The organism is Sphingobacterium sp. BS-2 (genome assembly GCF_046161205.1).
GTDB lineage: Bacteria > Bacteroidota > Bacteroidia > Sphingobacteriales > Sphingobacteriaceae > Sphingobacterium > Sphingobacterium mizutaii.
This window is the reverse complement of the sequence record NZ_JBIXGO010000021.1, coordinates 403,700-461,370: the sequence shown is the minus strand read 5'-3', so window position 1 is coordinate 461,370 and position 57,671 is coordinate 403,700. Positions and strand designations below refer to the sequence as shown.

Below are 57,671 nucleotides of genomic sequence, written 5' to 3'. Positions count from 1 at the left end.
ATTCATAATGTTTGCGGATAAAGCCTGCAGGGCCACATAGATAGTAGTTGGCTCCATTCAGCAATACCTTATCCTGAATTTCTTCGAGATTGACAACGCCAGATGTTGCATGAGCGCTTTCTTTTTCCAATTGTTCATAGAATAGATGATTCTGCAATGATGGATTGATGGCGGAAAGTTCCTGTAATCTATCTTTGAAAGCATGGACCTGTTCATTTCTACATCCATGGACCCAAACGATCGGTTGGGTACTGTTTTTATTGAGAATCAATTCCTCAAGCATGGCCAATAGAGGAGTCTGTCCGATTCCACCACTGATAAAGACTTGTGGGTTGTTGTTTTCCTTTTGGTTCAAGACAAAGTTACCTGATGGTGAACTAAGTTCGATCTTATCACCTACTTGGATATGGTCGTGCAATCTATTGCTGATCATGCCGTCTGGGTGTTTACTGCCTTTTTCTTTTTTAACAGAAATACGGTAAAACTTGCCGTTTGGTGAGCTTGAGATACTGTATTGGCGAGGTTGGATCAGGTTTAATTCTGGTAAGAACAGCCTAACACTGATATATTGACCAGGTAAGTGGGCAGCGATATCTCCCTGATCGGTTGGATACAGGTAAAATGAGGTAATCTCTTGGGATTCCATTACTTTATCTCTGACCTCAAATGGCCTCCAACCGGTCCAGCCTCCTGGTCTATTTACTTTTGCTCTGTAAAGAGCGTTTTCATGACCGCTCATGATATCTGCCAATTGGCTGTAAGCAAGGGTCCATGCTTCTAACAGTTCGTCCGTAGCTGCATCGCCAAGAACTTCTTTAATGGAAGAGATCAGATGGTTTCCGACGATCTGATAATGTTCAGGGCGGATGTCTAAACTGGTATGTTTATGGCCAATATGGTCAACCACGCCTAAAAGAACCGACGGATTTTCAATATTTTCGGCATAAGCCAGGACTGCCATAGCCAAGGCCGTTTGTTGTTTCCCTGATTGTTGGTTTCCCATGTTGAAGACATGTTTAAGTTCAGGGTTGTGCTGAAACATGCGGTTGTAGAAATAGCTTGTTAATAATACTCCGTTTTCTCTCAAGACTGGTACTGTCGCTTTAATTAATGCTATTTGATTCTCTGTCATTACGTTGATAGTTTTCTAGTTTCTTATTTAAATTGAATTAAATTAAAACAAAGATAAAAATAATAAAAGAGTTTTTTGTCCTTTATTAAGTTTCTGACAAAAGAATGTTGTAGACGAGGGCGGGTAAGGAATAGGGCTGATTCTCAATTTTTATCCCTAATTTTGGAGAATGGGTATGTTTTCAAAGTCAGCGGAGTATGCCATTCGAGCCGTCTTTTATATCGCTAAGTCAACACAACTTGGCAGAAAAGTGGGTATAAAAGAGATTGCCAGCAATATCCAATCACCTGAGCCCTTTTTGGGGAAGATCCTTCAAGAGCTGAGCAAGGGTGGTATTGTGAAATCTGTAAAAGGTCCGAACGGCGGATTTTACCTGACTGAAGTAGAGATGAATAAGAAGCTATCGGAGGTGGTGAAAGCAATCGATGGGGATGATATTTTTATCGGTTGTGGCATGGGCTTACCGCAATGTTCCGAGGAACATCCATGTCCTTTGCATAATGAGTTTAAGGCCATCCGTTCGGAATTGGAAAGGATGCTTAAAAGCATTACCCTAGGCCAGTTCAATGAGGAGCTTATTCTGGGCAGCTTAAAACTGAACCGTGTTGATAAGAATCAATAATAAATCCTTCGGTCCACAACATATTTTGCCCCCTTTTTTCGTTTAATAATTTGAACTTTCACAACAAATTGTATCTTTATAAAGTTCAGGTTTTATTATGAGAAGTGCCCCTTTCTTCTATTTTTTGTGCGCATTTGTATCGGTCCATTGCTTCACGGTTAACCTTTCGTTGGCCCAAACTGTCATTTCCGGCAAAGTATTGGATAAGGACAGCAAGCAGGCAGTTGCAGGGGCGACCATTCTGGATTTAGATACCAAAAGGGCAACTTCTGCAGATAATAAGGGCTTCTTCAGTTTGAGTTTGGATTCTCGGTCCAAACAGATTGAAGTCCGTGCTCTAGGCTTCAGGACCCTGATCGCCAATATCCCTGATTCACTTACCAATCTCGTCTTTGAATTGACCCATGATTCCAATAAGATCGAAGCAGTCTCCATTAGCCATACATCTAAATATCGTAACAGGAACAACAAAGCGGTCGAGTTGATCGATTTGGTGATAAGACATAAACATCAAAACAGGTTGTCTGGAAAGGACAGTCTGGAGTTTGATCAATATGATAAGCTTAAATTCGGTTTTATTGACCCTAAGGTTTCCAATAAACAGGGAATGTTGGGACTGGGCTTTCTGTTCGGGAACATCGATAGTACCAGTTATGAAGGGAAAAAGCTGCTATCCCTGTATTTGGAGGAGAGCAATGCAAAGGTCTATGGAAAGAAGGATCCCCCGAAATTTAAAAAGATAATAACCTCCCACAAAAAGACCGAGTTTGATAGGCGATATGTCAACAACCCCAACATCCAGGAATTCCTGAACTACATGTTTCAGCAGGTAGATGTTTATGATGAGAGTATCTATATGCTGAACAAGCAGTTCTTGAGTCCAATCGCAGATAACGGTAAACTGTTCTATAAGTATTATATCACGGATACTATCTTCAATGAAGAAGGATATTTTATCCAATTGAAGTTCGAACCAAGGAATAAAACGGATCTATTGTTCAATGGTATTCTTCAGGTAAGTATGGATGGCACCTATGCTGTTAAGAAAGCTAACCTCAAGATCAATGAGGAAACCAACCTTAACTGGGTAAAGGAAGGGGAGATAGTTTTTCATTATGAGAAAGACAAAACAGGGGTCATGTTAATGGACAGCACCCGGACTTTTCTGACTTTCGGAATTCGAAAGGGGGAGACGGTTTTTGCTGATCGCATAAGTATTAACGACAATTATCGCTTAGGAACCAAGTTCCCGAATAATGTTTTTTCAGGTCCACCGACTGAGATACTTCCCCAAGCAGACATAACCATCCCGAATCGACCAATTGCGTTGAACAACGCGGAACAGAATACGTACAGGAACATTGAAACCCTAAACCAGAAAAAGAGTTTTAAGACCTTTTTGGCTGTAGGCTACCTGTTGTCCCAAGGTTTCTATAACCTTGGGATGTTTGAGATTGGTCCGCTGGAATATCTGTACAGCCAAAATAATATTGAGGGGAACCGTTTCAGGATAGGGGGCAGGAGTACGCAAGCATTGACGGACAAAGCGTATTTTGAAGGTTATGTCGCATATGGATTGGATGATGCCCGATTGAAGTACTTTCTGAGATCTGCCGTTTCCCTGAACGGTAATTCGGTGGTGACTTTCCCAGCCCATTATATTGAAGGATCTGTTCAGAACGATATAATGGAGCCAGGTCAACAGATAGGTTTCTTAAAAGGGGATAGTTTCTTCAGGTCCATTCGAAGGAATAGACCTACGAAATGGTTTGATACCCGTGCTTATCAATTGCAACATGTTGTAGAATTTGGAAACCACTTCAGTGTAACGACTGGATTAACGCATAGAAACCAGAGTACGGTTGGTGATTTGCGATTGATCAACTCAGGAAACCCAGAGGCGTTGCTGACCCATATCCAGAGCAATGAGGCACATGTGGACTTGCGATGGGCACCTTTTGAGAAATTCTATTATCGCAACTTAAATAGGAAGACCATCATTGAAAAACATCCGGTTTTCAACCTGACCTATACCCATAGTCTGGATGGTTTCTGGAATACGACCTATGCCTATGACAAGCTGACTGCTGCAGCTTCCAAGCGCTTCTTTTTAAATCAACTTGGTTTTGCAGACCTCAGGGCAGTTGGGGGTAGAATATGGGGAACCCTACCATACACAATGTTGGAGTTACCGAACGTAAAACAGCGTGAAGACCGACATGAAATCGATTTCGACATGATGAACCCCATGGAATTTGTTGCCGATAGTTATTTAAAGGTTGGGGTATACCATCAAATGCAGGGATTCTTATTCAATAAGATTCCATTGATCAAGAAATTGAATTTACGAGAGGTATGGGGTGCTCAGATGTTCTATGGTAAATTAAGTGACCAAAATAACCCGTATATTAGTAATGATGTGGTTGAATTCGACCGCAATAAGGAAGGAGAGATCTTGACAAATGTTCCTAATGGACAGCCTTATTGGGAAGGTACCGTGGGAATTGACAATATCCTAAATGTTCTGAAGGTTGAATATGTGAGGAGATTGAATTACAATGGACTTCCCAATGTCAGGAGTGAACGAGTAAGGTTTTCAATCAATATTAATTTTTAGTATGAGCTATCAAAACATTACGCTAGAGATCAAGAATAAAACAGCCCAAATTACCATTAATCGCGAAGGCAAATTAAATGCCTTGAATCGCGATACCATTGCGGAACTGAAGGATGCAGTAAGCCGGGCTGAAGCTGATGGGTCCGTCAGGGGGCTGATATTGACCGGTGCAGGGGAAAAGGCCTTTGTTGCCGGTGCGGATATTAAGGAGTTCCTTGGCAAGAGCAAAGAGGAGGCAGAGGCGATGTCGAGGTCCGGGCATGAACTGATGAATAAAATTGCCGACCTTTCCAAGCCTGTGGTTGCTGCAATCAACGGTTTTGCGCTAGGGGGAGGGCTGGAACTCGCTTTGGCCTGCCATTTCAGGGTAGCGTCCTCTACCGCCAAAATGGGGCTCCCTGAAGTTTCCCTAGGTCTGATCCCTGGATATGGAGGGACCCAGAGGCTACCCGAGCTTATCGGCAAGGGGAGGGCCCTGGAACTGATCCTGACAGGCGAGATGGTCGACGCCAAAGCGGCGTACAGATGGGGCCTTGTAAGCTCGATCGTTGATCCTGATCTTCTTATTGACCAGTCCCAAAAACTCCTTGAAAGAATCTATTCCCGATCTGCTTCTGCAGTATCTGCGGCCATCGTAGCGGTAAACGGCAGCTCCCAGGGAAAGGTGGAAGGATACGGGCTAGAGATCCGGACCTTTGCCGAATGTTTTGTATCGGAGGATTTCTCTGAAGGACTGAGTGCATTCACTGAAAAGAGGAAGCCAAGGTTCTGAACAGTCCTTGCTGAGAAATCCATTTGTTTGCCTGATCCTTCGAAAAAAGCACCGTAAATATGTAGGTGGGGCAATTGGGGTTCGCAGTTGCCCAAAGTGAAATAACCTTGAGGTCCACATGCTTTTTGAGGAACCGCCTTATAGAATGATTTTGACATCGATAACCTTAATAATATTGCAATGGCAGGTACTATAAACCCTCTTCTGGCGTTTTCGGAAAATGTATATCTGATGATTTTTTCGTTCGATCCCTCCAAATGGGAGATAAGGTACATGAACCATTCATTCAGATTTTTTATGGGATTTGAAAAGGTTGCCGAGAACCTAAGGGAGATCCTTGACCATGTACACCCAGAAGATAGGGAATCTCTCCTAAGGGAAATCAAGGACATCAGGGTGAAGCCCATTGAAAAGAGAGCAGTCAGGTTTTCTGTAGCTGGAAATTTAAGGCACCTGAGACTTACCATGTACCAGGTCGATACTTCAGGTAGGCCAGAGTGCGTAGGGTTCGCCGAAGACTTTACCGGAGAGGTCGAGTTCCAGAAGAACATACTCAGCCACAATGCAAAGAAAAATGCCATTCTCAATATATTGAGCCATGATATAGCAGGGTCCTTCGCCACCCTAAGGAACCTTACTGATTTAGCCATGGGGAACATGAACAACGGGGACCCCGGCAGCCTGGAGAACGCATTGTCTGCAATAAGAGACATCTGTATGAGCAACATGTCGCTAATCAAGAGTTTCCTAAAGAAGGAATTTATCACCTCCTTGTCGGTTCCCCTTAATATGGAAAGGGTGGACCTGGTGCCGATGGTACGTGATTTCATGGACCAATGTGCCAGAATGGAGAGCCATCTAGGGGTATCATTTGTGTTCAGTTCAGATTTTCCCACTATCACCATGGACATGGATGAGGATAAACTGATCCAGGTATTGAACAACCTTATTTCCAATTCTCTCAAGTTTACCCACACTGGCGGAACGATAACGGTATCGCTCATTGATATTGGAGATAAAGTCCGCCTATCCGTCAGGGATACGGGGATAGGTATACCCGAGGACATGAAATCTCAGGTATTCAACAAGTTCAATGACCAGAGCAGGACCGGTCTTAATGGCGAAAAAGCGAATGGAATCGGCTTATGGGTAGTTAAGACCGTTGTAGAGTGGATGGGGGGCAGCGTTGATTTTGAAAGCCGCGTGAATGAAGGGACAGAATTTTTCCTAGAGTTCCCCAAAACGTTTTCACATGGGTAGAATGCCAGCGGTATTATTCCGATCCCGAGCGGAAATGGACAGGATGAGGCCCTGTGAAATCCGGGGAGGGATCAGTGGGTAGGAGTCCTTCGCTCGGTGAAAATGATCAAGCAACTCTTTTCCAGCCCAGTGAAAAATGGCGCAGATTTTCTTTTACAGAACGGTTGCCCTGAAATAGTGAATTAAACAAAAAACCAAGCAATGCTCAAAACAAGACACCGTTACCAGCGGCATATGCTGAACCAGTTATTTAATCTTTTCTGGACGCTTGTATGCTTTACGCCCATATTTTGGTTCTGGTACCTGTTAGGTGCAAAGGGATCCTGGCTGTATATTGCAATTGGCTTAGCTATGCTTTTTGCCCTTGTGCCGGCATGGGTCCTAGAAAGGACCGTCTTGAGCGAGGATCCAGGATTTTATGAAAGGTACGGTGTAAGGTTCATGAGGAAATTTGTCCAGGACGGGGATATCGTGAATTCCATGACGAAAGAAAATCGACCTGCCCAAGGTAGGGGAAAGGCCCATGCGAAAAGATACCTTTCTACGATCGCGATGTATGAGCGTTACCATTGGACATGTATGGTGTTCTTCCTGCTTTCCACTGTCATTGCCTTTCTCCATGGATTTTGTATCGCAGGGACCTCAATTTTAGCTGCCAATTTCACATATAATGCAATCCCGATCTTTCTACAACAGTACAATAAGGTCCGGATAAAGAAAATTACAGATCTTCAGGATACTTAGTTGAGGATGCTCTTATCTTTTCGTCCTTTATCCTGATGTGGATGGCTGATTCCATCTTATAGCTAGAATGGCAGGGGTTTCCGGCATTATGTAGCATGGTGCCGAACATTTTATTACTCCCCAGGGCATTATTTCCGAATTTGCTGGTCGGCGCAAGCCCCTTTTTTCCCATTGCCCTCCAAGCATCCAAGCGGCCTCAATGCAGAGGTCCGGAATTTCCCCCACACCCTGGCTTTACGATCCTATTGGGAATGGGATTGTTGGGGCTAAGGTTCCGGAGGGCCTGGTCTTGGAGCCCTTTTTGGGTCTCTTGGAAACTCTCCTGGAATAACCTCGGGGTTTCCGTATGGTCTCTACGGGTAATAAGGAAAATCGGTCGCTTTGCTTTCAGAAGTTTCCCCACCAACTTTTAATTTATATGTTATGGCATTAATTACAGCAATTGAATGCAAGGTCAGCAGGGAAATTGAAATTCAATCTCCAAAGATTCCTTCCATGGTCTTTTAGGGGCTGTCCTTATTTCTAGGGGATATCGGACGCACAAAAATGCGTTCGGTTGAGACAGGACAGAAGACAAAGGTCCTCTCGCCATCGGTCAATGGGCAGCACCATCCTAACGTTTAGGGATCCATAATAAAGCGGTGAAACCAATGGGGCATGATTGATTGACCATTGCCTGGCGCATAAAAATGGATTCCATTCCGAAGGCTTTCAGTGCGTTAGGTAGATTATGTAATATCTTTGGTACGCAATTAAACCTTCTGTTTTTGAGATTGTCGTTTATTTTATGAAAAGAGCACCATTGATATTTCGGAAAAAAAAATTGGATATAGAGGATTTTGTTTTCACTCATGCATTTTGGATGCTTCGCAACCATTCTAGGGACAAAGCGGTTTGTTTTGTTGATTCCCTATTGAAAAAGTACCCCAAGGCAAAAAAATCTGTTTTGCTGCGGTTGTCCCAGATAGAGTGAGAAATGTCTTACCTGGTATATAGGCACATTGCCTTTGATTCTCGGATTATTCGTCCATGCCCAGTTGGAGCAAGGACATGGTTATATTCGATCCCTAGATTGCTCGTATCGTTTTGCATATCAGGGCAAATCGGAAGCCCTAGCCTTCATTGTAGCGCTAAATAAGATTCAAACAGAAGATCTGGTCAAAATAGACATGCCCATAAATGCCGTTGTAACACAAAGCAACCAATAACTGAGACCTCCTAACCGCTATCAACTGGTCCAGAAATTCAAGTGAATTGGCCTTACCTGTACGCATATCCTTTCTCGACATCCCGGAACGCGTATTTGATGGTATAATGTCCCTAGATTACCTCCCGACTGAATAATCAGTCGATTGTCTGTCAGAAATGATAGGTTTTCCCTGGATTGAAAAAGAATTTCAGGTCAAGGATTTACTTGCCTTCAAGAATTCATTCAATACCAGGTCCATCAAAGGAAAAGGTTTCTCCTGAAACTAACTTGTTTAAAATGGATTATAAGAGTTTCGATTTAAATTAATGTACAGTGCGGATCTTCAAATATCTCATGCAACCATTCACCCAAAATGTTGTTTATAAGCTCGAATTTGGATTACTTTCCGAAGTAAATAAGCTGTATTCCCGCCTTTGAGACCTATCCGCTGGAATTTTGACCATCCGGTTGAATAAAAGTTAGCCCGTCCAAACCAGACGGGCTAAAGCTTCTTTTAATATCCTGGATTTTGTGTCAGGTTCGGTTCTACCTTGAGTGAGCTCTCATGGAAAGGCCACAAGTACTGATTGTCTGTAAACCTCCGGTCTTCGATCTTCAATGACTGAAGGGTGTTATTGATCTTCCTTGTATGGCCCATTGCAGGTTGGTTCAATACTTTGTCCGCGATCTTCCAGCGTATAATATCATCATACCGTATACCTTCTCCTGCAAATTCAATCCTTCTTTCATTGCGGATTAGGTCAATCCACTGTTGCTGGGTTTTGCCCGTGAGTTTTACATCCGCGATCGTCATGTCCAATCCTGCTCTTTTGCGGATTTTATTGATGTTATCCTTCGCTAGTTCATCAGGTCCTCCGGACATAATCTTCGCTTCAGCATAGGTCAACAGCACTTCTGCATACCTTATCAGCGGGAAGGTCATGTTCCCACCGGACCTGAAGGCATCAGCTTCGTCCACGAACTTCCTGAACCAATAGCCAGATTTACTGCCCCTAAGTTGCTGATAGTACATTGGGCTGTTCACATTATAGATGTCGATCACCTCCCCCGAAAACTTATCACCGTGCCCAAAAATACTTTGTCCATATCGAGGATCCCTGTTCAATTTTGGGTCAAGCTCATATTCTTCTCTGGTATGAAGCGGACATTGGTCAATTGGACGCCCTTGCAAGGTCCAATAGCTATCAACCAAAGATTTGGTTGGGACCATATAGGATTGGCCTTTTCCGGTCCTGTAATGAGGGCCTAGATGTTCAAAGGATGCAGTTGCAGAGTTGTCGTGGCTCTCCATGTCAAATTTGATGATGAATTCCTTGTTTGTTTTGTCAGCCTTGTAACTAAACATGTCCCCATAGTTGCCATGCAGGTCGTATCTGCCCGAGTCCATGATTTCTTTCGCAATTTTAGCCGCCAGGTCATATCGCTCAAAATAGAGCGCATACCTCATGATGATTGCCTTGAATGAGTATTTGTTGAACATGTAGGCATTGGTGGTTCCCTCTGACTCCGGTAACCTGGAGGCAATTTCCTCTGCCATAGGGAACAGTTTATCCAAGATCTCTTTTTTAGGAGTAGATGGCTGTTTGGCTGTTTCAAGGTTTGCCGGTTCAAGGACAAACGGAACATCTCCCCAATGGGACACGATTCTAAAGTAATGCCATACGCGTAGTCCCTCAAGGACGCCTTTGTACTTTTGTCTTACGTTTTCATCTTCAACATAAGGGATATCCACGTTCGCGATAAAGGTATTTAGGCGTCCAACGTGTTTATTGAACAGGGTCCAATAGTACTCTGCAGCCCTTGAGTTGCTGTTGTAATTCCCATTTGCCATAATGCCGTGGTGGTCAGTTTCGATGCGGGCATAGCCGTTGTCCGATCTTCCGTCCAGCATATAGAAGACAAGCCTTCTGTCTGTCGGATGAGTGAAAACATCTCTATAAGAGCTATAGACCACTCTTCTCAAATCTTCTTCAGTATTGAAAAACTCTTGGAAATTAGTCGCTGTAGGATCTCTTTTATCTAGGAATTTCTCACAGCTCGTTGTTCCCAAGGAGCTGATCAGTGCTAATGCAAATATTGTCTTTTTCATTTCAGTAAAGTCATTCGTTAAAAAATGGTTGCTCTAACTCCAAAGCTGTATGTTGCCATTCTTGGGTACACACCATTACCTTGGTTTTCAGTCTTCGATTTGTCCAAACCTCTTTCAGGTTCCAGGCCTTCCCATTTGGTAAAGGTGAAAGCGTCCTGGGCATTAACATACAATCTGATGTTCTTGATGCTCTTTCCTATTCCTGGGAAAGTATATCCCAACTGTATCATCTTGATCCTGAAATAAGAAGCATTCCCAAGCCAGACATCACTTAAATAAGCATTTGAACTATTTCCGCTCCATATCCTTGGGAAACGGGCATTTGGATTGGATTCAGTCCAGCGATTATCTGCATATTCCTTACGGGGCGTCCCCAAGGAATTGCTGTCCCCATCCACATAGACAGGATATCCTTCCATACCTACTAATCTTCCATTTCTTTTACCGACTCCTTGTCCCATTACCGAGAAGTCCCAGTTTTTATAGTTCAGGCCAAGGTTTATGGAGTAATTCATGTGAGGGAAAGGATCTCCTAAATAAATACGGTCCTGGTCATTGATGATACCATCTCCGTTTTGGTCCTTGTACCTGATGTCACCGGGCAAGGTGTTTGGTAATTTAGCTTCTGTATTTTCCACCTCAGTTGCATTCTGGAAGTAACCATTGCTCTCAAAACCATAATAGTTGTCGATAGCAGCACCATTGTACCAGATTTTATCACTATCGCCCTTGAAGATTAACGTATCTCCCTTATTGTAACCCGCTTTCAACACTTTATTGATATTGTCGAACAACATTGCGCCGACATTATACTTTACATTTCCAATCTTGTCAGACCATTTTGCGGATAGTTCCCAACCCTTGTTCTGGACCTCGCCGATATTGACTGCAGATTCCAAGGTGTTCGATCCAGTAAGGGGAGGGACAGGGAAGTTGTTGTAAATTAAGTCGTAAGAGAATTTATCATAAACCTCAGCGGTCAACGACAATCTATTGTTCAAGGCAGTCAAGTCCATACCGATGTTCCATTGTTTTTGTTTCTCCCATGAGAAATCAGGATTGGGAACGCGGATGGTCCATCCCCAGTTATTTACGATCTCTTGCCATAGGTATGGAGCAACGTTCTCATTACCGATCAATCCATAAGATGCACGGATTTTCAGATTGTTGATGGCGCCACTTTCGCGCAAGGAGCTAAAAAAAGACTCGTTGTGCATATTCCAGGCAATCGCCGCCGAAGGGAAGAAGCCCCATTTGTTGCCCGGGGCAAACTTGCTGCTCCCATCAGAACGGCCTGTCAATTCGATCAGATAGCGGTTATCGAAAGAGTAGTTCAGTTTTCCGAAGAATGAAGCTTTGTTCTCTTCTCTATAGTCGGTGTAAGTATAGCTCATCATTTCCGTTCCCAAGGTCAAATAGAGCTTATCTTTATTATCGCGTAGGTCTTTGGTGTAGTTCGCTAAAGCTCTCGCGGTCAATTGGCTCGAGCTCACCCCTTGTTCCGCAGTAACCGAATTGTTCCATATCGTAACTGGTGCGCCGTCCCCATCGTAGAACTTAAAGGTCCTGCGTTCTGCCTTATTTGCTGATTTATTGATCATGTAGGAAACATTACCTTCAATGTTCAGGTTTTTATTGATGTTATATCGTGGCCTCAGGTTGATTGTACTTCTGTCGTGCAGGTAGTTTTTGATTCCGCCTTTTGCAATGGAAGCCAAAGGGTTCATGTTGTTATGAAGGATGTAATGCTCTGGGATGTCGGTGTCCCCATAAAAGATCTGCTGTGTAGGGTTCATTCTCCAGGCTATCTGGTAAAGGCCGTGGCCGTTGTCATTTGCCATCAGGCGATCGACCTGTAATCGATGGGCATAGAAATCCGCCAACAGGACGAATTTGTCCGCTATGTTGATGTTTGTGTTGAAACGCGCTGAGAACTTTTCGGTCCCTTCGATGTCGTTCAATCCTTTTTCCCCGATATGGCCTAGCATCAGGTTGAATGTTCCAACACCACCACCGCCAGAGATGTTCGCTGTGGTGTTGTTTGCAAAAGGTTTCCTCGTCATGATCTCATCGAGCCAGTTCACACTTCTTGTTTCTCCTGATTCCGCCTTGCGTATGTCCTCATCGGTAAAGAGCAAGGTTTGGTTTTGGTGTGCGCGGGTCTCATTGTTCAACTTCATGTACTCCGCGGCATTTACCCAGTTCGGTAGATCGATAGGGTTGCTGAATGCACCCCAAGCGTTTAGGTCAACCTTGAATTTGCCGGTATAGCCGCGTTCCGTTTCAACTATGATCACCCCATTTGCACCTCTGGATCCGTACATGGAGGTTGAAGCGGCATCCTTTAGGACAGTGATGCTCTTGATTTGGTTAGGATCAAGGTCAGTGATAGACTGTTCCATTCCGTCCACAATGACCAATGCATCTGCATTCTGCAGGGTGCTGATACCTCGAATGGAAATAGTTCCTGGAACAGCCCCTGGGATATTGGACCCCTGGAGCATCGTTACCCCCGGTACGGTTCCGGAGAATGCTTCTTCCATTTTGAAAATGGGCCTGGTTTTGGTCGACTCCATATCCAGACTTGCCACCGAAGACGCAACGTGCTGTTTTTCCACTTGGGAATAACCCATTACCACCACCTCATCGATGGCTTTGTTGTCCGGTTCAAGTATGACGTTGAGATAATCTTTTCCTTTTATGTCGGTCTCCTGGGTCGTGTAACCGATAATGGAGAAAATCAAGATACCATCATTTGGAACACTTATTTGGAACTGGCCGTCGTCATTGGTCTGTGAACCAATGTTGGTCCCTTTCAGGAGGACAGATACATTTGATAATGGAACGTTGTCGGCTGTTCTGACCTTTCCGTTGATCGTTCGTTGCTGACTGAATGCTCGCGTTGTGCAAACTAAACATAGGAGCAATAAAAAAGCGGACCTCGCTATGGTTTTCGAAGTAAATTTCATGAGTAATAATGGTATTTATTGATTGTTAGATTCTAGCAGATTGTATCGTTCTTTGAGATTTTTTCATAAACAAGAAATAGGTTTTGGTACAAAGGTTCTTTTTTTAAATTAAAAAATGGTTAACAAATGATTACTAAGGTATTAAATTATATTAAAAAGCCTTTCTTTAAGTTTGCGTTTCTGATGTAATAATTTTGTTATCTTACTTTTTGTTAACTAATTGGTGATGCTTGAAATTCCTCTTACTGAATCAATTGGGTTAGCATAGGCGAATGTCCGTTGACAAGACCAGCCGCTATCTGAGACCGGAGCATGGTAGGTTTTCAGTGAATTTAAACATGGTTCAGAACCAAATCAATAGTTCGTTGTTTTATTATTCTAAAATCAGTTATGAGCAACAACGATGTTTTTTCACAGAAGGAACGTAATGTAATCATCCTAATCATAGTCATTGTATTGGGAGGGATCATCCTTTATGCCACCTCGGGGATATTCGGTGCCTTTTTGGGGACCATGGTCATGTATACCCTATTTCGGAACCTAAATATCTTCTTGATCGAGAAATGGCATTGGCCCAAGCCTGTATCTTCCATTTTTATCATCATCCTTTCCATCTTTATCATCGTCCTTCCCTTCTTGGGGATAGGGAAGATGCTTTTTGATAAAGCTATCGAGCTCCAACAGGATCCGCAATGGGTCAAGAAGATCATGGATGCCATCAATCATTTTGTGGGTGATAAATTAGGGCAACCTGATCTCATCGAGAAGCAACTTGAGGCCAGTTCTACCTATTTAGGGGGGCTTTTGACCACAGCGCTTACCGGAGCTGCAAATGTGTTTCTGGAAATCGCGGTGATGTATTTCCTGTTATATTTCTTGTTTGTGAATTATAAAGGATTCGAAGGCGGGATAGTTCATTACCTCCCTTTTGATGATGAGAATGCAGTTACTTTTGGGGAGGAGCTAAAAAACATCACCTATTCAAATATTATTGGACAAACGATCATTGCCATTATCCAGGGAGCATGTTTGGCGATCGGTTTTTGGATTTTCGGTGCCAAGGACCCGCTGTTTTGGGGAGTGATCTGTGCTATCCTTTCCTTTATTCCATTACTGGGACCACCGTTGATTTTTGTTCCTGCTGCGGTCATATTGTTGGCCGACGGACATAACTGGCAGGGGATTGGGCTGCTTGCCTGGGGATTTGGTTTAGTGATCAATATCGATAATGTCCTGCGCCTGGTCATCGCCAAGAAACTGGGGGACATACACCCCATCATCACCGTTGTGGGGGTAATCATCGGTCTGCCTTTGTTTGGATTGATCGGGCTGGTCTATGGCCCACTGCTATTGGCCTATTTCTTAATTGCGGTCAGGATCTACAAATCCAATAAAAGGCTCTCCTTGAAACAGGACATGCTGCAGGATGGACAGTGATCTGTGGAATGAAATGGTGAGCATTGAGGGATCAGGTCGGGGCCCATCAATAGTGAGAGCTGTCCAATTTCCTATTATCCAACGACATAACCTAACATATATTCATTGAACCTTTCATAGAACACCTCAAAGCTCCGGACTGAATCATCCTTGGTGAGTATGACTTTCATGACGCCTTGCTGGGTGTAGCGGAAAGGCTCAATCGTCATGTTATGATAGAAGGAAACCCCCCTATTGCCCTGGAGTTTGTAGAGGGCTTCCTTGGCACACCAACAGGCATATAATTGGTCTACCATTTGGTCTCCTTCAATAAACGTTAGTTCTTCCGGTTTTAGGAACTTGTTTTTTATCCTGACCACCTTTTCTTTTACAATTTCAAGGTCTATTCCACAGACGCCAGCAGAGCTCAGCATCACGCCGGCATAATCATAGGAGTGGGTCAATGAAATTTCATATGGGAAGTCCGGCAAATAGGGTTTCCCATTTGAATCAGATGGGCAGCTGATATAATCCGGAGTTTGCAGCAAATAGCGCAAAAGTGCTCTTGTTGCCAACCAATGTAAGGTCCTTTTCCCTTTTGCTAGGCTCCTGAGCTTTGTCAGTTCAGATTCGTCCAGTTGCAACATGGAAACCAATTCCTCTTCCGTTTCTTCAATTTTCCACAGGGCTATGCGGCTGTGCGCATCCAATTCTTTTAGATATGCTAGAGACATAATCAAATTTAGTGTTTACCAACTAGTATTTAGCTTTAGATATGTATTTTATTTATTTTTAATGTATTTTTGAATCCTGCTAATCAGCAGTAGTTTAGCTTCAGAATATGATATTATCAGATAAGAGAATTTTAGAAGAAATCGATAAGGGAATGATCGTGATTGAACCTTTCGACAGGAAATGTTTGGGGACAAATTCATACGATGTCCATTTAGGCAAATATTTAGCAAGGTACAGGGATGATGTCCTGGATGCGAAGAAACATAATGAAATCGAACACTTTGAGATTCCAGCTGAAGGTTATGTTCTTCAACCAGGTACACTGTACTTGGGAGTAACCTTAGAGTATACAGAAAGCCACGGGCATGTTCCATTCTTGGAAGGAAAATCTAGTACTGGCCGTTTAGGGATTGATATCCATGCAACTGCTGGTAAAGGGGATGTTGGTTTTTGCAATACATGGACCCTGGAGATTTCCGTTGCACAGCCAGTTCGCGTATATGCAGGAATGCCAATCGGGCAATTGATCTACTTTGTGGTGGAAGGTGATATCGAAACGATGTACAACAGTAAGGGAAATGCGAAATACAACAACAAAACCATTCGCCCTGTGGAAAGCATGATGTGGAAAAATGCTTTCTAAGGATCGATTGATAAGTATTTCCTAAAAAATATAAATTAAAAAGGGTTGGAATGCATATTCCAACCCTTTTTATAAGTCTTGTTCCAAGGCTTCTTTAACCTCCGAATTCCATCAGGTACGATTTCAGGAATTCGTCCAGATCCCCGTCCAGTACAGCCTGTGTATTCGAGGTTTCGGTATTTGTCCTTAAATCCTTGATCAATTTATAGGGATGGAGGACATAGTTGCGGATCTGTGAACCCCATTCAATTTTTTTCTTCGAACCTTCGATAGCAGCGGTTGCTTCTTGGCGCTTTCTCATTTCGATTTCATACAATTGGGACTTTAATAAGCGCATAGCATTTTCCTTGTTCTGCAATTGCGATCTTGACTCCTGGTTCTTGATAATGATCCCGGTAGGTTTATGGTGCAACCTCACGGCAGTTTCTACCTTATTTACGTTCTGGCCTCCTGCTCCTCCCGAACGGAAGGTGTCCCAATCGATTTCTGAGTCCTTTACTTCGATCTCTATATTGTCATCCACCAACGGATAGACATATACCGATGCAAACGAAGTATGTCTCTTGGCATTGGAGTCGAAAGGAGAGATCCTAACCAAGCGATGTACGCCATTTTCACCTTTCAGATAGCCATAAGAAAAATTACCAGAAAACTGTAAGGTCACTGTCTTTATCCCGGCTACATCACCTTCTTGATAATCCTGCTCCGTTACCTTACAGCCATGTTTCTCGCCCCACATGATATACATCCGCATCAGCATCGCTGCCCAATCGCATGATTCGGTACCACCGGCACCAGCCGTTATTTGCAGAATCGCATCCAACTGATCCTCTTCGGCACTGAGCATGTTCTTGAATTCCAGCTCTTCGATTTCTGTCAGTGCAATCTGGTATTGGTCTTCCAATTCCTTTTCGCTAGCATCACCGCTTTGAAAGAATTCATACAGAACACCTGTATCTTCCACTGCAGCATTGACATGATCAAACTGATCGGTCCAGATTTTATGGTTTTTAATGGAATGCAGGACCTTTTCTGCGGCTTTTGGGTCATCCCAAAAGTCGGATTGCATCGTGATTTGGGTTTCACGCTCTATCTCTTCCTTTTTGGCATCAATGTCAAAGATGCCTCCTCAGGGAAGTGATTCTGTCCCTCAAGTCTTGAATTTGTTCTTTGGTCATAAGAACAAAGATAAAATAAAATTGAGGATAGAATAGGCTGTATTCCTTATATTTGAACAAAAGTAAAGATATATGTTACCAAAAATTGATTTTACAACGACCCAAGCCTTCAAATATTTAGCCGATCATTTCATAACCATAAACGAATCCAGCATTAAGGATCTTTTTGCTAAAGATCCTGAACGTTTCGATAAGTTTTCCATCTATTTGGGCGACATCCTGTTGGATTATTCTAAAAACCGCATAAATGAGGAAACCATGGCATTGTTGATCCAATTGGCGCGCGAGTGCAAATTGAAAGATGCAATCGAAGCCATGTTCAACGGTGAGAAGATCAATGAAACAGAAAAACGTGCGGTATTGCATACGGCATTGAGAAATAGATCCGGCAAGCCTGTCCTTACCGACGGAAAGGATGTGATGCCAGAGATCCAAGGAGTCCTGGAAAGGATGAAAGACTTCTCCGGACGTGTTATTTCTGGAGAGTGGAAAGGCTTTACCGGAAAAGAGATCACGGATGTTGTGAATATCGGCATCGGTGGTTCTGATCTAGGGCCAGTAATGGTCACAGAGGGACTTAAAGCATATAAGACAAGGTTGAACATGCATTTTGTATCCAATGTAGATGCAACCCAGATTGCGGAAACCCTGAAAGGTCTAGATCCTGAAACTACATTGTTCCTGATTGCCTCGAAAACATTTACAACCCAAGAGACCATGGCAAATGCTAATTCTGCCAAAGAATGGTTCTTGAAATCAGGCGCTCAGGTAGCCGATGTTGCTAAGCATTTTGCCGCTTTGAGTACCAATGGATCCGGAGTGTCGGCATTTGGTATTGATACCAAGAACATGTTCGAATTCTGGGATTGGGTAGGCGGTAGATATTCCTTATGGTCTGCTATTGGCTTGTCCATCTGTTTAGCGATAGGTTTTGATAAGTTCGAAGAACTATTGACAGGAGCTCACGAAGCAGATGAACATTTCAGAAATGCAGAATTTGAAGAGAATATCCCGGTTATCATGGCCTTATTAGGAATATGGTATAATAATTTCTTCGAAGCAGAAAGCAGTGCCATCCTTCCATACGATCAATACTTGCATCGTTTTGCAGCTTATTTCCAACAGGGAGATATGGAAAGTAATGGTAAGTATATTGATAGAAATGGAAAGAGAGTTGATTATGAAACTGGACCTATTATCTGGGGAGAGCCAGGAACGAACGGTCAGCATGCTTTTTATCAATTGATCCATCAAGGAACCAAATTGATTCCATGTGATTTCATTGCACCGGCTATTTCCCATAATCCATTGGCTAAGCATCACCAAATGTTGCTTTCCAACTTTTTTGCACAGACTGAAGCCTTGATGAATGGGAAATCAGAGGAGGAGGTAGTCGCTGAACTGGAAAAAGCAGGTAAGTCCGAAGCTGAAATCAAAGAATTGACACCTTTCAAAGTCTTTGAAGGAAATCGTCCCACCAATTCATTCTTGATCAAAGAGATCACGCCTAAGACCTTAGGAGCCTTGATCGCACTTTATGAACATAAGATCTTTGTTCAAGGGATCATCTGGAATATCTTTAGTTTTGATCAATGGGGTGTTGAACTTGGAAAGCAATTGGCAAACCAGATCCTTCCTGAGTTAGAAGGAAATGGTGCCGTTGAATCGCATGACTCTTCGACAAATGGACTGATCAATCAATACAAGAACTGGAGATCATAATCTAAGGGGGGAAATCCTTAGAACTTCCATTAGATTTTTGAAATTAAAACATAAAATTTCGATAGCCTGGTTAACCCTCAGGCTATTTTTTTGTGCTCTTCAGCTTTTGAAAATCCTGATAAAATGGAAAAATCTACATAACCCCGGGATAAGCAAAGAAAAACTCCCTTAACCAGAGTTATTGGGCTTATCTTTTTTGCTTTTGATAAATTTTGCCGACCTTAGGGTTTACCTAATTAATAACTAAACATTTACTATGAAATTCAAACAACAAACCATTTGTCGTTTCAGGAAATTAGCCTTTTTATTACTTTCAACAGGGATTGCATATACTCCAACGCAAGCACAGCGCATGGGACCCAATACCCCAAAACCCGTTGATCCAATTGTTGAAAAGATTGTAAAAGAGGCAACAAATAATTCAGAATTAGAAACATTAGCTTTTGAATTGCTTGATGTCGTAGGACCAAGATTAGTTGGTACTCCTCAAATGACCAATGCCAATGAATGGGCATTGAAAACCTTTCAACGCTGGGGGATCTCAGCAAAAAACCAGCAATTTGGTGAATGGCATGGATGGGAGCGCGGAATCTCGCATATCGATATGACTTCCCCTAGGCAGAAAACATTAGCAGGAACCCAATTAGCATGGAGCCCGACGACCAATGGTAAAGCCATTGAAGCGGAGGTCATTGCCTTTCCAGATATCAAAGATTCGCTGGCCTTTAGAGCTTGGTTGCCTAAGGTAAAGGGGAAATACGTAATGGTTTCTATGCCACAACCGACAGGAAGGCCGGATGCCAACTGGAAAGAATACGCAACGCCTGAATCTTATGCAAAAATGAAAAGGCAAAGAGATTCTATCGGTGCCGTTTGGAATGAACGCATCAAGGCAACAGGATTAGCTCCGAACTCGATCCCTTCAGTTCTCGAGGATGCAGGAGCAGTAGGTGTATTGAGCAGCTATTGGTCGGCAGAATTTGGTGCAAACAAGATTTTCGGTGCTAGAACCCATAAAGCGCCTTCTTTGGATATCTCCTTGGAAGACTACGGTATGTTATACCGTCTGGCTGAAAAAGGCTATGCTCCAAAGATTAAAGTAGAGACTTCATCTAAACATTTAGGAAATGTTCCATCTTTCAATACCATCGCAGAGATCAAGGGGTCTCAGTTCCCTGATGAATATGTTATTCTATCTGCCCACTTAGACTCGTGGGAGGGTGGCTCTGGCGCAACAGATAACGGTACCGGAACAATTGCGATGATGGAAGTCGCTCGTGTTTTGAAAAAAGTCCTTCCGAACCCTAAACGTACGATCTTGGTAGGATTATGGGGAAGTGAGGAGCAAGGGTTAAATGGATCTCGTTCATTTGTCCTGGACAACCCTGAGGTAATCGAGAAAACTCAGGCAGTTTTCAACCTAGATAACGGTACAGGCCGTGTTGCCAATATCAATGGTTCAGGCTTTGTACATGCCTATGACTTTATGGGACGCTGGTTAGATGCAGTTCCCAGTCATATTACAAAAGATATCAATACACAATTTCCAGGATCCCCTGGTGGCGGTGGTTCAGACCATGCTTCATTCGTAGCTGCGGGTGTACCAGGCTTTATGCTTAGCTCTCTGTCATGGGGGTATTTCAGCAACACCTGGCATACCAACCTAGATACATACGATAAGATCGTCTTTGACGACCTGATTTCCAATGTGATCCTAACAGCCGTATTGACCTATAAAGCTTCTGAAGAACCTGCTCTGGTGAACAGGGAAAAAAGGGTTTTGCCAGCGGACGCAAGTGGAAAACCTGGAACTTGGCCAGCTATTCGCCAACCAAGGAGAACAGGGGTGGGGTATTAGGAGATAGACATGAGGCATGAGAACCGTTTGGCGTTAATTCACCTTTTTTGGGACAGGACTGGAGGGTAGAGCAAGATTATTATTATTCAGTTAGAAGGGAATACAATAATGGAAGGGGCGAATCGCATTCTCCCGCCGCACTCAAGTATATATGTCCTAATGGATTAGGTTACTGAAAAATAGGTTTAGCGCAGGCTATCCCGTTTTTCAGTAACCTTTTTTATTGAATTGCTCGAGTCCCCATTAACAGGGTTTCACATTTGTGTCCTTCCAATTCTGAACGGACAGTGAAGAATCAGTACGGTTCTCCATCCCCCCAAAAAAAAACGCCGTCATCCATAATCTTCAGTTATGGAACCTTACGCCAATAAATGATTTTGAATTTTGAAGGTTTTTAATGCCGAGGTTTACTCCTTAAATCATTTCATTTTTCTATATGGAGGTCAGCGTTTTCCAGTGGCATCACCTAATAATTTCTGCCCTTGATATAAAAAGGAGCAGGCGGGACATTGAATGTCCCGCCTGCTCCTTTTCTTATTCCTAGACGATAGTCTTATGTCTCTTGTCTATCTATTTCTTAAGCCTAATATAATCAGTCAGCACATTTGCACTTTCATCAAGCACAAAGTCGTAATCCAATTTTGGCTGCGGTTGACCTTCTTTCCAAAGAGGTTCACCTAAGAAAGATAGCTGTTTGTTTATACGCTCGCGTTGTTTCAATCTGCTTTTTTCGCGCTCACCCTTAAGTTTTTCCTCATTTAAGGAAATTGCAGGCATGGTTTCATTTTTGCTGAATTCTGCAATGTCCTCCAATAAGAATGAATAAGCAGGTGATTTTTGCATCCGTTCCTTATGGATGTCTTCCAATTGCTTACTTATATCAGTCAGAGAACCGATTTTCGAGAATTTGGTTGGTTTGATCTGGTCCCATGGCAATGCAGAAGGCTCCGAACTTTCCCCGAATTTCTCTGCTGAATATTGCGTAGGGAATGCCACGTCTGGTTCCACACCTTTATGTTGGGTACTGCTACCTGTAACGCGGTAGAATTTACCCATGGTAATGTTGATCTGCCCAAATTCCGGAGCACCGTTCGGGGTATCCGGATCAGCTTCGCCCGATGCTTTGATTAAGAGCTTGTTGGTCGCGCTGATGAAACGGGACATATCCACTGCATTTTGGACTGTACCTTTTCCGTAGCTTGTAGATCCCAGGATAATCCCCCTTTCGTAGTCTTGGATCGCTCCAGCGAAAATTTCAGAAGCAGATGCAGAGAACCTGTTGATGATCACACCAAATGGACCGTCCCATGCTAATCCTGTTTCTTGGTCACTATCTACTTGGACACGGTTTCTTGTATCTCTCACCTGAACGACTGGACCTTGGTCGATAAATAATCCGGTCAATTCGATAGCCTCTTGCAATGACCCACCACCATTATTTCTTAAATCCATTAATACGGCATCCACACCGTCCTTTTTCAAGCTGTCCAATAACAACCTAACATCTCTGGTGGTACTCTTATAGTCTTTATCTCCACGGCGAACCGCTTCAAAGTCGATATAGAATTTAGGAAGGTTGATCACTCCGATTCTGTAGTTTTTACCGTCCTCCCCTTTAATGGTTCTTATTTCACGTTTTGCGGACTCCTCGGCAAGGATGATTTTCTCACGGGTAAGCTTTACGATTTTCGGTGCAGCGGATAATTCAGCTCCAGCAGGAAGGATTTTCAAGCGAACCACAGTTCCTTTCTTACCCTTGATCTTTGCTACAGCAGCATCTAGCCTCCAACCGATGATATCTTCAAAATCACCGTCGTTCCCTTGCGCAACCGCTACGATGCGGTCATTGATATGCAGCGATTTATCTTTGAAAGCGGGACCACCGGCAATGATCTGCTTGATGGTTACCATTTCATTCTCCATTTGCAGTTGTGCCCCAATGCCTTCTAACGTATTCGACATGCTCTCATTGAATGCTTGTGCGAATGAAGGATTGTAATACGTGGTATGGGGGTCGACCGCGTCTGTCAATGACGTCATGATCATCTGGAAAGCATCGTTCGCATTGGTCTTCTTAGCTTGAGAGATCAAGTTATTGTACCTGTTGCGAAGAGTTTCCTTGTTCTTTTCTTCGTCTACCTTTGCGGAGTCACCAGCGGTCAGTCTCAGGTTCAGGAGGTCATATTTAACACGCTTTCTCCATTGGTCCTTCAGTTCAGCCTCCGAGGTAAACCAATCTTGTTTCTCGCGGAAGCCGGTATAAGCCTCATCTTTAGTGAAATCATGTTTCGCTTCGATTTGCTCCAAGGCAAAGTTCATGCACTGCAGATATCTGTTGGTGTATTTATTGAAGATATAGAATGCACTGGAAAGGTCGCCCTCCCTGAAGTCTTGACTGAGGGTGTTCTTGAATTGTTGAAATTCGTCAATATCAGATTTCAACATGTAATTCTTCCCTTGATCGATTCCTTCTAATAGGTTGTTGAAGACAATATTCGAAAGGGAATCGCCCATAGGGACTTTTTTATAGCTGAAATTCTCCAATAAATTGGCTACTTCTTTTGCAATGATCTCATGCTGCGTAGAAGGCTTTAGTTCTAGGCCATCTTGATCCAGGTTGACCCTTGGTTTTGCCCCACAGGCTACAACCGATATTAAGGCAAGACAGAAAAGGAGATGTTTAAACATATATGTATAGTTCTTGAATTTGTTCATTAATTGTTCTTTCAGGAAATAGCACTTTTCAAAATAGTAAGCGGGTATTTTTATTAGCGCTAAATTTAGTTAAAAATTAACTCAATGCTAGGATGACAACGTAAAATATTCATTTCAATTGTTCTTGCCGGGCACTTTTAAGGGTTATTAACTACTTTCCGGACAACCTCTTGACAACTGCGAATTAAAATAATTCGTTTCTTAACCTCCAGTAACTTGAAAGTTCCTGTTCGGCATCCTCAAAGTTGCCCATCATCAGGTAGATATCCCCAAGTTTGTCTGCAATTGCCAACTGTAGGACCTTGTTGTTTTCTACGTCTGCCAATGATTTCGCCTTTTCAAATTCCAATTGAGCAACTTTATAATTCTGCTGTATGTATTTGGAAAAAGCCAACATATATTCGATCTCTGGCAATTCATTGTCGATTTTTCTTAATGTCGCTAGATCTTTTGCTTGGATCAAAAACCACTGCGCTTCAGTGTGTTTGTTTTGCAACTGGTAGATCTTTGCCAGATTAATCAAAGCATATACTTTGCCAAACTGGTTCTTGCTCTTATTGTACAATGGAAATGCGCGACGGATAATGGTGTTTTCGGCCGCAAAATATCTCTTTTCATATGCTTGCACCAAGGCAATGCGCACCAAGGTATTTGCCTGATCTACCATTTCCTTTTTCTGAACTGCAGATTGCAAGAATGTTTCCTGCATAGAAGCAGCGTCTGATAAGTTGCCATTGAAAAGGTATGCGTTTGCAAGATTGTGTTCCAGGACGAATTTTTCGCCGGATCCTGATGTTCTAGCAGCATTCAGCCCTCTGATCAATAGAGCTATTGCCTTATTGATGTCACCTTGTTTCAGTAAGTCAAAAGCATATTCATTGGCCATTCCTGCTGCCAGAGGTAAATTCCTGTTATTTTCAAGTTTCGTGATCAGGCTATTCCATTCTTGTTCAGTTGAAGGGTAGGGCTTGATGCTTTGTTTTAAATAGGCCGCATTTGAAGTTGGCCTATAATCTTCAATAATGGATTGGTATTCCAATTGACGGGCAATGGAGTCAAAAAAGCCTTTTTTCTCTTTATAGGAGTCCACCAATTCCTCTTCTTTTGTCCGAGGAGCAGGAAGGACATATACTTTCGGGCCAATTCCCGCAAATGTACTGTCATATTTTGTAACAAAACCCGAAGGGTCCAATGGTTTATTATTGGTCTGGGCTTTTAAGCTTACTGCTACTAGAATTAAGCCAAAAGCTAAGGTAACACGCACTTTATCAATCATTCGCAAATTCATTTTCATCAAAAGTATTAAATAATTTGAAATATAAGATAAATGCAGCGGTTGAGAAAGGTAGAATGATTATTAAATAATGTTAAAATTTTTCGTTTAGCTGGAATGACCGGAGTTTAGCGGGTAAAAGATAGACGGAATGCCACATTCGTATTACCAATGCACATTTACATTGGCTTTGCTATGAAAAATCAATAGCTTTGTGGATTATGGCTACCAGAGTACCATTGGCTGAACGGATGCGTCCCAGAAACCTTGCTGAATATGTCGGTCAAAAACATATTATAGGCGAGGGGGCCGTGCTATGGAACGCCATAGAGCAAAAGTCCATTCCTTCCATGATCTTCTGGGGACCTCCGGGGGTCGGTAAAACAACATTGGCATTATTGGTCGCTAAATCCTTGGATAGGCCCTTCTATAGCCTCAGTGCTATCCAGTCCGGAGTAAAGGATGTGCGCGAAGTGATTGACAAAGCCGAACAGATGCGCCAGTTCAACCAGGAACAGCCCATCCTTTTCATCGATGAGATCCACCGATTTTCCAAGTCACAGCAAGACTCGCTGCTTGGGGCAGTGGAAAGGGGAACGGTAACCTTGATCGGCGCTACCACTGAAAACCCGTCATTTGAGGTTATATCCGCTCTTTTATCGCGGTGCCAGGTGTATGTATTACAGGAGTTGACCAAGGAAGACCTGGTCCAGATCGTTGATTTGGCCCTGAACCAAGATGAATTCTTAAAGGAAGAGAATATTTCCATCAAGGAATATGATGCCTTGCTGCAACTGTCAGGTGGGGATGCTAGAAAACTATTGAACATCTTGGAATTGGTTTCCCAAGCGGCAGCCCATGGTAAACAGGAAATAACAAATGAATTTGTTGCAAAACATGTTCAACAGAATAGGGTGCGATATGATAAGTCGGGAGAGCAGCATTACGATATCATTTCGGCATTCATAAAGTCGATCCGTGGGAGTGACCCAAATGCTGCGGTCTATTGGCTGGCCAGAATGATTGAAGGCGGGGAAGACCCTAAGTTTATTGCTAGGAGGCTTTTGATCTTGGCGTCGGAAGACGTGGGGAATGCGAACCCGAATGCCCTGCTGCTTGCAAATAACTGTTTCCAGGCCGTAAACGTTATCGGATGGCCGGAATCTAGGATAATTTTATCGCAAACAGTTATCTATTTGGCCTGTTCTGCAAAAAGCAATGCTTCCTACGAAGCCATCAATAAAGCTCAGGCTATCGTGCGCAAATCTGGGGACCTGTCGGTTCCACTTCACTTGAGGAATGCACCCACCAAATTGATGAAAGAGCTGAATTACGGAACTGAGTACATGTATGCCCATGCCTATAGCGGAAATTTTGTTGATCAGGAATATATGCCGGAGGGCCTGCATGATCAGAAAATGTACGAACCGGGGAAAAATCCCGCTGAAGAGAAACTCAGGATTGCCCTTCGCGATAAATGGAAAGGTAAATATGGTTATTGAGTTTATTTTTTTTTACTTTTATATAAATGTCTAAAACATTTACAACTATAGACTTTGAGCTCGCAACGGCAAAATACAATAGTGTTTGTGCAGTTGGAATAGTGGACGTTGTTGACGGCAAGATCGTAAATGAATTTTACAGTTTGGTCCAGCCTCCACAGAACAGGTATATGTGGCAAACGTCCAGGGTTCACGGTATCAAACCAAAGCATACAGCTCAGGCTCCGACCTTTATTGACCTATTTCCAAGCATTAAAGATTTGTTGGTTTCCAAACATATGGTAGCACATGATGAATTATTAGATCGTTCAGTGCTGAAGGAGACCATGAACTTTTATAACCTTCCATTCGAAGAACTTGGTCTGGAACCTGTTTGGGAGTGTACAAGCAAGATCTATCGATCATTGGGTTTTGAACGGACCAAGTTGAGTATATGTTGTGAATTGATGGGCGTGGAACTTAAGCACCATGATGCACTGTCCGATGCTAGGGCCACTGCCGAATTGTACCTAAAAGTAGATGATGCAATTGAAATGAAAAAATTAGGATAACAATGGGTAAAATAATCAACGTAATATTATCTGGTGGTGTAGGCTCAAGGTTATGGCCTTTGTCCAGAAAGTCGAAGCCAAAGCAATACCTGCCGATTTTTGAAGGTAAAACCTTGTTTGAATTGACCATCGCCCGAAATCAAGAGATAGCTTCCAAGGTGATCCTGGTGGGTTCAGCATCCAACAAAACAATCGCCGAACCCTATTTGAAAGGGCATAACCATGATATCATTGCAGAGGCGGTCCCCAGGAATACGGCTGCCGCTATTGCATTTGCTGCCTTCCACGCGGATCAGGACGATATATTGATCGTTTCGCCTTCGGATCATCTGATCGAGGGATTGAAGAACTACCGAGAGGCCATCAACCAGGGCATCATGTATGCCCAAGAAGGATTTATCGCAACATTTGGAATAGTCCCAACTAGACCCGAAACCGGCTATGGATATATTGAGCACGAAGGTAATACCGTGCTCTCTTTCCGCGAGAAACCAAATGAGGAAACCGCAAAGGATTTTCTAAAGAATGGCAGCTTCTTGTGGAATTCGGGGATCTTCTGTTTCAAGGCTGGGGTATATTTAGAAGAATTGATGCGTTTTGAGCCCAAGCTGTACAATGCTGCCGAGGTGGCATTTGAATATGCCCAGGACCTGGCCCTTGATGTGGCGCATTCCAAACTGATCCCTTCCAAGAGTATCGACTATGCGGTAATGGAGCGGAGTGACCTGATCAAGGTCGTTCCAGCAAGATTTGAATGGTCCGATATGGGGGCGTTCGACTCTTTATATGAGTATTTTAGGAGCAAAGGCCACCCTGTTGACGAGAATGGCAATATTGTTGTAGGTACTAATAAGCATACCGTTTTTGTAGGCTTAAGTAACTGTATGCTAGTGAATACGGAAGATGCAGTTTTGGTGCTGGACAGGAGTCGAGCGCAGGATGTTAAACAGGTTTATGAACAGTTGGAAAAGGACAATCCTGCTTTAATTTAAGCAGTTTTGTAGCAAATGGGTTATATTGAACGTTTTCGTTAAACCTTATTGATAAACAGGATGTCTAATATATAATTAGGGACCTATTACCAAACAACTAATATTTTTAGAAACTATGGGATTTTGGAGTAATTTATTTGGGGGCAAGAAAAATGACGAAAAGGCTTACGCTAATAGATTGGCATGGGTAGGCTGGGACATACACAACCATATCCTGCCAGGGATAGATGATGGTAGTCCCAGCGTCGAGGAATCATTGATACTTGTCAAAGGACTGAAGGAGTTGGGTATCCATAACAGCGTTTCGACACCGCATGTTATGGCCGGGGTGCACAACAACACACCGCAGACCATCAAATCCGCACATGCAGAGTTAAACGACCACTTAAAGGCAAATTCGCTGGATTTTAAACTTAACTTCAGCGCGGAGTACATGATCGATGACCAGATTCAGGAATGGATCCAAGCAGATAACCTGTGTCTGATCGCTGATAAGTACATGCTGATAGAAATGTCCTATCTCTCAGAGTCCAAGGCCCTGTTCAGCGTTATCAAGGACATCCAGGATCGGGGTTACCAGCCCATCCTCGCACATCCTGAGCGCTACAATTATTTCCACAATAATTTCAAGATATTCGAAGAGATCAAACAATCGGGTTGCCACCTGCAGTTGAACCTCCTTTCCATAAGCAAGTATTACGGAGAGAACGTGAAGACCTGTGCTCTGACGCTGATCCGTGCAGGGATGTATGATTTTGTCGGTACAGATATGCACCATACACGGCACTTGGAGGCTCTCAAGGGAGTCGTTACGAAATATGATATCCAGGAATTATTGAGGGGGAATCCGATCAAAAATTCAAAACTTTTCGAATCCAAAAGCGAAAAGAAAACAGCCTGACTGATCATCCGGGGATATCACAGGCAAGAAGACGAATCACCTTGCCAAATCTAACCCCTGATCCTGAGATATGATCCTCTGAAACTTTGGGTGGTCATTATCTCAATTTGGACATTTTGAATATAAGTTAAGGCATTCAGGGATCAGTCTATGATTTCCTTAGAGGTCGATCCTCCCTTTCGCCGAGACTCCATTATAGAATCCAACTGACAGTTTAAGTTTCTATGGCTCCTACCTGCCCTCTTCTTGTTCATGGACAAAGTTGGGGTTTTTAACTATTTGTTCTTTACCCTAGCCAAATTCCATAGATTGAGCTCATATGGCAATCCCAATATCATACCTTAGGAACTGTCGAATCTTTAAGTATCATTTAATAATTTCTGTTTTTTGAATTATAAAGCTCCCGATTTTTCGCAATTCTTTAAATTTCCCGGGAACTTGTGGATCTGGAGCCCTTTACCCGTTCAAATTTATATTTCTAGTAAATCTTAAGGAAATCAACCTCTTTGAATCGCATGAAGGTTTCCATTAAAGAAAGATATAGACTTTCCTTCGTGTAGATTAGCATTTTTTCACTCTTTTTTTGATAATTTAGTTCTATCACCTACCTTCGGCAATGGTCCCGGATTACGTGGGTACCACCGAAAAATAGATTAACAAATGATCCTAATAGTTGACGACAAACCTGAAAACATCTTTTCTTTAGAAAAGATTCTGAAATTTAAAGGCTTTCGGACCGATTCTGCCCTTTCTGGTGAAGAGGCGTTGAAAAAATGCCTCAAGAACGAATATGCACTTATCATCCTTGACGTCCAGATGCCGGAAATGGACGGATATGAAGTTGCAGAGTTCCTGTCATCGACAAAAAAGACCAAAGATATCCCGATAATCTTCCTGTCCGCTGTCAACAGGGAAAAGAAGTATATTGCCAAGGGCTACGAATCAGGAGGCATCGATTACATTACAAAACCGGTGGATCCCGAAATCCTTTTGTTAAAGGTGAATACCTTCTATCGACTATACGAACAGACGGCCGCCTTGCATAAAATGCAGGAAGAGCTGCAGAGAGAAATCGAATGGCGCAAATCAGCTCAAAATGAGCTGTCCTCAAAATTTGATGAACTGAACACGACCCTAGAATCATTGCCTCAGGTCGCTTTTACAACGGATTCCCAGGGGAATGTGGATTTCGTTAACGAACAGTGGTTCCGATATTCTCATGATAGGGGAACTTGGCCGGAGCTCCATGCCGAAGATGTACACATTTTAGAGAATTGGAAGCTCCAATTGGCAGACAAGCTCCCGTGGGAGGCGGAATTGAGGCTTAGGGAAAAACAATCTGATAATTACCGTTACCATCTCCTAAAGCTTGTGCCAGTTGCCCCGGGGACAGCTGGACACAGCTGGGTCGGTACCATGACCGATATAGATGAGCGTAAGCAACTAGAAAATAAAAAAGATGAATTCTTGAGCGTTGCGAGCCATGAGCTCAAGACCCCTTTGACCAGTATCAAGGCCTTTGCAGAAATATCGCTGCGCTCAATGAAGGACATGAAGGACCATCGTGCATACAGTTATCTCTCCAAGGTTAAGGAACAGGCTGAAAAGCTCCATAGATTGGTAGAGGACCTTCTGGATATATCCAGGTTGGAAAACGGCGGAATTAAAATCGCCCTTCAGGAAATAGATTTCGAAGACCTCATCCAACAGGCTGCTGATTCCACATTGGTAGAACACCATGGCACCGAAATCAGAATTGAAAGAACAGGCGTAAAGATCGATAGACCGATTTTAGCTGATCCCTTGAGGTTGGAACAGGTCCTGACCAATTATCTCAGCAATGCCATAAAGTACGCTCCAGGTACACAAGTTGTCCGCATTAACACATTTGTTAAGGACAACATCCTGACCTTAGAGGTCAGCGATGACGGCATAGGGATCCCAGAACAGAAAATTCCTTTCGTCTTTGATAAGTTCTACAGGGTGCAGGAAGCCTCAGCAAAATTCCAGGGCCTGGGCCTCGGTCTGCACATATGCAAAGAGATCATTTCCCTTCACGGTGGAACCTGCGGTGCCAGGAGCAAGCTTGGAGAAGGGTCGACATTTTATTTTACTCTCCCAATCAATAAATAATGGCACAGAACGTATTAAGGAACCTTCAGATCGGTTTCGGTTTTTCCATGGCCATCCTTCTGGCCTCCTCCGCGGTCATGTTCCTCTCGTTCCGCAAACAGCGGGAGAACAAAGCCCTTATGGATCAGTCCCAACGGACCATACTCAATTCTCAGTTGGTCCTGATCGACCTGCAGAATGCTGAAACCGGACAGAGGGGCTATCTGCTGACAGGCCAGGAAGAGTTCCTGGCGCCGTACCGGGACAGCCGTAGGGATCTGCCGCAGCACCTGGGCAACCTTGTCAATGGAGATCTGAGCCCAATCCAAGTGATCAGGGCCCAACAACTCGGACGCTTGGCCAGGGAAAGGATTGAAGTGCTGGAGGGACTCATGGCACAGCGTTTAAGTTCCGGCAACCTATCTCCCGATCACCTAGACAGGGGGAAATCGATCATGGATTCATGTAGGGTCCTTATCGGCGAAATCCAACATGAGGAAGAAGCCAGGGTAGGAAAGCGTTCCGAGGAACTTGATAACTCCACTTTGACGACTACCATCCTGTTTGCCTTTGCCTCCTTAATGTCCTTGGTCATCACTGCCATCCTGTTCTGGAAACTTCGAGGCGACTACAGAAGGCGGGCAGAACTACAGCAGGAACTGCTAGAGAAGGACAGTGACATGAAACATAGGTTGAACATTATCAGGGGGATCGCCCGACAGGTTACCAAGGGCAACTATTCTGTGATCATAGATGACACGAAAAAGGACGATCTTGGGAACATAGCTGAGAGCCTTCGCATAATGACCGAGTCCCTGAAGAAGAACTTTGATCAGCTCCAAAGGAACGAATGGCGGAAAAATGGACTGGCCCAGCTGAATTCAGGTCTGATGGGAAACCCCGGTCTTGAGGAAATTGCAAAGTTCAGCATGGAATTCATCACGGACTACATGGATTTGGAGAACGGAGCAGTTTTCATGGTCGAAAGGAGTACGTTCAAGGTCATGCATACCGTCGGGCTCCAAAGCCTGCCTTTCTCAGAGGTCCCACTAACTGGAGGTGTCTTGGGAGAGGTCTACAGGACCAAAAGGTATAGGGTCCTCAAGGACCTATATCCAGAAGAGTTCAAGCTTTCCTTTGCACAGGGTGAAATATTAGTCCGCCAGATTGCATTGGTGCCCATTGTATACCAACAGGAATGCATGGGCATCCTCGAAGTCGGTTCTCGAGGAGATATAAGCGAGGAGAAGCTCGGGGTAATTTCCGACTTCTGTGAAACCATCGGGATATCCATGGCCGCGGCACAGAGCCGGCGCAGGGTCCAACAGCTATTGGAAGAAACCCAGACCCAGACCGAAGAGCTACAGGTCCAGCACGCAGAACTGGAGACCCTCAACAGCGAGCTTGAAGCCCAGGCCGGTAGGTTGAGGATCTCAGAAGAGGAGCTAAGGTCCCAGCAGGATGAGCTGCTGATCTCAAACGAGGAGCTAGAGAAAAGATCGCATCTCTTGGAGGAAAGAAACCAGGTGATCGTCGCACGGAACAAGGAAATCCAGGAGAAAGCGGAAGCCCTTGCCCTGAGCACCAAATACAAATCGGAGTTCCTTGCCAATATGTCCCATGAATTGAGGACCCCCCTTAACTCCATTCTCTTGCTTTCCCGCGTGCTCACTGAGAACACTGATGGAAACCTTAACCAGGAACAGGTTGAATCAGCCCAGGTGATATGGTCATCAGGAACAGGGTTGCTTACCCTTATAGACGAAATATTGGACCTTTCCAAGATCGAGGCAGGGAAGATGGACATAGAGCTCGAGGAATTTAGGTTGGCAGACCTCATTTCGGAGCTCCAGCAGATGTTCAGTCCCCTCACCAAGGAAAAGAACCTGGAGCTCCGGATCGAGAATGGACTGCCGGGAGATTTCAACTTGAAAAGCGACAGGCTCAGGTTGGAACAGGTCCTAAGGAACCTGCTGTCCAATGCAATCAAGTTCACAGAAAATGGCCACGTATCCCTCAGCGTGGAGAGGACCTCTGGACCTGGGGCTTCCGTCCGGTTCCATGTCAGAGATACAGGGATCGGGATTCCCCAAGAAAAACAGAAACTGATATTCGAGGCCTTCCAACAGGCGGACGGGTCTACCAGGCGGCAATACGGGGGAACCGGCCTGGGACTTTCGATCAGCAGGGAAATCGCAAGATTGCTCTATGGTGAGCTTACCGTGGAGAGCACCCCGGGCCAGGGAAGCTGCTTTACACTCTCACTGCCGCTTGATTTTGTGAATGGTGAGCAGATCGATGTCCAAAATGAGGAACCCATAGCTCCCCTAATTAAGGCCTTAGAGAATCCGGCAATTAGTCCTGGTATCCTTATCCCGCAATTTATTCCAGATGACCGAGGGACCATTGTTCCGGGGGACAAGGCGATCCTGATAGTGGAGGACGATGAAACTTTCGCCAGATTGGTACTGCAATATGCAAGAAAAGCTGGCTACAAGGCAATAGCTGTCGGCAGGGGTGACCTCGCCATGGAAGCTGCCCTGAGGTTTTCTCCGAAGGCTATCCTGCTGGACATCGTCCTGCCCCATATGGACGGGTGGCAGGTTCTCGAAGGATTGAAGTCCAATCCGGATACCCGTCATATCCCAGTCCACATGATGTCGGCCGAACAAGCCAAGAAAAGCGAAAGCATACGTAGGGGCGCAATCGATTTTATCAGGAAACCTTTCCAAAACCAGGGCTTCCAGGAGATTTTCTCCAAAATAGATTCGGCCTTGAGCAACGGTCCCAAAAAGGTATTGATCGTTGAGGAAAATCCAAAGCACGCCGAAGCGCTTTCGTCCTATCTTGAGAGCTTCGACATTTCCACAGAGGTGAAGTCCTCCCTTGAACAGGGGGTAAAGGCCCTTACATCGGGTAAAGTTGAATGTGTCATCCTGGACATGGGGATCCCGGATCCAGGGGCATATGAGACCCTGGAAACAATAAAGGGCCAAGATGGCCTAGAGGACCTTCCCATAATCGTCTTTACCGGAAAGAGCCTCTCTGGCCAGGAAGAGATGCGCATTAAGGAATATGCGGACTCGATCGTCCTGAAAACGGCCCATTCCTTCCAGAGGATCCTAGACGAGGTGAGCCTATTCCTTCATCTGGTGGAAAATAAGACATCTAGTTTATCTCCGCAAGTGAATGCAAAAGGTAGCCGACTTGCCGAAATCTTGCATGGAAGGAAGGTCCTGATTGCCGATGATGATATCCGCAACATCTTTTCCATATCAAGGGCCCTGGAAAAATTCAATATGGAAATCTACTCTGCCATCGATGGTGTGGAAGCTTGCCAGGTCCTGGAAAGTCATCCCGACATCGACATCGTGCTGATGGACATAATGATGCCAAAGATGGACGGTTTCCAGGCCATCGAAAAGATCCGTTCCATGGAAATCTTCAGCAAACTCCCGATAATCGCAGTCACGGCAAAAGCGATGATGGGAGACCGGGAGCGGTGCATGAAGGCAGGAGCCTCAGATTATATATCCAAACCTGTGGATCTGGACCAATTGGTCTCTTTGCTGCGGGTGTGGCTTTTTAACCGTTAAACCTTAGAAAACAGATGAGCATATTGATTATTGATGATGACAGGCGGAATATCTTCGCCCTTAAGACCGCACTCAGATCAAGGGGGTACGATTCCCATGGCGTCCTCAGTGCCCAGGAGGGACTTGACCTCATAGAGGTTGGAATGGGCATCAGCGTAGTGCTGCTGGACATGATGATGCCGGAATTTGATGGGTTCCAGTTCTTGCAGCACCTCAGGGATTCCAGCGGGAAGGATTACCCACCCGTAATTGCGGTGACAGCAAAGGCCATGAGCGGGGACAGGGAGAGGTGCCTTGGTGCTGGCGCGGATGGTTATGTGTCCAAACCAGTGGATATAGATGTTCTCCTGGCCGAGATCCAGGGCTTAACGGGAGGGTGAGAATGGATATCGATTCCCAGTTAGATATTTTCCTTTTCAGGTTCCTCGAGGAATTCGGCTATGATTTCACAGGTTATAGCAGGGACTCCATTCAGAGGAGGATTTTACGGATTATGTCCCTATGGACGGTTTCCGATCTGGAGGAGCTCTTGGACAGGATGCTCATGGAAAAAACATTGGCAGGGGACTTCGTGCAACAGGTCAGCGTTCCCCTGACCACGATGTTCCGAGATCCCGCTTTTTTCGGGGACCTCCGCCAGAAGGTTATCCCTTACCTGAGTACCTTCCCCCTGATCCGGGTCTGGGTCGCAGGTTGCTCCACTGGTGAAGAAGCATATTCGATTGCCATACTGTTAAACGAATCTGGACTGTTGGAAAGGTCCCTAATATATGCAACAGACCTAAACCCAGTCTCTGTGGAGCGTGCGTCCATGGGCCTGTTTCCCTTAGAGAACCTTGGAGAATTTGCAGATAATTATGTCAGTTCGGGCGGTACTAGGGATCTATCTGACTATTACTCGCCTAAACTGGGCAGCATTAGCTTCAATGATGAGCTCCGTTCCCGAATGGTGTTCTCTACCCATAACCTTGCCAGTGACTCTTCCTTCAATAGCTTTCAGCTTATCCTGTGCAGGAATGTTCTGATCTATTTCAGGCGCTCCCTGCAGGGTTCGGTAATGGAGCTCTTCCACACGAGCTTGGAAAATGGCGGATTCCTAGGCCTGGGTCCCAAGGAAACCCTCTTGTTCTCCTCGCTTAGGGATAGGTTCCAACAAGTTGGTGACCAAAAAATCTGGCGGAAAATAAATTAATGTTTCAAATTTTGGGGAGATTTGATATTTTCGCGTATAACAATGGTGAACAAAAAGATACTTATTTTCGATGACGACCAGCACGTGCTGGAGATATTTACGATCGTATTGGAGGACATGGGGTACATCGTCGAACAATCGAGGACCTCGCATGACGTTTTGGACAAAGTGACCAGTTTTCAGCCCGACCTGATCTTTATGGACAACTGGATACCAGATATCGGAGGTGTAGCAGCTACACAGATCTTGAAATCCAATCCTCTTTATCGCGATATCCCGGTCATTCTAGTATCAGCCAACAGCGATATAGAGTTTTTGGCCAGTCAGGCAAAAGCAAATTCGTTTCTTTCTAAACCTTTTGACCTGGACAGCCTGGAGGGCATAGTTAAGAATGTCCTCAGTTCGTAGGCATCCCTTTGGAAATTGCCAAAGGAATTTGACCCCTTTATTGCCTAAATAGGTAAGTCTTCCATATTATCTTGATATTTAATTGTATATTTATAGGATAATATTTGTTCAGTTAAATAGGGTTCTGGGTTTGCTGATTTAGGGCCTCTTTTTTTTTATAAACACCTTCCAGGGACGATAAATAGCATAATGGTAATGAGATATCTCGATAAGAGACATGCGAATGGAAAAAAATATCCCTTTCCTCTATTATCCTGGACTATGCCATAGCCTATCCACCCTCAGAAATTCCTTAAGTTTCGAGATGAAATCCTTCAATTTTCTATTTCCATATATTTTATTTCTATCAAGGAAATTTTGGTCATGGCCAATATGCTTCTACAATTTATAATATAAAGGAACAGCAATCTCGGAGTGTTTAGTATCCTAGCCCTAGGATGCTTATGCCTTATTTCCCAGAAAGGATCCGCAATTGCTGTCAGCCATTTAAAAAAGTTCGTTTAAATCTTACTTTTCGATACCATTTAAATTTAAGATAAGCCTAGTTTTCAAGTGACGTTAATATTAACACGCGGCAAATATCAAATCCATATAAATAACCTATGCACCAAAAATAATATTCAGCACAATTTTGCAATTGCCGGAGGCGGATCAGCAGCACATTTTGATCGATGTGGAAACCAAGTTTAAAATCTACACTAATTTTGAACCTTTTATATTTTAAAGGGTTCAATTCAAGAAACCGGTTCTAGAGAGTGTTTCATTTTTTCATTATTATAAACCCCTGTTTTAATACAGGTTAATATTTAAGTATTTTATCATGAAAAGAAATAATTCAAGCAGAAGCTCAAGAGGGGGATCCTCTGACAATAACGAACATTCACTGGAGAACATTTACCAATTAGGTTACAGTCACGGATTCCGCGATGCATCAAATGATGAAGATTATGACGATGAGTTCGACGAGGAAGAGTATGATGACTATGAGGACGAAGATTACGATAACGAGGACGAGGACTACGATTACGAGGATGATGATGAGGATGATTATGACGAAGGAGATGATGATTATGATGATGATGATGATGATGATGACGACTCTTCGGGCGGCAGATCAACAAACCGTCGCCGCGATAGCGAGGGAAGGTTTACCTCAACCCGATCAGGTTCCAGAAAAGGAAGCAGTTCGGGGCGTAGCTCAAGAGGTTCAAGCCGTGGCTCTAGCAGCTCATCCCGAGGATCGGACAATTCTAGCCGCGGCTCAAATAGTTCGGGTAGGGGAAGATCGGGGAACTCAGGAAGAGGTGGCTCAAGCTCCGGTAGAGGTTCTTCGAGCTCCAGGGGTAGATCTGGTAGCTCCTCATCTAACTCCGGTTCTTCCTCTAACAGCTCGAGTTCAAGCTCGAGGCGCGGGTTTGCCTCAATGAGCAAAGCTGAACGTACACGTATCGCCCGCATGGGAGGAAAGGCATCCCACGGTGGGGGACGCTCATCCGGCCGATCAGGAATTGGAGGGAGAAGGAGTTCTTAATTATTAATAAATTTCGGTGCCCTGTCACAGGGCACTGAAATAAAAAAAGACTTATGGCAAAAAAAGAATTGCTCAAGGAAGGGCAGACCAAAAATATCGATGGGACCCCTCAGATAAGTGGAAATGAAAAACAAGCGGACCAATCCACGCAAAAAGGTTCCCAATTATATGACTTTTTCCTTTCAGGCTTAAAGGATGTTCTTTATGCTGAAAACAAATTGGTTGAAGCTCTGTTGGAAATGGAACGCGCAGCTTCTGCAGAAGAACTTAAAGATGCCTTTGAAGATCACCATCTTTTGACCAAGAAACATGTCAGCAGGCTCAACAAGATATTCGGTATATTGGAGGAAGAGGTGGACGCTAAGGAATGCAAGGCCATAGAGGGTATCTTAGAGGAGGCCCGGGAGATTATCAAGAATACCGTCGAGGGTTCTGCCACTAGGGACGTAGGACTTATCATAGCGGCCCAGAAAGTTGAGCACTATGAGATAGCTACCTATGGAGGGCTCGCCCAATTGGCAATTACCCTGGGATTTGATAAGATTGCCGATCTTTTGGAAAGAACCCTGGAAGAGGAGGAACAAACAGACCAGGATCTGACATTCATTGCTGAGCACGATATCAATCCAGAGGCTGAAAAAGAGGACTAACAGCTATTTTAAACATATCCATAATCTCTAATATCTCAAAAACGTCCATTGCTATGGACGTTTTTCATTGTTATGTCTACCCATTGGCCTGCTCCCCGTTATTTATGTTATAAGGTTCTAACACCGCAATCCGATAAAAAAAATTATCAAATGCTCGGATTAATCTGGGACTGTTTTCAATACTTCAATTTTCATCATAACTGTATTCTTGATAATAAGTTAACAAGCCATAAGGCAATAATCACTTACCAGACCAAGCTGTTCCGCTGTTTTAAAATTTTACATATGTAGATTTTTTAGTGGATTTATTTTGAATAATATTGCAAAGATCGAATATCTACATATTCTTTAAGGGATATTCCTGATAGTAGTTTATCAACAAACTTTTGAATGGAGTATAGCAGTTTAGATTATTCTGTCGGTCTTGTCTGCATCTAACGGTTAAAACCAATAGGTCATAGCTCCTTCTCTACAATTTCGGGTGAAAAACATTCAATATCCTTCCGAATTTTCATGGTAGAAGTTCTTTATCTATCTTATTGATAGGGCACTAAGCCAAGATCATCAACCTATGGAAAACAATAACATCGACAAATATGAATATGCTAAGGAAAAAGGGTTTGACGGATATCTGGATCCGACAGGATATCCAAAGGTGGCTTAGAAATAAAGGTGTGATAGTATTGGTAACGCTCCGAGAAGTTGATGAGGGAGATTTTAAATTCTCCTATCAGGTGTTTGAACCTTCATCAATCTATTATCACCATCCTCCCATGAGCTCCGCAGCTTATTGGAATACCTATGAATAGGCGTTAGGTCACGCTCTAAACCATGGTCTAAGGTATGTTTGACATGTTGCGGCAGTTTCGCTTCCATAACAATCTTTCAGATTTTTCACGAAAATAAAAAAAGGGGATTATCTAGACCTCTTTCAACAGCATCAAGAGCTTTTTATGGACAATTGTATCCTTCTCCCTCCTTGCAAGCTTTGCATATCTCCTCATCCAGCCGTCAAGCCGTCCATCTTCAAACTTATTCAAGATGACGGGACAGATGTAGTTCTTTCGTGCCACCGATGGTGTGTTTCCCAAAAGATGTGCGACGGAACTGACAAGTTCTCTGCAGCTTTTGTTCCTGTTTTTAGTGTTTTCAGGGTAAGTATCCAAAAGGTGTCCCAAAGCCAAAAAACATGCGTTCCACGTTCTTATGGTTTTACTGGTCACATCACCACCATATATTTCAGAAAGATAGCTGTTCAGATGGCAAGGTTTTATTGGTCTTTTAAAATTCTGCTCGTCCAAGTATTGGAGGAACTGTTTTCCGGAAAGTTGCAATATTTTTTCAATCTCATCATACAGTTTTCTCTTTCTAAATGCTTTCTCCTGCTTTACACCCTTCTTTCCCCTATACCTTAATATTACCTTTCCCTGCTGTAGTTTGACATGTTTATTCTGAAGTGTGGTAAGACCATAGGAACCATTGGAATTTCTATAGATAGTATTCCCTGGGCGGATGGAAGTGTGCTGGATGATCATGATTGCCAGTGCACAGACATATCTCTGGTCACAGGATGGCCTTTTGATGTCCTTTTCCAACTGTTTTTTCAATAATGGCAAGCTCTTTCCAAAGTGATATAGCCTACTGTACTTATCCTGGTCCTGAAAGGCTGTCCAACAGGGATGGTAGATATATTGCTTGCGCTGCCTATTATCCAAGCCCGTAGCCTGGATATGCCCATTTTTATTCGGGCAGATCCATACGGCCGTCCAATTTGGCGGGATTGCCAATGAATAGATCCTAGATAGGACCGATTGGTCCACAATCCTCACCTTTTTCTGGTCGTAGTATTCAAATAACTCACCGTTTTGGATCCTAGAAAATCCTTTAGAATTGCTGTTTACATATTTAAAAGTTTTTTTTGTTTCCATGTCGCTTGTTATTATCCCTATAAATTTAATCCTGTTCTGATCGATTTTGTTTTAAACAAGTACAATTAGATGATAAAATTAAGTCATATATGGGGAACCAAATTATTAATGGCTCCGCTCCAGTGGGGAAAAGATCTTTCATTTTTCACTTTAACCCTATTCCTCAGAGATTTAAAGATGTAGGAATCAATGCTATTTTGGTGAATGTTAATCCACTTTTCCTTATAGAATCTGGTATTTCCGTTCTTTATTTGTTTTGCAAATTATCAAAACTATCCGAACCCTAAGATCGCTATAGCGGCAGGTCATAAATGAAGCTTAAGGTGTCAACAGTGCTCAGGTCCCCCTAAATGAGAAAAGATCGGTAATTGGCTACTTGTTTATCTTTAATTAAAGGATGGGCCGTTAGAGGGGTCAAGCGCATAACAGGGATTCTGGTTCCATCATGCCTGTTATGCGCATTTATGATTTTTGCTAGTCCTGCCTATAATTACGCAATTTTTTCTGGAGGATCTTCCTTGCCGTATGGATCCGGGTCTTCACAGTTCCCTCAGGTACCCCCAGGTATTCAGCGATTTCATAATATTTATATCCTTCATAATACATCATGAATGCTGTGTAATATATTTCAGGAATTGTTTTCATGACAGTGTCGATTTCTTCACTCATTAGATTGCCTTCCGCTCTATCTCTACTGATACGACCTTCCATATCCTTTGAATCCGCGATTCCACTCATATACTTCAGTTGATGGGCTCTTTTACGGCAATCGTTAATAAAGGTATTTCTCATGATTGTATAGACCCACCCTAATAGGTTCGTTCCAGCAACATATTTTCTCTGATACTTCAGCACCTTGACCAGTGTGTTCTGTAGAAGATCTTCCGCATCATCCTGATCCTGGGTAAATTTATGGGCGTACTGCAGGAGTGTTGGTGTATGCACCAATACCTCATCTTTAATAAATCTGTAATTCATCTTAAAATAGGGCTTTTGTGAATAAATATTACTATTTAACTACCCCTTTGCGCAAAGGAAGATATTGATATGAGCTGTCATGGCACCTCGCGTGCGGACGTGTCACATCTATTTGTAAAGGTTGTATGGTTAAACAGGATTCAATCCCCGTGCCAAATGCATTTTCGGAAATCACCGGGCGGTCGAAAAAGACTGTGCCGTTCCTTACATCTTAAAGACCTCGATTTTCTTTTTTTCAGATGGCGCAAAAAAAGCAGGGGTGTTTAATTTAATATACACCTATCTATCTTTTTTCATACATGTAGCTATATCGCCACAGTTAGAGGCCTTGATTTGCCCTGACCGTGGATTGTAAAGGAAATACGAGAAGAAAGAAACTATTTCTCCTTTGCCTTGTTCATATTTTGAACTTAAAAAGAAAACATTATGGCAATTAACACAGCAAACGAAGACCAAGTAAGTAAAACTATTGAAAGTCAAACATCCAAAATCCCCTCCGTGGTATTTCTCGGTGCGGCATTAATGTCGATGGGAGTTTCTGCAGCATTAAAATGCTCACGGTGGAATGATGATAAGGACGCCCTTTTCATAGGGCAATGGGCGGCTCCCTTCCTTCTCTTGGGAATCTATAACAAAATCGTAAAAACCGAAGGACATGATTGATTTTCTTAACAAGTAATTTGAAAAATTCATCAATAACTACAAAAAGTTCCCGAAAACTGTTTTTTGGGAACTTTTATTCCTTTTGGTAGCGCAAACAGGTTTGTTGATCCTGCAATCGGAAGTAGAAAAACATTTTTGGTTTAACCAAAAATGTCCCTATCAACTGAAGGTGACACAAATAAACAACATTTCACTTCCTAAGAATGCTAAATTAAGAACTGAAGGCAATAACCTGCAATTTAATTAATTGTTCGGACCGGTAAAGAAATTCCTTTGACCTTTTTAATCTACCATTAGTAAAGAGAAAAATCAGAAATCGACATTTTAAACCTTAACTCAAAATAAACAGCCATGGAAAGAAAAAAACAAACATCGAATGCCAAGGATCTCAGGGATATATTCTTGACGGGCCTGAAAGATATTTATTGGGCAGAACAGACATTGACAAAAAAACTTCCAGAAATGGAGGCCAAAGCTTCCGATATCCGTCTAAAGACTGCGATAAAGGACCATTGGGCTCAGACCCATGAACATGTCACCAGGCTAGAGAAGGTTTTTGAACTGATCGGTGAAAAAGCGGAAGGAAAAAAATGCCTGGCAATGGAAGGGATACTGAACGAGGGGGATGAATCTATTGCTGATATCCAGGAAGGGCCTGTTCGGGACTCAGTGCTAATTTCTGCGTGCCAAAAGGTTGAGCATTATGAAATTACCAGCTACGGGACCTTGTCCGCATATGCCAAGACACTCAACGAAAGGGAGGCGCAACAGCTCCTGTTGCGAACTTTGGGAGAAGAAAAGAAATCTGACTGTATCCTAACCACTATCGCAGATACTGACCTGAATTCCCGGTCATTGTCGGGAAGCCCTCAGTCCAAAAATCTAAAAGCTGTTTAAGATAAGTCACTAAACATAAAGCGGGCAATCTTTTTAAACAGAAAACAAACGGGACCTATCCAAATCTGCGGGATTCGCAAATAACTGGGGCCATCGCTTCTCCGGATCTATTTGCATCTACGATAGAGATAGCCCAAAATTTTCCATCTTAACTTTAAAATATTACGATAACATGAAACCCAACGAAAACGAGCCATTTAAAAATGGTGCCAATCCTAAGCGGGAACAGCTTGGCCGATATACCACAGACAATCAAGGGGAATTCCTCACAACCAACCAAGGCCTCAAGATCAACGATGACAACAACTCTCTGAAAACCGGGGACCGGGGTCCTTCCCTGCTGGAAGACTTTATCCTAAGGGAAAAGATCACTCACTTTGACCATGAGAGGGTACCGGAGAGGATCGTACATGCCAGGGGCTCTGGGGCCCACGGAGAATTCCAGCTGTACAGGTCAATGGAAAAATATACAAAAGCAAAGATCTTCAACGACACCTCGGTCAAGGTCCCTGTCTTCGTCAGGTTTTCAACGGTAGCGGGCTCGCGCGGTTCGACCGATATGCCAAGGGATATCCGGGGATTTGCGGTGAAATTTTACACCCAGGAAGGTATATATGACCTGGTAGGGAACAATACTCCTGTCTTTTTCATCCAGGACGCTGTTAAATTCCCGGACCTTGTCCATGCCGTTAAACCGGAACCGGACAATGAGATCCCACAGGCGGCATCTGCCCACGATACATTCTGGGACTTTATTTCCCTGATGCCCGAAGCGATGCACAATATCATGTGGCTCATGAGCGACCGGGCAATCCCCCGGAGCCTGAGAACCATGGAAGGGTTCGGTATCCATACCTTCAGGTTCATTAACGAGCAAGGTCAATCGCATTTTGTGAAATTTCACTGGAAACCATTACAGGGAGTACTTGGCCTTGCATGGGATGAATCCCAGCGCCTCGCCGGAAAAGACACAGATTTCCACCGTCGCGACCTCTGGGAAGCGATCGAGGCAGGCCATTTCCCGGAATGGGAACTGGGCGTGCAGATAGTGTCCCAGGAGGATGAGCATAAATTCCCTTTTGATCTGTTGGACCCGACCAAGATCATCCCTGAAGAAATGGTGCCCGTGGAGATCATCGGCAAAATGACCCTGAACCGTAATCCTGACAATTTCTTTGCGGAGACCGAGCAGGTTGCGTTCCATCCCGGACACATTGTTCCCGGCATCGATTTTACCAATGACCCTCTTCTTCAGGGGCGCCTTTTCTCCTATACGGATACACAGATATCCCGTCTGGGCGGACCCAATTTCCATGAAATCCCAATCAACAGGCCCATTCAGGAAATTACCAATAACCAACGAGATGGAATGCACCGGATGCAGGTGAACAAAGGAAAGACCAGCTACCATCCCAATACCATGGGTGGTGGATGTCCCTTTCAGGCCATGATAAAAGAAGGGGGCTTCAATTCCTTTGAGGAACGAGTAGATGCTTCGAAGGTGCGGAAGCGCAGCAAGAGTTTTTTCGACCATTTTAGCCAGCCTACCCTTTTCTACAACAGCCTGAGCTTACATGAGCAAAGACATGTGCAAGAAGCCTTTTCGTTTGAATTGGGAAAAGTGAAGACCGTTCCGATCCGCCAGAGAATGGTTAACATGCTCATGGAGGTAAGTGAGGAGCTCGCCAAGACCGTTGGCGACAATCTGGGCCTCAATCCCCAAAAGCTCCCGCAGCCCATAACTGACAGTATCCCTGCGGATGGAGAATTGGCCGACTACCACTCATACAGCAATCCGCTACCGATAGACGCATCACCTGGCCTGAGCATGGCCCAGAAGCTACCAAAGGACATCAAGTCCCGCAGGATCGCTATCCTGGTTGCCGATGGTGCCGTTGACCATACGTTTACGGATTTTAAGCAGCAACTTTGCCAAAGGGATGCGATCGTTAACATAGTTGCACCCAAACTGGGATTTGTGACCACCGAGAACGGAGACAGGTACCCAATCGATCATAGCTTTCTGACGTCCGACTCTGTGATGTTCGATGCTGTCTTTGTTGCCGGTGGATGTGAAACCTCCCTAGGGAAAAATGCGGAAGCTCTTCATTTCGTGGCAGAAGCATTTAAGCACTGTAAGCCAATTGGAACTGATAAGGGCGGCGGAGCATTTCTGAAAAAAGCGCTCCCTTCCATCTCCCCTGGGGAAAAGGGAGTGGTTACCACGGGTAATTTGGAGGAATTCATTGAAGCCATAATGAAACATCGCTTTTGGGAACGTGAGGAAAAGAATTCAGTCCCTGCATAGCGGTAACTAAGTGGACGAAAAAAGGTTCGCTATAAGATTGTTACTTTTCGTTAAAACGATTTTATGGGAAGATTGTTAACATAGCAGACATTACGTTTATACACAATGGCCATTTCAGGCTGGCCTATTCCCCGGTTCTTCATGGTGCCGGGGATTTTTTTGCTGAAGCGGGCCAACATTGCCACCCCTTCAGCTTGGAATATATAAAGGATAAGGCCCGAAGACTGGATAGACGGTGCTGCGGTACTGTTATTTACCAGATCGATGTAAGACGGGTCCGGTCGCTAAGGACTAAGTTTGCCTTGCTGCCTATGTTCCTTGATTGTTCTTCGCATATAAAAACTTCCCAGAAAGGCACCAGCTTTTTTGGATGTAGGAGAAAAGTCCAAAAGCGTTAATCTGATCAATAAGTTATGCACTTCTATCCTGAATATTTTTAATTTGGACGGATCAGCGGACTATGGTTATATCAATTTAGGACTCGGTGTGTTTCACAAGGAGACCCGCTTCTCTGAAGAAATATCAATGGAATGTTCGGAAATATGACGGTTAATGTGTCAATTTAAGATTTTGTGAATCAATACCGATACCAGTGCGAGTGGAATCGTTAAGAGGTAATAGGAGGGATGTAGCCCGTTCGGGACATATTTTGCCGCTACCATGATCAACAATGCGCACACAATGGAACACCCAAAGAATACGGCAATGGCATTATACCAGTCCGTCCTCGAGAATCGGAAAGATACCGGTCTGTTCTTTTCAGTCAATAATGTCTTTATGGCCCTGACAAGGAAATAGATAAAATATGTCAAGAACAGTAATACTAAAAAATAAAACACTGTACGTCCTTCGCATCCCATTGTCGATTTTTGTAAAATTCATGACTCCCTCCCAAGGCGACCATCACCAGGTAACGGTACATTCAGAGCTACTGCAATGCCCGAATTTACCAATATTTCTATTATCCTGGAGATTTTTTCTCAATTGCTCCTGTCTGGATAATTAAAGTTAATCCGGCAAGCGATTTAGATATTGTTGAATTCCTACAAGGTAAATGCCGTAAATTAGATGAAAACTGCGCTCAATTCTGGCTTAGAATTGTATTTAATATAGCCGTTTCTAACAAGGATGACCATATTCGCAATCGTGGATTTGTGTTGGGCAAGGAAGGCTGGACATTATCACCGGCTTATGATTTCAATCCATCTATAGACAAAGCTGGCTTAGCTCTGAAAATTGATATGCATAATAGGGCTTAGATTTTGATCTGACAAAAAATGTTGGCGAATATTTTAGATTACAACCTAATGAATTCAGTTATAGAAGAAGTTTTGCATTCTGTAGTTGAGTGGCAAGTTATTGCCATAGAAAAAGTTGTTTCAAGATCAGAACAAGAGTTAATGAGGTCTGCTTTTAGAAATGCTTAATTATTTCAATGATGATGTATTAGACAAAAGGTATTAACAAATTTGATCAAAATCTACACATATGGCATCATAACACTCTGAAATGGGGTGCGGTGGCCACGCTTGTTACCACGAATACATACTATATTGTTGGCCGTCCGATCGATGTGAAACAGAAGTTGGATGCCGCAGTATTTATTCCTTTAATGCTGCGACTTTTGGCTAACATGTAAGTATGAGAAGGGTGCTAAGGCTGTTCAAAAGAATCTAGCAGCCATATTTAATGTTAGCGAAGACAGTTTAACATACTGGGAGAACCATAGAAGTGAACCAAAAATCAAATTCTATCCATTTATCTTCGGGTCTTGTGTTATTGTCCTTTTAAACCTGATGGATATATATAAGTTTTCGGGCAAGACCAAAGCTTATAGATATCTAAATGGACTCAATCAAAAGCGATTTTCAACGTTGATGAACCTTGAACATGCTACCGTTGGTGTTTGGGAAAATGGGAAAGGACAGGGGGGAAAGAGCTAGTTGAAGCTTTTTTACCTAATTTAGCACCGTCGTATTAAATATGATTTTATTGCAATAATTTTATTTTCGGTCTATCTATTCCACTATAAATTGAACTTAACTAATATATAAGCAAAACCACATAAAATCCTTAGTTAAAGTGGCAAGAGACCATGATGCAATTTCGTTGCATGACGTTCAATTAATGGTTTTTCGCAATCTTATATAGTAAATTGCTGGTTTGTAAGCCCTGGTATTTTGAGGTCCCAACAGCTCATTGTCTTTCTAATCGAACAATTTTGTCTTTTATGGTTTAATATATTAAGCACACTTTTCTAAAGATAGAAAAGTTTGTGAACTCCCGTTTTGAAGGACCTTTTTGTTCAATAGTAATTTAAATTAAAACTATGGTGACTTTTGTTGGTGTTCCACACCGTATTGTGAAGGTTTTGATCTCTATTATCCTTTTTGGCTCTTTCGTCCATGGGTTGAAGGGACAAGAGAAGGATTCTGTTTTTTCTGCGGATACTGGTCATGCACGGCGTAATTACGTTGATTGGCAGGGCTTCCTTGAAATGCGAGAGAACAGATTGGATAGTATAAAGCGGGAGCAGGCTTGGGAAAGATTAACACCCCACCTTCACGAAATAGACATCGTCATTGCCGATTTGGAAAATCTCTATCAGGAATTGAATGATTACCATAGCACTCTCTCGAAACCTTTGCAAAATAGTATAGTTACCGACACAACAGGTGTTCCTCAGCTCGAACTCCACGATTCAGCAAGGTTTCGACCAAGACTTAGAGATACCCTGGAGTCAATGCTGAATGAAACACATTATTTAATGAAGGAAGTAGAGCACCAACTTCTCTTGGCCAAAAAGTTACGCGCCGAAATCGTCGCCAAGGGCACAAGTGATTCGAACTTCGAAAGCTGGATTCCACGGTTGAAAAAGGTAGCTGATAAGAATTTGGCCAAGGACGGATTTAGTATACCTTTTCTTTCTATTGCAGCTTGGCATGGACAATTTCTTCTGCTGTTGATCAGCGGTCTCTATTTCTATATCATTTACAAGCTAGGTCGTACGCGACAGGAAAAAGACTCCTTGCCGCTGCACAAAAATCAACCTCTCTATGTTCCTATACTCAAGACATTAATGTTTTTTTTGGTGCTTTTTCCGTTGTCTTACCCAACTCTGCCGATATGGACCCTAGAACTGATTTTTTTATTGGCATTTGGTATTATGTATATGCTGCTATATGCTAAATTGTCTAGGTTTAAAAGGAATGTAATGAATGTACTGTTCATTTATTACATTCTGTTAATATTTACCAATTTATTTTTGCATGAGGGGGTTTTCATCCAAGCTAGTGCTATAGTAGCAAATATTGTGGGTATTATCCTATTATGGAATCTGGGGAAGAAAACAGATAGCGACAATCCGATTGGCTTTCTCCCTCCCTATATTGTGTGGGCATTGATTGGCTGTCACCTGATAAGTGTCCTTTTAAATGTTTTTGGTTATCTAAATATTGCCCGTATCGCCAGCCTGACAGCAACATTGGGTGTCGTACACGCGCTATCTTTGAGAACATTCCGTGATATGGTGCTCCATGATTTGACATCAAAGTTTGAGCAGGCTAAGCCAGAGTCGTTCATTGCTAAACTCAATCCTCACAAAATTTATCGAAGCCTCGATAGGCTGATTTTATTTTGCTCTCTAGGGTTGGTTACAGTAGTAATATTAGCGAATCTCCATCTCTCTACAGAGGCTTTGCGGCTTTTCCGCGATTTTTTGCAAAAGCAGTTTAGTCTCGGGGGCCTAAAGATAGAATATGGTGATTTCTTTACGGCAGCAATTGTTGTTTGGCTGGCGAATAAAATACAGCGCTCACTTGGAACGTTTTTCGCAGGGCCGAATGCTGGTCATCGTGGGTCTGCAATGACTTTGCTGCCCCTTTTTAGACTGTTAATTGTTATTCTAGGTTTGTTATTCGCTCTCCGCGTGCTCGGGTTGGGAGTCGATAAGCTTACGGTAATCATCGGAGCGCTAAGTGTAGGAATAGGCTTGGGATTACAAAATATCGTCAATAATTTTGTGTCAGGAATTATCCTCATTTTTGAGAAGCCCTTCAAATTGGGAGATTATGTGGAATTGGGCGATAAAAAGGGGCTGGTCACACAGATTGGTATACGTTCGAGCACACTGCATGTCGACAGTGGTGCAAGAGTGGTTATTCCCAATGGAGACCTTCTTTCAGGTAGACTTGTTAATTGGACAAAAGATAACTATGAAACATTCTTAAATCTCTCCCTCTATGTAGAGGAACCTATTGAAATTGATGAGTGGAAGAAAGAACTAATCACACTGGCGAAAGCTCAGCCGGAAGTGGATGACGGTGCTCCCGTGCGGGTCACAACCATGGAGGTCGAATCCCAACGATATCTGCTGTCCATTCAGGTAGGTATCCGGAGCGATGAGATGGAAGTCGTAAGGGGACGCTACCTTGAAGCCATAAAAGGTGCGGCGCGCACAAATAACATAAAGATTTCCTCAATTACTTAATATAAATCTAAGACACCAACGGTATGGAAGAAGCAATACGCCCAAGAGAAATACTAATTATACGGCAGGTGCAAAGTGAAACTACAGACATCTTTCACGAAGAAATCTTTATGCGCTGCCCTGATGGACAGGTAGTGGAAGAGGCCATGAGAAAGATACATGACCATTATAAACAAGACTGCGATTTTGAAGACTTGAGCATTAAAGAAACGCCCCTATTGTTAACTTTTAGAAACATACATACGGCAAAGCTTATCAAGTTTCTGACCGGTGGTTAACCTGATCTCTATAACGAACGGCGCCTATAGGTCTTAATAATATAATTATAAGAGGAAGGGGAAGCAGAACTAATTATGTCCGACAATTTATTCGGCGAACAACAATATTTGCACAGGAGCAAGGCGTTATAGCTTAACATAAAGCACTTTTTTTCTATTCGGTAACAGATCTCTAAGCCGTACCTTACCAGAATAGGTCTCAAATCCTCTTGAAGCATATTTGGGCTACAGTTCTATTATTTATCAAATACGATTTGATAATCTTTTGCGATCCGAGATAGGCCTACTTTTTATAATTCCTAATTTGGCTATTAAGTGTTAATGGAGAATTAATAAAAAAAAATGATGAATTTCTATATTTTCCAAAGAAGAAAGTCTGGTTTTCACTTGAAAGTTTCCTGAATGATTATTCATTATTATTGACATGTCCTCAAAGATGCAAAGATGTTATAATTACACTGATCCGAAATTTGCTTCCGGCAAAAGCGGGCTATTGTTGAAACCCTAACCGAATATATTACCAATGGACAGCCCACTAGTAACATAGGACTATTTCACCTTCCTTTATCCTCCGCACAGATAAGTCCATACAACTCCAACACTGCGCACCTTTGAAAGGTCCCTTGGGCCGGCCCTGAGCTGCATGACAGTCGTCCGTGCCCGGCAGTGGCTGGATTACCCTCCTGATCAATTTTGGTGGCAATATCGCTATCTGTGATGGGCTATGTTATTGAGGTCTCATTTACGGTGCTGGCACATGTACTGACTGTTGCAAAGGCTTTTTCCCAATTAATGAGTGGGAATCATGATGACCAAACATTCAGCTAGAATCCATAGTCCAGTTCGTGCCATTCGTCCATGGTTGTATATCGTATGTTAAAAAATCCTTGTCCCGTCAATCGGTCGATCGGTGCTGAAAAGTTCTTTTGGGGACAGTCCGTACTCCAGGCGGATAAATCGTGAAAACTTAAAATATGATGAGAATCCACATTTTGAGGACAGGATCGTGAGATTTACCTTCGAGGAGTCGCTATTGTTGCTGAGCAAATGTAACATATAATTAGTTCTCAGCCCTTTAATATAGTGCGAGAAACTTGTCCAGATTCCTGTTGATTATGTGCGTTATATATTTATGATTGGCCCCGTTTCCTTTGCCAGCGATTTAAGATCGAGTTTGGGGTCTAAAAACCGACTTTCCTGCTGCCAACGTTTTAACTGGCGAATTATCTTATTTTCAGTCAGAGCGCTTACGTAAGGTGCACCGTTCAGTTTATCCTTCATTGCCTTAAGTTTATTAAACTTATTTTAAAACCCCGAACTTTAGAGCTCTGTCCGTTGTCCAAGGGTCCATTCATGATAATTTTTTTAAGTTTCGTACAATATCCGTCTAATATACTGTATTCATTTATCTTTTTGGGAAAGGAAATCTGCTTGGGTCTTCAAGTGCCCAGAAATCACCGGATAGGAAGCTGTAAGGGCGGAAAATAACACCTGTATTACCCCCCTTAAATTTTTGGAGAAACCATACTATATGATCCAAGTGATCTGAGAGAGAAGCAAACCAGGAATCCATTTCAATCAACTGAGATCTCCAGGTGGAGGTCTATCGAGGAGTCTCAATGAGCTTGCCCACGGATTGGCTGACTGAAGAATTCAAGCTATTTCGGAGTGGATATTGCAAACCATTAAACTTGATAATTGTTATAGAAGAAAGAATCCATATGCCAAAGATATTGACTATAAAACGACCCCTTCCATGCGAGAGGAAAGATTATGATGAGCTTATTCTACAATACGTCCAAGAAATAGAAAAGCATTTCTATTTTATAGAAGAGCTTTCCGATTATGTTTTCGTGGGTCATGATATCTTTTCAATTAATGATAATACGGAAATCGTGAGACTTAAGTTTTGTGTAAAATGGCATGAGGACAGCTCTCTTCGCGATTCAGAAGAGGCCTTGAACTATTAAAATTAACATTCTTGGCCATGACCCAATTTAGGAATCTGTCCATAGGGTATAGGAATGCAGAGTTAAGAGGTGGCCGGCCTCAAATTGGAGTGGCTCTGTCCACTAAAAATGCAGTTCAACCTGCAAAAAGCGAAGGTGAACTCACAAAACACCGATTGGTAAATCTGGACCGGTTTTATGGACCCCACATCTGTCCCGGTCTGATAGGATCGGGGGGTAAGATCCTCTAGAAAATTTCTCTTCTGATTGACCCATGGTCAGCAAGGAGAACATAAAAGAAGGTGCAAAAAGTTTTTTTGGAGAAATCTTCCCAGCTTATTTAAGATGCCCTTAGGTGATGTCATTTCCAGGAGGTCAAGAAAAAAGGGAAAATTGAGTGATACCCCATCTGGAAGGCATCTTTCCCCCAGATGTAAGTATTACCTATATGGTGTTCTAGCGGGTGGTACAGGAGTCAAAATGGGGGGCAGGGAATGGGCCATATGCACTAATCCAAGAAATCCATATATTTGATGGTGAACGAGTTTAAGAATGGCGATATGTTAGAGATCAGTAAATCCATCCTGGAGGAAGCGCTCGGTAAAGGTTATCAGATAATGGTCCTGCAGATAAGATCGAAAGACCCAGACCAGAATGTCTGGGTAATTAAAAAGGTGGAAGAGGAACAGCTTGAGAAATATATAGTTAAACTAGATGCAGATCAAGCAACCTATTATTATATTTTTGAAGCTATAGAAGATTACCATTACCATCCAATACCGGGCAAAATAGTCCTGCCTTATTAAGGTGTTTTTTTTATCAGGATCCCATAAGGCATTCTGTCTTCTCTCGGAGATTACAAACGGGTATAGTTTGTAAGTTCGGGGAAAATAAAATGTTGCTCTGTGATCATGGCCTTGAAGATGAAATTCCCTAGGAAAGAGTGCGAAATCACTGCTTGGAATGCAAAAAACATGGAAGTGCACTGACAGGCAGGCGTTTTGCGAGACAAATATAGCTCACTTTGGGGCGTATTCGTGTTACCTGTTAATTGGCTGGTGGTCTTGCTCTTAGATGATAGAATTACAGAATATATTAACCCCCGTCCTGTGAAAGCTAAACAAAATATACCAAATCTGATACAGTCAATTAAACCTCCGGCTATAACCAAGGTTGTATCCATCGGTACCATAATAACCAGGCAATAATGTAGAGGTAAGTTGCCAAGGAAGGTGTTGGGCTTGAATTGGTGGTGAGCCGAAAATATCCTTTTTTTTGATACTGCGTTTTCTAGTGAAAACAAAGGTGCGTACAGCACCTGATGATCGTTGGTCCCGAGATAGCGAAGGTATCCTCAACCCGGACTTTCCTGTTGTCCCTAAGTCCCCATTGTTTCTTATAAAGAATAACCTTTGGCAAGAAAATCCCCGTGCAAAAAGTCTAAAACTTTTTGATTTCAATTTGGTTGTCTTTATGTAAACAAAGGTTGTTGGGCAAGATACCTCCAGATTCACTTGGCAGAGGGTGACCAAGTAATTAGTTGAGCCAAAATCTTACAGATGATTTTTTACAGGTACGGAAAATTCTCCCATACATGAAACATGATGTCGGACTATACTTTGCTCGCAGCTGCACACAGCAAATGTCCATATCAAGGGTTGGGTTGGGAGGCCCCGGCCAGCTTTATTGTCTCAATACTATAAAATGTACTTAATGATTTGAAATGGAAGTAATAATTTCTCTATTACTGTTGGTGTTAAGTTTCCTCCTTATCAGGTATGGATTCAAGATAAACAAGATCATCGGGATTGTGCTGTTTGTCGCTGCCGTAGCTATTATAATAAGGCAGGTTTATTTTAACGTATTGGAATAAGATCGGTAGTAATTCACAATGAACTGTGACTATTTCCAAATTTTATTCTGCTAAGACTTTTCCAATCGATATATCTCACCAGGCTTTGCAATGGCGAACGCCTGCTTGATCAGTTTGTTTACGACCGCAATCATGGCCACCTGAGGTGCCTTTCCTGCCGTCCTTAATCTTTTATAAAGCTCCTTGCAGCTTCTGATGTATAGCCTGGCTGACCTAGCGGCCATGTACAGGACTGCCCGTACAGTTGACATCCCCATTTTGCAGATACTGGCCTTTCCCCTTACGCTCGATTCCGACTCATATATCCTGGGGCCCAGTCCAAAATAGGAGATGACCAGCTTGTGGCTTTCAAAATCCTTGAAGCCATTTGTCGTTACGATCGTCAGCACGGAACTTTTCAGGCCAATGCCCGGGATTCCCGTCAGGTTCCTGTGCAGTTCAGGGAAAGCTCCCTGGATCAATGCCTCGATCTTGGCTTCAACCTGCTGTATTTCCTGATCATAACCTTCTATTTGGCTTTCCATTCTCTCACGGATATAACCGATGAAATTACCTCCATGTTCAAATGGATGGAACTGGTTCATCAGTATCTTTTTGCGCTTGATCACACTTTTCAGGAATGTCTATAATTGCCTGATCTACTGTGTCTTTTCACTTGGAACGTTCCATAACGGGGCTTGGTACATTATGCCATATTCCGCTAGAATCGGGGCATCCTTGCGGTCTGTCTTGGACCTGTTCATCTTGGTCTGTGAAAACCTCCGGATGATCAGCGGATTCACTATGGAAACCCGGACATGGGATTCGCAGAGAAAGCATGCCAGGGAAAAATAGTACGGACCTCTACAGGCCTAAGGAACAGTCCAAGTATGAATAAGGATAAGAGAGGGGGACTAGCATTGTGAAGGGTCTTTATGACAAATGACAGCTTAAAGTTTTGTTCCCTCTCTCGGCTATATCAACATATAGACGAACAAAATAATTTCTGTCGATTGATATCCAATTATACTTTCTCAAACTTACGATGGACAGGGTCCTGAACATCCTGTATAGCTAAAATGTAAATAGTATTTTTGCCTTCCTATTATCCTTAAGTTTGATGTAATATTTCATTTATTGTTCAATGCATCTCCAGGCCAACTGTTCTTATCGTCTGTCCACCAGGTACCTAATCGCGTCCTCATGTACTGCACTTACAGGGGCCTGATGCATTTTCCCTTTGCTATCGGGAAGGTAAAGGGGGCGGTGCAAAATTTCAAGTGCTGCCCAAAAAAATCAAATGACATTGTAAGTTTCAGGTACCATTGGCATGAACGTCGAATTTGTGGACTTACCGGTGTGAGGATGCTAATAAGGATTGTTAGCCTTTTTGCCATCAAATGGTTATTCTAAAGATAGCAAACCTGGGGGGCAAAAGTATATTAACAGATTTTTCTTTTTGTAAATCTTCAAATTGGCCATGGACCTGTATTGCCTTTTTGGTCCTATCCTACTATGTTATCCAACGTTCATTGGCTCTTTGGGCCAGGGGGCGCAATCGTAGCTATAGACGCTCGCGTAATTCGGTTCATTGAGAGCTTTGCGGCCAAATAGAAAATCAAATCTCCGCAATCCATGTCAGAAATGCGCTTTTTATTGCATAACTATTTACAAAAATAATGGCGGGATAAATTTTGGAATGGGCATCAAGGGCGGAATTCAGACTTACCTAACCCTTTGTTGGAGTTTTCCAAAGGCTTCGGATCGGTCTGGCGAACATGCCCTGGACTTTCGGGGACTTTCCGGAGAAGGATGAAGTATGTTTTCTTTGAGCGAAATGGTGTCTTGGATCTAGTTGCCAATATAACGTACTCATTAAATTGATTAGTGGACCATATAGCCAAAATTCTACAAAAACTTAGATTCTGCCGTGGAATTGATGGATTTGTCGTTTTATGACCAATTGGGGCCGTTTGTTTTTTGGACTCATGGAACTTTTTCCTAAATTGAGAATGTTTACGTTATTGTACTAGGATTGAATTATGAAACACGAGAAAAAAGACCCTAAACATCTTGACTATAATCCGGGGCCCCGTGTAGGCATCACATTTTCGACATTTGATCTCTTGCACGCTGGCCATATCATGATGCTGGCAGAGGCTAAGAGGCAATGCGATTACCTGATATGTGGGTTGCAGATGGACCCTACCCTTGACCGTCCCGAAAAGAACGCCCCTACCCAGACCGTTGTTGAGCGTTATATCCAATTGCGGGGTTGCGTGTCGGTGGATGAAATCGTTCCCTACTCTACCGAACAGGACCTAGAGGATATCCTTAGGTCCTTTAAGCTGGATGTGAGGATCGTTGGGGATGAATATCGGGATAGGGACTTCACGGGCAGGAAGTATTGCGAGGAGAAAGGCATAGAACTATATTTCAATAGCAGGGACCATAGGTTTTCAAGTAGCGGCCTGAGAAAGATCGTTGCGGACAAGGAAAATCAAAGGAATAACCATAAGTAGCATTTACATTTAAAAAATGCAGCGTGGATCCAATGCTTCTATTGAAAGATAGGAATTAGTAGATACTTTCTGCTTGTGGGAGAAGTAGGTTAATGGCTGCCTGGTTCGAACATCTGGATTGTAGAAAGGTTGATCACAATGCTGCATCTTCGATAATCTACCAGGAAACTCCAGAAGTTCGGACCATATGAGGTACCTATGGAGCAAATTTTGAGTTATCTTAAATTTACAGATAGGGACTCGACTGCATATATGATTGCAATGGATTGGGGTCAAGGTCTGGGTATAAAACCACTATATGCTGATCTATTGTTAAGCTATTACCTTTAATTTATTGGAATTTGGCATTCACTGTTATCAGTAGCTGGTTTTATTTATTTATTTTGTAGTATGAACAGAACGATTATTATCACTGGCGGAGCGGGATTTATAGGATCTCATGTCGTTAGGCACTTTGTGCACAAATATCCCGGATACCAAATTGTGAATCTGGATGCACTGACCTACTCAGGTAACCTAGAGAACCTGGTGGACATAGAGAACCGGTCAAACTATAAGTTTGTAAGGGCCGACATCCGTGATAGGCGAGCACTGGAAGGAATATTTTCAGAAAATAGACCCGATTCAGTTATCCATTTAGCTGCAGAATCCCATGTGGACCGTTCGATCACGGATCCTCTGGCATTTGTGAACACGAACGTAATGGGTACGGTGAATCTATTAAATGTGGCAAAGGAATATTGGAAGGACGATTTTGACGGGAAACTGTTCCACCATGTCTCCACCGATGAGGTATATGGCACACTGGGAGAAACTGGATTTTTTACCGAAGAAACCAGTTATGACCCACATTCTCCCTATTCAGCCTCCAAGGCGGCCTCTGATCATTTTGTAAGGGCTTACCATGACACTTACGGAATGCCGGTTGTGATCACGAACTGTTCAAACAATTATGGACCCAACCACTTTCCTGAGAAACTTATCCCACTGTGCATCCTCAATATCCTCAATAACCGACCTTTGCCGATTTATGGAGATGGAAAATATACACGTGACTGGCTGTATGTAATCGACCATGCACGAGCGATAGACACGGTCTTCCATAAAGGTGTGAACGGACATTCCTATAATGTTGGAGGTTTCAATGAATGGAAGAACATAGACCTGGTGAGGGAACTGTGCAGACAGATGGACGAAAAATTGGTCCGCGAGCCCGGAACCTCTGAAAAATTGATCCAGTTCGTGAAAGACAGGCCCGGGCACGACTTGAGGTATGCAATCGATGCGAACAAGATAAAAGAGGAACTGGGTTGGGAACCTAGCGTGACATTTGAACAGGGGCTGTCCCAAACCATCGATTGGTTCTTAGGCAACCAGCAATGGTTGGAAAAGGTCTCCTCTGGAGACTACCAGAACT

General features: G+C 43.2%; 43 protein-coding genes and 1 pseudogene (2 of these 44 running past the window's edge). 31 read left to right on the top strand and 13 right to left on the bottom strand.

Annotation, left to right across the window (positions count from 1 at the left end):
- Nucleotides 1-1,132: the 5' portion of an NO-inducible flavohemoprotein gene (gene hmpA / locus ACK2WI_RS18110; RefSeq protein ID WP_409151874.1), read on the bottom strand. 77 nt of this gene lie to the left of the window's left edge; 1,132 of the gene's 1,209 nt are visible here — the first part of the coding sequence; it begins with the start codon at nucleotides 1,130-1,132; its stop codon lies beyond the left edge, outside the window.
- Between the two features lie 175 nt (nucleotides 1,133-1,307).
- Here hmpA and ACK2WI_RS18105 point away from each other — a divergent pair, with 175 nt between their 5' ends.
- The 5 genes from ACK2WI_RS18105 to ACK2WI_RS18085 all read left to right on the top strand — a co-directional run bounded on the left by ACK2WI_RS18105 (nucleotide 1,308) and on the right by ACK2WI_RS18085 (nucleotide 7,147).
- The gene (locus ACK2WI_RS18105) at nucleotides 1,308-1,754 is read left to right on the top strand and encodes an RrF2 family transcriptional regulator (RefSeq protein WP_409151873.1); all 447 of its coding nucleotides are present in this window, start codon (nucleotides 1,308-1,310) and stop codon (nucleotides 1,752-1,754) included.
- A gap of 97 nt (nucleotides 1,755-1,851) precedes the next feature.
- Nucleotides 1,852-4,371, top strand: coding sequence for a DUF5686 family protein (locus ACK2WI_RS18100; protein WP_409151872.1), 2,520 nt, complete (start codon nucleotides 1,852-1,854; stop codon nucleotides 4,369-4,371).
- A gap of 1 nt (nucleotide 4,372) precedes the next feature.
- Nucleotides 4,373-5,143, top strand: a complete 771-nt coding sequence (locus ACK2WI_RS18095; RefSeq protein ID WP_409151871.1) for an enoyl-CoA hydratase/isomerase family protein — start codon at nucleotides 4,373-4,375, stop codon at nucleotides 5,141-5,143.
- A 180-nt stretch (nucleotides 5,144-5,323) separates the two neighbouring features.
- A complete protein-coding gene (locus ACK2WI_RS18090) occupies nucleotides 5,324-6,403 on the top strand; it encodes an ATP-binding protein (protein WP_409151870.1) in 1,080 nt (359 codons plus the stop codon).
- 201 nt (nucleotides 6,404-6,604) lie between these two features.
- Nucleotides 6,605-7,147 (top strand): hypothetical protein, encoded by a 543-nt coding sequence (locus ACK2WI_RS18085; RefSeq protein WP_409151869.1) that lies wholly within the window; start codon nucleotides 6,605-6,607, stop codon nucleotides 7,145-7,147.
- A 1,703-nt stretch (nucleotides 7,148-8,850) separates the two neighbouring features.
- Here ACK2WI_RS18085 and ACK2WI_RS18080 read toward each other — a convergent pair.
- Both ACK2WI_RS18080 and ACK2WI_RS18075 read right to left on the bottom strand, forming a co-directional pair.
- Nucleotides 8,851-10,446, bottom strand: coding sequence for a RagB/SusD family nutrient uptake outer membrane protein (locus ACK2WI_RS18080; protein ID WP_093099543.1), 1,596 nt, complete (start codon nucleotides 10,444-10,446; stop codon nucleotides 8,851-8,853).
- 17 nt (nucleotides 10,447-10,463) lie between these two features.
- Nucleotides 10,464-13,415 (bottom strand): SusC/RagA family TonB-linked outer membrane protein, encoded by a 2,952-nt coding sequence (locus ACK2WI_RS18075; RefSeq protein WP_409151868.1) that lies wholly within the window; start codon nucleotides 13,413-13,415, stop codon nucleotides 10,464-10,466.
- A gap of 390 nt (nucleotides 13,416-13,805) precedes the next feature.
- Between ACK2WI_RS18075 and ACK2WI_RS18070 the strand changes: the two genes are divergently transcribed.
- Nucleotides 13,806-14,852 (top strand): AI-2E family transporter, encoded by a 1,047-nt coding sequence (locus ACK2WI_RS18070; RefSeq protein WP_409151867.1) that lies wholly within the window; start codon nucleotides 13,806-13,808, stop codon nucleotides 14,850-14,852.
- Between the two features lie 74 nt (nucleotides 14,853-14,926).
- On the opposite strand, the gene ACK2WI_RS18065 is transcribed toward ACK2WI_RS18070, so the two are convergent.
- The gene (locus tag ACK2WI_RS18065; protein WP_409151866.1) at nucleotides 14,927-15,565 is read right to left on the bottom strand and encodes a 4'-phosphopantetheinyl transferase family protein; all 639 of its coding nucleotides are present in this window, start codon (nucleotides 15,563-15,565) and stop codon (nucleotides 14,927-14,929) included.
- 107 nt (nucleotides 15,566-15,672) lie between these two features.
- Between ACK2WI_RS18065 and dcd the strand changes: the two genes are divergently transcribed.
- Complete coding sequence (gene dcd / locus ACK2WI_RS18060; RefSeq protein ID WP_409151865.1) at nucleotides 15,673-16,209, top strand: dCTP deaminase; 537 nt, start codon at nucleotides 15,673-15,675, stop codon at nucleotides 16,207-16,209.
- Nucleotides 16,210-16,303: 94 nt separating this feature from the next.
- Here dcd and prfB read toward each other — a convergent pair.
- A protein-coding gene (gene prfB / locus ACK2WI_RS18055; protein ID WP_409151864.1) for a peptide chain release factor 2 occupies nucleotides 16,304-17,387 on the bottom strand; the annotation gives its coding sequence in 2 pieces (ribosomal slippage) (nucleotides 16,304-17,326 and nucleotides 17,328-17,387; 1,083 coding nt in all).
- 72 nt (nucleotides 17,388-17,459) lie between these two features.
- Here prfB and pgi point away from each other — a divergent pair.
- Nucleotides 17,460-19,109: a glucose-6-phosphate isomerase gene (pgi, locus tag ACK2WI_RS18050; RefSeq protein ID WP_409151863.1), complete on the top strand. Its 1,650-nt coding sequence runs from the start codon at nucleotides 17,460-17,462 to the stop codon at nucleotides 19,107-19,109.
- Nucleotides 19,110-19,365: 256 nt separating this feature from the next.
- Nucleotides 19,366-20,967: a M20/M25/M40 family metallo-hydrolase gene (locus ACK2WI_RS18045; protein WP_409151862.1), complete on the top strand. Its 1,602-nt coding sequence runs from the start codon at nucleotides 19,366-19,368 to the stop codon at nucleotides 20,965-20,967.
- A gap of 570 nt (nucleotides 20,968-21,537) precedes the next feature.
- Here the strand turns inward: ACK2WI_RS18045 and ACK2WI_RS18040 are convergent.
- Both ACK2WI_RS18040 and ACK2WI_RS18035 read right to left on the bottom strand, forming a co-directional pair.
- Nucleotides 21,538-23,682: a carboxy terminal-processing peptidase gene (locus ACK2WI_RS18040; RefSeq protein WP_409151861.1), complete on the bottom strand. Its 2,145-nt coding sequence runs from the start codon at nucleotides 23,680-23,682 to the stop codon at nucleotides 21,538-21,540.
- Nucleotides 23,683-23,866: 184 nt separating this feature from the next.
- The gene (locus ACK2WI_RS18035) at nucleotides 23,867-24,958 is read right to left on the bottom strand and encodes a tetratricopeptide repeat protein (protein ID WP_409151860.1); all 1,092 of its coding nucleotides are present in this window, start codon (nucleotides 24,956-24,958) and stop codon (nucleotides 23,867-23,869) included.
- Between the two features lie 218 nt (nucleotides 24,959-25,176).
- Here ACK2WI_RS18035 and ACK2WI_RS18030 point away from each other — a divergent pair, with 218 nt between their 5' ends.
- From ACK2WI_RS18030 to ACK2WI_RS17980, 11 genes are all read left to right on the top strand, one after another.
- Entirely contained in the window at nucleotides 25,177-26,457 is a 1,281-nt protein-coding gene (locus ACK2WI_RS18030) for a replication-associated recombination protein A (protein WP_409151859.1), read from the top strand.
- Between the two features lie 26 nt (nucleotides 26,458-26,483).
- Nucleotides 26,484-27,008 carry an exonuclease domain-containing protein gene (locus ACK2WI_RS18025; RefSeq protein ID WP_409151858.1) on the top strand — a complete coding sequence of 175 codons (525 nt, stop codon included), beginning with the start codon at nucleotides 26,484-26,486 and terminating at the stop codon, nucleotides 27,006-27,008.
- 2 nt (nucleotides 27,009-27,010) lie between these two features.
- Complete coding sequence (locus ACK2WI_RS18020; RefSeq protein WP_409151857.1) at nucleotides 27,011-28,000, top strand: mannose-1-phosphate guanylyltransferase; 990 nt, start codon at nucleotides 27,011-27,013, stop codon at nucleotides 27,998-28,000.
- A gap of 115 nt (nucleotides 28,001-28,115) precedes the next feature.
- Nucleotides 28,116-28,901: a tyrosine-protein phosphatase gene (locus tag ACK2WI_RS18015; protein WP_409151856.1), complete on the top strand. Its 786-nt coding sequence runs from the start codon at nucleotides 28,116-28,118 to the stop codon at nucleotides 28,899-28,901.
- A gap of 660 nt (nucleotides 28,902-29,561) precedes the next feature.
- The gene (locus ACK2WI_RS18010) at nucleotides 29,562-31,034 is read left to right on the top strand and encodes an ATP-binding protein (RefSeq protein WP_409151855.1); all 1,473 of its coding nucleotides are present in this window, start codon (nucleotides 29,562-29,564) and stop codon (nucleotides 31,032-31,034) included.
- Nucleotides 31,034-34,609, top strand: coding sequence for a response regulator (locus ACK2WI_RS18005; protein ID WP_409151854.1), 3,576 nt, complete (start codon nucleotides 31,034-31,036; stop codon nucleotides 34,607-34,609). Before ACK2WI_RS18010 ends, ACK2WI_RS18005 begins: the two co-directional genes overlap by 1 nt.
- A gap of 14 nt (nucleotides 34,610-34,623) precedes the next feature.
- A complete protein-coding gene (locus ACK2WI_RS18000; protein ID WP_409151853.1) occupies nucleotides 34,624-34,989 on the top strand; it encodes a response regulator in 366 nt (121 codons plus the stop codon).
- 2 nt (nucleotides 34,990-34,991) lie between these two features.
- Complete coding sequence (locus ACK2WI_RS17995; protein ID WP_409151852.1) at nucleotides 34,992-35,801, top strand: CheR family methyltransferase; 810 nt, start codon at nucleotides 34,992-34,994, stop codon at nucleotides 35,799-35,801.
- A gap of 42 nt (nucleotides 35,802-35,843) precedes the next feature.
- Nucleotides 35,844-36,209, top strand: a complete 366-nt coding sequence (locus ACK2WI_RS17990; protein ID WP_312697944.1) for a response regulator — start codon at nucleotides 35,844-35,846, stop codon at nucleotides 36,207-36,209.
- A 1,085-nt stretch (nucleotides 36,210-37,294) separates the two neighbouring features.
- Complete coding sequence (locus ACK2WI_RS17985) at nucleotides 37,295-37,636, top strand: hypothetical protein (protein WP_409151851.1); 342 nt, start codon at nucleotides 37,295-37,297, stop codon at nucleotides 37,634-37,636.
- Between the two features lie 157 nt (nucleotides 37,637-37,793).
- On the top strand, nucleotides 37,794-38,390 hold the full coding sequence (locus tag ACK2WI_RS17980; RefSeq protein ID WP_409151850.1) for a DUF892 family protein: 597 nt from the start codon (nucleotides 37,794-37,796) through the stop codon (nucleotides 38,388-38,390).
- Between the two features lie 717 nt (nucleotides 38,391-39,107).
- Here ACK2WI_RS17980 and ACK2WI_RS17975 read toward each other — a convergent pair.
- From ACK2WI_RS17975 to ACK2WI_RS17965, 3 genes are all read right to left on the bottom strand, one after another.
- The gene (locus ACK2WI_RS17975; protein ID WP_409151849.1) at nucleotides 39,108-39,266 is read right to left on the bottom strand and encodes a hypothetical protein; all 159 of its coding nucleotides are present in this window, start codon (nucleotides 39,264-39,266) and stop codon (nucleotides 39,108-39,110) included.
- Nucleotides 39,267-39,310: 44 nt separating this feature from the next.
- Nucleotides 39,311-40,318, bottom strand: coding sequence for a DNA topoisomerase IB (locus ACK2WI_RS17970; protein WP_409151848.1), 1,008 nt, complete (start codon nucleotides 40,316-40,318; stop codon nucleotides 39,311-39,313).
- Between the two features lie 474 nt (nucleotides 40,319-40,792).
- The gene (locus ACK2WI_RS17965; protein WP_409151847.1) at nucleotides 40,793-41,296 is read right to left on the bottom strand and encodes an RNA polymerase sigma factor; all 504 of its coding nucleotides are present in this window, start codon (nucleotides 41,294-41,296) and stop codon (nucleotides 40,793-40,795) included.
- 426 nt (nucleotides 41,297-41,722) lie between these two features.
- On the opposite strand from ACK2WI_RS17965, the gene ACK2WI_RS17960 reads away from it, so the two are divergent.
- The 6 genes from ACK2WI_RS17960 to ACK2WI_RS17935 all read left to right on the top strand — a co-directional run bounded on the left by ACK2WI_RS17960 (nucleotide 41,723) and on the right by ACK2WI_RS17935 (nucleotide 49,931).
- Entirely contained in the window at nucleotides 41,723-41,959 is a 237-nt protein-coding gene (locus ACK2WI_RS17960; protein ID WP_409151846.1) for a hypothetical protein, read from the top strand.
- Between the two features lie 351 nt (nucleotides 41,960-42,310).
- A complete protein-coding gene (locus ACK2WI_RS17955; protein WP_409151845.1) occupies nucleotides 42,311-42,856 on the top strand; it encodes a ferritin-like domain-containing protein in 546 nt (181 codons plus the stop codon).
- A gap of 172 nt (nucleotides 42,857-43,028) precedes the next feature.
- Entirely contained in the window at nucleotides 43,029-45,164 is a 2,136-nt protein-coding gene (locus ACK2WI_RS17950; protein ID WP_409151844.1) for a catalase, read from the top strand.
- 920 nt (nucleotides 45,165-46,084) lie between these two features.
- Nucleotides 46,085-46,423, top strand: coding sequence for a HipA domain-containing protein (locus tag ACK2WI_RS17945; protein WP_409151919.1), 339 nt, complete (start codon nucleotides 46,085-46,087; stop codon nucleotides 46,421-46,423).
- Between the two features lie 1,070 nt (nucleotides 46,424-47,493).
- Nucleotides 47,494-49,653: a mechanosensitive ion channel family protein gene (locus ACK2WI_RS17940; RefSeq protein ID WP_409151843.1), complete on the top strand. Its 2,160-nt coding sequence runs from the start codon at nucleotides 47,494-47,496 to the stop codon at nucleotides 49,651-49,653.
- A 68-nt stretch (nucleotides 49,654-49,721) separates the two neighbouring features.
- Nucleotides 49,722-49,931 carry a hypothetical protein gene (locus ACK2WI_RS17935; protein ID WP_409151842.1) on the top strand — a complete coding sequence of 70 codons (210 nt, stop codon included), beginning with the start codon at nucleotides 49,722-49,724 and terminating at the stop codon, nucleotides 49,929-49,931.
- Between the two features lie 1,122 nt (nucleotides 49,932-51,053).
- On the opposite strand, the gene ACK2WI_RS17930 is transcribed toward ACK2WI_RS17935, so the two are convergent.
- Complete coding sequence (locus ACK2WI_RS17930; protein ID WP_409151841.1) at nucleotides 51,054-51,212, bottom strand: hypothetical protein; 159 nt, start codon at nucleotides 51,210-51,212, stop codon at nucleotides 51,054-51,056.
- Nucleotides 51,213-51,652: 440 nt separating this feature from the next.
- Here ACK2WI_RS17930 and ACK2WI_RS17925 point away from each other — a divergent pair, with 440 nt between their 5' ends.
- The 3 genes from ACK2WI_RS17925 (at nucleotide 51,653) to ACK2WI_RS17915 (ending at nucleotide 53,753) form a co-directional block, all read left to right on the top strand.
- Complete coding sequence (locus ACK2WI_RS17925) at nucleotides 51,653-51,901, top strand: hypothetical protein (protein WP_409151840.1); 249 nt, start codon at nucleotides 51,653-51,655, stop codon at nucleotides 51,899-51,901.
- 512 nt (nucleotides 51,902-52,413) lie between these two features.
- Nucleotides 52,414-52,686, top strand: coding sequence for a hypothetical protein (locus ACK2WI_RS17920; protein ID WP_409151839.1), 273 nt, complete (start codon nucleotides 52,414-52,416; stop codon nucleotides 52,684-52,686).
- Between the two features lie 917 nt (nucleotides 52,687-53,603).
- On the top strand, nucleotides 53,604-53,753 hold the full coding sequence (locus ACK2WI_RS17915) for a hypothetical protein (protein WP_409151838.1): 150 nt from the start codon (nucleotides 53,604-53,606) through the stop codon (nucleotides 53,751-53,753).
- 50 nt (nucleotides 53,754-53,803) lie between these two features.
- Here the strand turns inward: ACK2WI_RS17915 and ACK2WI_RS17910 are convergent, their stop codons facing one another.
- Entirely contained in the window at nucleotides 53,804-54,337 is a 534-nt protein-coding gene (locus tag ACK2WI_RS17910) for a transposase (RefSeq protein WP_409151837.1), read from the bottom strand.
- A gap of 54 nt (nucleotides 54,338-54,391) precedes the next feature.
- Nucleotides 54,392-54,583, bottom strand: a pseudogene (locus tag ACK2WI_RS17905) (transposase); the annotation flags it as partial.
- Nucleotides 54,584-55,774: 1,191 nt separating this feature from the next.
- Here ACK2WI_RS17905 and ACK2WI_RS17900 point away from each other — a divergent pair.
- Entirely contained in the window at nucleotides 55,775-56,254 is a 480-nt protein-coding gene (locus tag ACK2WI_RS17900) for an adenylyltransferase/cytidyltransferase family protein (protein ID WP_312697170.1), read from the top strand.
- A 390-nt stretch (nucleotides 56,255-56,644) separates the two neighbouring features.
- Nucleotides 56,645-57,671, top strand: the 5' portion of a protein-coding gene (gene rfbB, locus ACK2WI_RS17895) for a dTDP-glucose 4,6-dehydratase (RefSeq protein WP_409151836.1). 29 nt of this gene lie beyond the right edge of the window; the window shows 1,027 of its 1,056 coding nt (coding positions 1-1,027); it begins with the start codon at nucleotides 56,645-56,647; the stop codon falls past the right edge of the window.

Excerpts from the sequence above, each read along its gene's own strand:
- ACK2WI_RS18105 (WP_409151873.1), top strand. The coding sequence starts at position 1,308 with ATGTTTTCAAAGTCAGCGGAGTATGCCATTCGAGCCGTCTTTTATATC.
- ACK2WI_RS18100 (WP_409151872.1), top strand. The coding sequence starts at position 1,852 with ATGAGAAGTGCCCCTTTCTTCTATTTTTTGTGCGCATTTGTATCGGTC.
- ACK2WI_RS18095 (WP_409151871.1), top strand. The coding sequence starts at position 4,373 with ATGAGCTATCAAAACATTACGCTAGAGATCAAGAATAAAACAGCCCAA.
- ACK2WI_RS18090 (WP_409151870.1), top strand. The coding sequence starts at position 5,324 with ATGGCAGGTACTATAAACCCTCTTCTGGCGTTTTCGGAAAATGTATAT.
- ACK2WI_RS18085 (WP_409151869.1), top strand. The coding sequence starts at position 6,605 with ATGCTCAAAACAAGACACCGTTACCAGCGGCATATGCTGAACCAGTTA.
- ACK2WI_RS18080 (WP_093099543.1), bottom strand. The coding sequence starts at position 10,446 with ATGAAAAAGACAATATTTGCATTAGCACTGATCAGCTCCTTGGGAACA.
- ACK2WI_RS18075 (WP_409151868.1), bottom strand. The coding sequence starts at position 13,415 with ATGAAATTTACTTCGAAAACCATAGCGAGGTCCGCTTTTTTATTGCTC.
- ACK2WI_RS18070 (WP_409151867.1), top strand. The coding sequence starts at position 13,806 with ATGAGCAACAACGATGTTTTTTCACAGAAGGAACGTAATGTAATCATC.
- ACK2WI_RS18065 (WP_409151866.1), bottom strand. The coding sequence starts at position 15,565 with ATGTCTCTAGCATATCTAAAAGAATTGGATGCGCACAGCCGCATAGCC.
- dcd (WP_409151865.1), top strand. The coding sequence starts at position 15,673 with ATGATATTATCAGATAAGAGAATTTTAGAAGAAATCGATAAGGGAATG.
- pgi (WP_409151863.1), top strand. The coding sequence starts at position 17,460 with ATGTTACCAAAAATTGATTTTACAACGACCCAAGCCTTCAAATATTTA.
- ACK2WI_RS18045 (WP_409151862.1), top strand. The coding sequence starts at position 19,366 with ATGAAATTCAAACAACAAACCATTTGTCGTTTCAGGAAATTAGCCTTT.
- ACK2WI_RS18040 (WP_409151861.1), bottom strand. The coding sequence starts at position 23,682 with ATGAACAAATTCAAGAACTATACATATATGTTTAAACATCTCCTTTTC.
- ACK2WI_RS18035 (WP_409151860.1), bottom strand. The coding sequence starts at position 24,958 with ATGATTGATAAAGTGCGTGTTACCTTAGCTTTTGGCTTAATTCTAGTA.
- ACK2WI_RS18030 (WP_409151859.1), top strand. The coding sequence starts at position 25,177 with ATGGCTACCAGAGTACCATTGGCTGAACGGATGCGTCCCAGAAACCTT.
- ACK2WI_RS18025 (WP_409151858.1), top strand. The coding sequence starts at position 26,484 with ATGTCTAAAACATTTACAACTATAGACTTTGAGCTCGCAACGGCAAAA.
- ACK2WI_RS18020 (WP_409151857.1), top strand. The coding sequence starts at position 27,011 with ATGGGTAAAATAATCAACGTAATATTATCTGGTGGTGTAGGCTCAAGG.
- ACK2WI_RS18015 (WP_409151856.1), top strand. The coding sequence starts at position 28,116 with ATGGGATTTTGGAGTAATTTATTTGGGGGCAAGAAAAATGACGAAAAG.
- ACK2WI_RS18010 (WP_409151855.1), top strand. The coding sequence starts at position 29,562 with ATGATCCTAATAGTTGACGACAAACCTGAAAACATCTTTTCTTTAGAA.
- ACK2WI_RS18005 (WP_409151854.1), top strand. The coding sequence starts at position 31,034 with ATGGCACAGAACGTATTAAGGAACCTTCAGATCGGTTTCGGTTTTTCC.
- ACK2WI_RS18000 (WP_409151853.1), top strand. The coding sequence starts at position 34,624 with ATGAGCATATTGATTATTGATGATGACAGGCGGAATATCTTCGCCCTT.
- ACK2WI_RS17995 (WP_409151852.1), top strand. The coding sequence starts at position 34,992 with ATGGATATCGATTCCCAGTTAGATATTTTCCTTTTCAGGTTCCTCGAG.
- ACK2WI_RS17990 (WP_312697944.1), top strand. The coding sequence starts at position 35,844 with ATGGTGAACAAAAAGATACTTATTTTCGATGACGACCAGCACGTGCTG.
- ACK2WI_RS17985 (WP_409151851.1), top strand. The coding sequence starts at position 37,295 with ATGATGATGACGACTCTTCGGGCGGCAGATCAACAAACCGTCGCCGCG.
- ACK2WI_RS17980 (WP_409151850.1), top strand. The coding sequence starts at position 37,794 with ATGGCAAAAAAAGAATTGCTCAAGGAAGGGCAGACCAAAAATATCGAT.
- ACK2WI_RS17975 (WP_409151849.1), bottom strand. The coding sequence starts at position 39,266 with ATGGAAGCGAAACTGCCGCAACATGTCAAACATACCTTAGACCATGGT.
- ACK2WI_RS17970 (WP_409151848.1), bottom strand. The coding sequence starts at position 40,318 with ATGGAAACAAAAAAAACTTTTAAATATGTAAACAGCAATTCTAAAGGA.
- ACK2WI_RS17965 (WP_409151847.1), bottom strand. The coding sequence starts at position 41,296 with ATGAATTACAGATTTATTAAAGATGAGGTATTGGTGCATACACCAACA.
- ACK2WI_RS17960 (WP_409151846.1), top strand. The coding sequence starts at position 41,723 with ATGGCAATTAACACAGCAAACGAAGACCAAGTAAGTAAAACTATTGAA.
- ACK2WI_RS17955 (WP_409151845.1), top strand. The coding sequence starts at position 42,311 with ATGGAAAGAAAAAAACAAACATCGAATGCCAAGGATCTCAGGGATATA.
- ACK2WI_RS17950 (WP_409151844.1), top strand. The coding sequence starts at position 43,029 with ATGAAACCCAACGAAAACGAGCCATTTAAAAATGGTGCCAATCCTAAG.
- ACK2WI_RS17940 (WP_409151843.1), top strand. The coding sequence starts at position 47,494 with ATGGTGACTTTTGTTGGTGTTCCACACCGTATTGTGAAGGTTTTGATC.
- ACK2WI_RS17930 (WP_409151841.1), bottom strand. The coding sequence starts at position 51,212 with ATGAAGGATAAACTGAACGGTGCACCTTACGTAAGCGCTCTGACTGAA.
- ACK2WI_RS17925 (WP_409151840.1), top strand. The coding sequence starts at position 51,653 with ATGCCAAAGATATTGACTATAAAACGACCCCTTCCATGCGAGAGGAAA.
- ACK2WI_RS17920 (WP_409151839.1), top strand. The coding sequence starts at position 52,414 with ATGGTGAACGAGTTTAAGAATGGCGATATGTTAGAGATCAGTAAATCC.
- ACK2WI_RS17915 (WP_409151838.1), top strand. The coding sequence starts at position 53,604 with ATGGAAGTAATAATTTCTCTATTACTGTTGGTGTTAAGTTTCCTCCTT.
- ACK2WI_RS17910 (WP_409151837.1), bottom strand. The coding sequence starts at position 54,337 with ATGAACCAGTTCCATCCATTTGAACATGGAGGTAATTTCATCGGTTAT.
- ACK2WI_RS17900 (WP_312697170.1), top strand. The coding sequence starts at position 55,775 with ATGAAACACGAGAAAAAAGACCCTAAACATCTTGACTATAATCCGGGG.